This window comes from Gottfriedia sp. NPDC058432 (genome assembly GCF_042721555.1).
In the GTDB taxonomy this organism is placed as follows: Bacteria; Bacillota; Bacilli; order Bacillales; family Bacillaceae_G; genus Gottfriedia.
In genome coordinates, this window is sequence record NZ_JBHXLC010000019.1 from 41175 (window position 1) to 91674 (window position 50500).

At 32.5% G+C, this 50500-nt stretch carries 47 protein-coding genes and 3 pseudogenes; 38 read left to right on the plus strand and 12 right to left on the minus strand.

All coding sequences use genetic code 11. From position 1 onward, the window contains the following. Positions 1–419: 419 nt before the first annotated feature. Positions 420–869 (plus strand): MarR family winged helix-turn-helix transcriptional regulator, encoded by a 450-nt coding sequence (locus tag ACFWM3_RS17555; protein WP_390312255.1) that lies wholly within the window; start codon positions 420–422, stop codon positions 867–869. Positions 870–967: 98 nt separating this feature from the next. Next, a complete protein-coding gene (locus ACFWM3_RS17560) occupies positions 968–1714 on the plus strand; it encodes an SDR family NAD(P)-dependent oxidoreductase (RefSeq protein WP_390312256.1) in 747 nt (248 codons plus the stop codon). A 120-nt stretch (positions 1715–1834) separates the two neighbouring features. On the opposite strand, the gene ACFWM3_RS17565 is transcribed toward ACFWM3_RS17560, so the two are convergent. Next, positions 1835–2944 carry an AbrB family transcriptional regulator gene (locus ACFWM3_RS17565; RefSeq protein ID WP_390312257.1) on the minus strand — a complete coding sequence of 370 codons (1110 nt, stop codon included), beginning with the start codon at positions 2942–2944 and terminating at the stop codon, positions 1835–1837. Between the two features lie 247 nt (positions 2945–3191). Here ACFWM3_RS17565 and gndA point away from each other — a divergent pair, with 247 nt between their 5' ends. Beyond that, positions 3192–4598 (plus strand): NADP-dependent phosphogluconate dehydrogenase, encoded by a 1407-nt coding sequence (gndA, locus tag ACFWM3_RS17570; protein WP_390312258.1) that lies wholly within the window; start codon positions 3192–3194, stop codon positions 4596–4598. A 69-nt stretch (positions 4599–4667) separates the two neighbouring features. On the opposite strand, the gene zwf is transcribed toward gndA, so the two are convergent. Next, complete coding sequence (gene zwf / locus ACFWM3_RS17575; protein WP_390312259.1) at positions 4668–6167, minus strand: glucose-6-phosphate dehydrogenase; 1500 nt, start codon at positions 6165–6167, stop codon at positions 4668–4670. Positions 6168–6812: 645 nt separating this feature from the next. On the opposite strand from zwf, the gene ACFWM3_RS17580 reads away from it, so the two are divergent. From ACFWM3_RS17580 to ACFWM3_RS17620, 9 genes and pseudogenes are all read left to right on the plus strand, one after another. Next, on the plus strand, positions 6813–8069 hold the full coding sequence (locus tag ACFWM3_RS17580) for a cation:dicarboxylate symporter family transporter (RefSeq protein ID WP_056465901.1): 1257 nt from the start codon (positions 6813–6815) through the stop codon (positions 8067–8069). A gap of 213 nt (positions 8070–8282) precedes the next feature. Beyond that, entirely contained in the window at positions 8283–9926 is a 1644-nt protein-coding gene (locus tag ACFWM3_RS17585) for an AMP-binding protein (RefSeq protein ID WP_390312260.1), read from the plus strand. Positions 9927–10026: 100 nt separating this feature from the next. Beyond that, positions 10027–10605, plus strand: coding sequence for a signal peptidase I (gene lepB / locus ACFWM3_RS17590; protein WP_390312261.1), 579 nt, complete (start codon positions 10027–10029; stop codon positions 10603–10605). 525 nt (positions 10606–11130) lie between these two features. Beyond that, the gene (locus tag ACFWM3_RS17595) at positions 11131–11391 is read left to right on the plus strand and encodes a metal-sensitive transcriptional regulator (RefSeq protein ID WP_056465893.1); all 261 of its coding nucleotides are present in this window, start codon (positions 11131–11133) and stop codon (positions 11389–11391) included. A gap of 74 nt (positions 11392–11465) precedes the next feature. After that, on the plus strand, positions 11466–11819 hold the full coding sequence (locus ACFWM3_RS17600) for a rhodanese-like domain-containing protein (protein ID WP_390312262.1): 354 nt from the start codon (positions 11466–11468) through the stop codon (positions 11817–11819). 16 nt (positions 11820–11835) lie between these two features. Next, a complete protein-coding gene (locus tag ACFWM3_RS17605; protein WP_390312263.1) occupies positions 11836–12132 on the plus strand; it encodes a rhodanese-like domain-containing protein in 297 nt (98 codons plus the stop codon). Between the two features lie 759 nt (positions 12133–12891). After that, positions 12892–13842, plus strand: a pseudogene (locus ACFWM3_RS17610) (heme-dependent oxidative N-demethylase family protein). A gap of 6 nt (positions 13843–13848) precedes the next feature. Then, positions 13849–14337 carry a dimethylamine monooxygenase subunit DmmA family protein gene (locus tag ACFWM3_RS17615; protein WP_056465881.1) on the plus strand — a complete coding sequence of 163 codons (489 nt, stop codon included), beginning with the start codon at positions 13849–13851 and terminating at the stop codon, positions 14335–14337. A gap of 6 nt (positions 14338–14343) precedes the next feature. Next, positions 14344–15312, plus strand: a complete 969-nt coding sequence (locus ACFWM3_RS17620; protein ID WP_390312264.1) for a PDR/VanB family oxidoreductase — start codon at positions 14344–14346, stop codon at positions 15310–15312. A gap of 136 nt (positions 15313–15448) precedes the next feature. Here ACFWM3_RS17620 and ACFWM3_RS17625 read toward each other — a convergent pair whose 3' ends face one another. Then, positions 15449–16150 carry a GNAT family N-acetyltransferase gene (locus tag ACFWM3_RS17625; protein ID WP_390312265.1) on the minus strand — a complete coding sequence of 234 codons (702 nt, stop codon included), beginning with the start codon at positions 16148–16150 and terminating at the stop codon, positions 15449–15451. A gap of 349 nt (positions 16151–16499) precedes the next feature. Here ACFWM3_RS17625 and ACFWM3_RS17630 point away from each other — a divergent pair. Both ACFWM3_RS17630 and ACFWM3_RS17635 read left to right on the plus strand, forming a co-directional pair. Beyond that, positions 16500–17024, plus strand: a pseudogene (locus ACFWM3_RS17630) (class I SAM-dependent methyltransferase); the annotation flags it as partial. 101 nt (positions 17025–17125) lie between these two features. Further along, the gene (locus ACFWM3_RS17635; protein WP_390312267.1) at positions 17126–17467 is read left to right on the plus strand and encodes a hypothetical protein; all 342 of its coding nucleotides are present in this window, start codon (positions 17126–17128) and stop codon (positions 17465–17467) included. A gap of 62 nt (positions 17468–17529) precedes the next feature. Here the strand turns inward: ACFWM3_RS17635 and ACFWM3_RS17640 are convergent. Then, a pseudogene (locus tag ACFWM3_RS17640) lies at positions 17530–18388 on the minus strand (IS1595 family transposase); the annotation flags it as partial. A 399-nt stretch (positions 18389–18787) separates the two neighbouring features. On the opposite strand from ACFWM3_RS17640, the gene ACFWM3_RS17645 reads away from it, so the two are divergent. From ACFWM3_RS17645 to ACFWM3_RS17675, 7 genes are all read left to right on the plus strand, one after another. Then, entirely contained in the window at positions 18788–20887 is a 2100-nt protein-coding gene (locus ACFWM3_RS17645; RefSeq protein ID WP_390312268.1) for a methylmalonyl-CoA mutase family protein, read from the plus strand. Further along, positions 20884–23049 carry a methylmalonyl-CoA mutase gene (gene scpA, locus ACFWM3_RS17650; RefSeq protein WP_390312269.1) on the plus strand — a complete coding sequence of 722 codons (2166 nt, stop codon included), beginning with the start codon at positions 20884–20886 and terminating at the stop codon, positions 23047–23049. The genes ACFWM3_RS17645 and scpA overlap by 4 nt, the downstream gene beginning before the upstream one ends. Next, complete coding sequence (gene meaB, locus ACFWM3_RS17655) at positions 23050–24069, plus strand: methylmalonyl Co-A mutase-associated GTPase MeaB (RefSeq protein WP_056465862.1); 1020 nt, start codon at positions 23050–23052, stop codon at positions 24067–24069. It abuts the gene before it with no gap. After that, positions 24069–24509 (plus strand): methylmalonyl-CoA epimerase, encoded by a 441-nt coding sequence (mce, locus tag ACFWM3_RS17660; protein WP_390312270.1) that lies wholly within the window; start codon positions 24069–24071, stop codon positions 24507–24509. The genes meaB and mce overlap by 1 nt, the downstream gene beginning before the upstream one ends. A gap of 4 nt (positions 24510–24513) precedes the next feature. Continuing rightward, positions 24514–26064: an acyl-CoA carboxylase subunit beta gene (locus ACFWM3_RS17665; RefSeq protein ID WP_390312271.1), complete on the plus strand. Its 1551-nt coding sequence runs from the start codon at positions 24514–24516 to the stop codon at positions 26062–26064. Positions 26065–26368: 304 nt separating this feature from the next. Next, a complete protein-coding gene (locus ACFWM3_RS17670; RefSeq protein WP_390312272.1) occupies positions 26369–27115 on the plus strand; it encodes an MBL fold metallo-hydrolase in 747 nt (248 codons plus the stop codon). Between the two features lie 32 nt (positions 27116–27147). After that, positions 27148–27576, plus strand: coding sequence for a protein-tyrosine phosphatase family protein (locus ACFWM3_RS17675; protein WP_390312273.1), 429 nt, complete (start codon positions 27148–27150; stop codon positions 27574–27576). Between the two features lie 57 nt (positions 27577–27633). Here ACFWM3_RS17675 and ACFWM3_RS17680 read toward each other — a convergent pair whose 3' ends face one another. Next, entirely contained in the window at positions 27634–28530 is an 897-nt protein-coding gene (locus ACFWM3_RS17680; protein ID WP_056465851.1) for a LysR family transcriptional regulator, read from the minus strand. A gap of 230 nt (positions 28531–28760) precedes the next feature. Here ACFWM3_RS17680 and ACFWM3_RS17685 point away from each other — a divergent pair, with 230 nt between their 5' ends. Then, positions 28761–29438, plus strand: a complete 678-nt coding sequence (locus ACFWM3_RS17685) for a response regulator transcription factor (protein WP_390312274.1) — start codon at positions 28761–28763, stop codon at positions 29436–29438. 589 nt (positions 29439–30027) lie between these two features. Here the strand turns inward: ACFWM3_RS17685 and ACFWM3_RS17690 are convergent. Then, complete coding sequence (locus tag ACFWM3_RS17690) at positions 30028–30726, minus strand: helix-turn-helix transcriptional regulator (RefSeq protein ID WP_390312275.1); 699 nt, start codon at positions 30724–30726, stop codon at positions 30028–30030. A gap of 143 nt (positions 30727–30869) precedes the next feature. Here ACFWM3_RS17690 and ACFWM3_RS17695 point away from each other — a divergent pair, with 143 nt between their 5' ends. From ACFWM3_RS17695 to ACFWM3_RS17735, 9 genes are all read left to right on the plus strand, one after another. Then, positions 30870–31820, plus strand: coding sequence for an alpha/beta hydrolase (locus ACFWM3_RS17695; RefSeq protein WP_390312276.1), 951 nt, complete (start codon positions 30870–30872; stop codon positions 31818–31820). A 53-nt stretch (positions 31821–31873) separates the two neighbouring features. After that, entirely contained in the window at positions 31874–33496 is a 1623-nt protein-coding gene (locus tag ACFWM3_RS17700; RefSeq protein WP_390312277.1) for a flavin-containing monooxygenase, read from the plus strand. A gap of 306 nt (positions 33497–33802) precedes the next feature. Then, positions 33803–35041, plus strand: a complete 1239-nt coding sequence (locus tag ACFWM3_RS17705) for an MFS transporter (RefSeq protein WP_390312278.1) — start codon at positions 33803–33805, stop codon at positions 35039–35041. 18 nt (positions 35042–35059) lie between these two features. Next, on the plus strand, positions 35060–35449 hold the full coding sequence (locus ACFWM3_RS17710) for an iron chaperone (protein WP_390312279.1): 390 nt from the start codon (positions 35060–35062) through the stop codon (positions 35447–35449). A gap of 221 nt (positions 35450–35670) precedes the next feature. After that, the gene (gene nirB, locus ACFWM3_RS17715; RefSeq protein WP_390312280.1) at positions 35671–38070 is read left to right on the plus strand and encodes a nitrite reductase large subunit NirB; all 2400 of its coding nucleotides are present in this window, start codon (positions 35671–35673) and stop codon (positions 38068–38070) included. A gap of 25 nt (positions 38071–38095) precedes the next feature. Then, positions 38096–38413 (plus strand): nitrite reductase small subunit NirD, encoded by a 318-nt coding sequence (gene nirD, locus ACFWM3_RS17720; protein ID WP_390312281.1) that lies wholly within the window; start codon positions 38096–38098, stop codon positions 38411–38413. A gap of 3 nt (positions 38414–38416) precedes the next feature. Then, a complete protein-coding gene (gene cobA, locus ACFWM3_RS17725) occupies positions 38417–39841 on the plus strand; it encodes a uroporphyrinogen-III C-methyltransferase (protein WP_390312282.1) in 1425 nt (474 codons plus the stop codon). Between the two features lie 4 nt (positions 39842–39845). Then, a complete protein-coding gene (locus tag ACFWM3_RS17730) occupies positions 39846–40562 on the plus strand; it encodes a sirohydrochlorin chelatase (RefSeq protein WP_390312283.1) in 717 nt (238 codons plus the stop codon). A gap of 16 nt (positions 40563–40578) precedes the next feature. After that, positions 40579–41394, plus strand: coding sequence for a formate/nitrite transporter family protein (locus ACFWM3_RS17735; protein WP_390312284.1), 816 nt, complete (start codon positions 40579–40581; stop codon positions 41392–41394). A gap of 183 nt (positions 41395–41577) precedes the next feature. On the opposite strand, the gene ACFWM3_RS17740 is transcribed toward ACFWM3_RS17735, so the two are convergent. The 4 genes from ACFWM3_RS17740 to ACFWM3_RS17755 form a co-directional block, all read right to left on the minus strand. Beyond that, positions 41578–43233, minus strand: a complete 1656-nt coding sequence (locus ACFWM3_RS17740) for a b(o/a)3-type cytochrome-c oxidase subunit 1 (RefSeq protein WP_390312296.1) — start codon at positions 43231–43233, stop codon at positions 41578–41580. 8 nt (positions 43234–43241) lie between these two features. Further along, entirely contained in the window at positions 43242–43376 is a 135-nt protein-coding gene (locus ACFWM3_RS17745; RefSeq protein ID WP_390312285.1) for a cupredoxin domain-containing protein, read from the minus strand. Positions 43377–43468: 92 nt separating this feature from the next. Beyond that, a complete protein-coding gene (locus tag ACFWM3_RS17750) occupies positions 43469–43714 on the minus strand; it encodes a cupredoxin domain-containing protein (protein WP_390312286.1) in 246 nt (81 codons plus the stop codon). Between the two features lie 14 nt (positions 43715–43728). Continuing rightward, a complete protein-coding gene (locus ACFWM3_RS17755) occupies positions 43729–43857 on the minus strand; it encodes a cytochrome c oxidase subunit 2A (RefSeq protein WP_390312287.1) in 129 nt (42 codons plus the stop codon). Between the two features lie 158 nt (positions 43858–44015). Here ACFWM3_RS17755 and ACFWM3_RS17760 point away from each other — a divergent pair, with 158 nt between their 5' ends. After that, entirely contained in the window at positions 44016–44489 is a 474-nt protein-coding gene (locus tag ACFWM3_RS17760) for an NUDIX hydrolase (protein WP_390312288.1), read from the plus strand. Between the two features lie 147 nt (positions 44490–44636). Beyond that, the gene (locus ACFWM3_RS17765; protein ID WP_390312290.1) at positions 44637–44963 is read left to right on the plus strand and encodes a hypothetical protein; all 327 of its coding nucleotides are present in this window, start codon (positions 44637–44639) and stop codon (positions 44961–44963) included. Positions 44964–45091: 128 nt separating this feature from the next. Here the strand turns inward: ACFWM3_RS17765 and ACFWM3_RS17770 are convergent, their stop codons facing one another. After that, positions 45092–45328: a hypothetical protein gene (locus ACFWM3_RS17770; protein ID WP_056465834.1), complete on the minus strand. Its 237-nt coding sequence runs from the start codon at positions 45326–45328 to the stop codon at positions 45092–45094. A 285-nt stretch (positions 45329–45613) separates the two neighbouring features. On the opposite strand from ACFWM3_RS17770, the gene ACFWM3_RS17775 reads away from it, so the two are divergent. After that, positions 45614–46312, plus strand: a complete 699-nt coding sequence (locus ACFWM3_RS17775; RefSeq protein WP_390312291.1) for a Dph6-related ATP pyrophosphatase — start codon at positions 45614–45616, stop codon at positions 46310–46312. Positions 46313–46417: 105 nt separating this feature from the next. Here the strand turns inward: ACFWM3_RS17775 and ACFWM3_RS17780 are convergent, their stop codons facing one another. Continuing rightward, positions 46418–46993 carry a hypothetical protein gene (locus ACFWM3_RS17780; RefSeq protein ID WP_056465829.1) on the minus strand — a complete coding sequence of 192 codons (576 nt, stop codon included), beginning with the start codon at positions 46991–46993 and terminating at the stop codon, positions 46418–46420. A 194-nt stretch (positions 46994–47187) separates the two neighbouring features. On the opposite strand from ACFWM3_RS17780, the gene ACFWM3_RS17785 reads away from it, so the two are divergent. The 4 genes from ACFWM3_RS17785 to ACFWM3_RS17800 all read left to right on the plus strand — a co-directional run bounded on the left by ACFWM3_RS17785 (position 47188) and on the right by ACFWM3_RS17800 (position 50364). Beyond that, positions 47188–47742: a histidine phosphatase family protein gene (locus ACFWM3_RS17785; protein WP_390312292.1), complete on the plus strand. Its 555-nt coding sequence runs from the start codon at positions 47188–47190 to the stop codon at positions 47740–47742. 238 nt (positions 47743–47980) lie between these two features. Continuing rightward, entirely contained in the window at positions 47981–49099 is a 1119-nt protein-coding gene (locus ACFWM3_RS17790; RefSeq protein ID WP_390312293.1) for an RtcB family protein, read from the plus strand. A 463-nt stretch (positions 49100–49562) separates the two neighbouring features. Beyond that, positions 49563–49772, plus strand: a complete 210-nt coding sequence (locus tag ACFWM3_RS17795; RefSeq protein WP_056465822.1) for a hypothetical protein — start codon at positions 49563–49565, stop codon at positions 49770–49772. 181 nt (positions 49773–49953) lie between these two features. Then, positions 49954–50364: a hypothetical protein gene (locus tag ACFWM3_RS17800; protein ID WP_056465819.1), complete on the plus strand. Its 411-nt coding sequence runs from the start codon at positions 49954–49956 to the stop codon at positions 50362–50364. Positions 50365–50500: the final 136 nt, after the last annotated feature.

The window sequence follows — 50500 nt, forward strand, 5'->3', positions numbered from 1 at the left end:
ATGAGGAAGTAAAACGGTGAGAAACTGAAATGTAGTTACTCATAAGAGGTTCATGAGGAAGTAAAACGGTGAGAAACTGAAATGTAGTTACTCATAAAAGGTTCATGAGGAAGTAAAACAGCGAGAAACTGAAATGTAGTTACTCATAAGAGGTTCATGAGGAAGTAAAACGGTGAGAAACTGAAATGTAGTTACTCATAAGAGGTTCATGAGGAAGTAAAACAGCTAGAAACTGAAATGTAGTTACTCATAAGAGATTCATAAGGAATTAAACCTGTATTTCATAATAATATTATGTAAACTAAAAATACTCACAAATCTTCATTATGTATTTAATCACATTTTAGGACATTGACTACTTTCAAAAAATACTTTAAAATTATCTTTAATTCAAGATAGTTGAAAGGAGTTGAAATGAAATGAATCAAAATGAAATTTCAACTAATTCGCTCCAATTATTTTCTGAAATTTGTAAAGCAAATCGATTTTTGAATGATGCTTCTATTAATAATATTAAATGTTTTGGTTTGAATTTAACTGAATTTGCAGTCTTAGAATTGCTTTATCATAAAGGAGATCAGCCAATCCAACAAATTGGAAAAAGGATATTAATCTCAAGCGGAAATATGACGTATGTATTAGATAAATTAGAGGCAAGGCGATATATTAAACGCATTCATTGTCCAAAAGATCGACGAGTTATCTATGCAGCTTTGACTGAAGAGGGGAGAAGAGTAATTAGTTGCATCTTTCCAGCTCATAGCGAAATGATTCATAGCTTATTTTCTCAACTAAATTCAGCTGAAAAAGATATGTTAATCTATTTATTAAAAAAGATAGGATTAAGCAAAAATCAACCTCAAGATTGAGATAACTTAATTCGAATTAAAAGCTGTCATTTGACGGCTTTTTTTGTTAAGGCTGGAAATAATAAAAATAGACTAATTGTAAGAAGAGGTATAAAAATATGGAAGAAAAGTTTAAAGGGAAATCAATTATTATTACAGGTGGTGCGAATGGAATTGGAGAGGGTATTGCAATTGCATTTGGAAAATTAGGAGCAATTGTTTTTATAGCTGATATCAATGAACAAAAAGGTAATAGAGTTGTAAAGCAAATTGAGGAAAATGGTGGAAGAGCAATATTCTATAAGACTGATGTTAGTAAAGAGGAAGACATCATAAATCTTATTCGCACCGTCTTTGACAAAATTGGTAGACTTGATATTTTAATAAATAATGCTGGAATTTCCGCTTTTAAGCCATTTTTAAGTTTATCAACAGATGAATGGGATCAAGTAATAAATACTAATTTGAGAAGCGTTTTTATTTCATCAAGAGAAGCTGCTAAAGTCATGAATAATAATGGAAGAATAATAAATATGGCATCAACTAGAGCGATCATGTCGGAGCCGAATTCAGAAGCGTATGCAGCCTCAAAGGGTGGAATTGTATCAATTACCCATTCATTAGCAGCATCGCTTCAGCCAAATGGTATAACAGTAAACTGCATTAGCCCTGGATGGATACATGTTGACCAGAAAGAAGAATTAAAAGAAACTGATCATCTTCAACATTGGTCAAATCGAGTAGGCAAGCCTGAAGATATAGCTAAAGCTTGTATTTATTTAGCTGATCCAGAAAATAACTTTATTAATGGTCAAAATATCATAATTGATGGTGGAATGACTAGAAAAATGATCTATGAAGAATAGAAAAGCAAGGAAAGCTTATTTTCCTTGCTTCAGACTGTTGACAAGCGCTTGCAATCAGTCTGATACTCAAGTTTTTTGTATTTTGTCTACACACTAAAGCAAGGATAGGTTTTCTTTTTCTTATTCATTACTTACTCGCTTAACCTTACTTTCTTGTATTCTTGTTCTAAAAATATATCTTAATAAATATGGTACAACAATAAATATAAATAGCGTTCTAAATAGTTGGTAACACATAATTACAGTTATATCTGCGTCTACTTCTTTAGCAATTAAGGCCATTTGATCCATTCCACCAGGGGCTAAACTTAGTAAGGCACTAATATGATCAATGGTGTGAATATGTGTTAAAAATATACTAGATAAAAGCGAAAACGTTAATAAAACAACGCCACTTAAGGCTGAAACTAAAACAATTTTTAATTTGTTATTTAAGTTTTCTGGTTTTAATAATAAGCCAATATAACTTCCCATCATTAACTGGGAACAGTCTAATATAACAGAAGGTAAGGCAGGTCCATGTAGTCCTGATAAATTAAGGATGATGGTAGCGATCATTGGACCTAAAAGTAATGCTGTTGGAAAATTTATTTTCTTCCCTAAAACACCAAGTAGTGTACAGAAAATAGCAAAAATAATGATGTTTGGAAATAAGCTATGCCAGCTTGCCGAAGAATGGTGAATAGCTTCTGTAATCGAACTTTTATGTACATTAAAAAATGGACTGAAAATTAATAATGGGACCATAAAAATAATCATCATAAGCCTGGAAATTTGTAAGAAAGTGACAATTGTAAAGTCAATATCTTTAATCTCTTCAGCCAGAGCAATCATTTGACTTAGTCCCCCAGGAATACTACCTAACAAAACAGTTGGATAATGTATTTTAAATACTTTAGAAATTATGATTGAAATTGTAATTGTAAAAAGGATGAGTAGAAAGGTCATCAATATCATAGAAGTTAATTGATGTCCGATTTGAATAAACGTAGAAGATGTAAATGATAGCCCAATTGTGTAGCCGATTATGATCATGGCTGTATCTCGGATTTTATTTGACCAATACAATTTTATCCCTTTAATTTTAGAAAATATAAGGACAAAAAACATTGGTCCAAGGAGCCAAGGTATTGGTAGTTTAATTAATTGAAATAAAAATCCACCAATAATTGCAATAATTAAAGTTAATAAAAGCTGTGTCCATTTATTATTGTTGTAATTTATTACCATCGTTTCACTTCTTTTCAAATTATAAAATTTTAATATGTAGATCATGTTTACATTTATTCATCGCGCTCGTTATGTTAATATCATTATTGACCTTAAGTTTATGGTATGCAAGGATTTTGCTCGGTTAGTCTTTAGAATATTTAACAGGATAGCAAAACTAATCGGAGGATATATTAAAGATAGTAAATATTTTACAATTTTAATTTTGAAAACCCTTGCAAATTTTAATTAGAAAGGACTAATTGAATTGGCTAAACAACAAATAGGCGTAATTGGTTTAGCAGTAATGGGAAAAAACCTAGCTTTAAATATTGAAAGTAGAGGTTTCTCAATTTCTGTATATAACCGATCAGTTGAAAAAACAGAAGAATTTTTAAAAGAAGCAAAAGGTAAAAATGTAGTTGGAACATTTTCAATTGAAGAATTTGTAAATTCTCTTGAAACACCTAGAAAAATATTGATTATGGTAAAAGCAGGAGCACCAACTGATTCAACAATTGAACAATTATTACCTCATCTTGATAAAGGTGATATTTTAATTGATGGTGGAAATACATACTATAAAGACACGCAAAGACGAAACAAAATGTTATCTGATAGCGGAATTCATTTTATTGGAACAGGTGTTTCAGGTGGAGAAGAGGGAGCTTTAAAAGGTCCTTCAATTATGCCTGGTGGTCAAAAAGAAGCATTTGAACTAGTAAAACCTATTTTTGAAGCGATTGCTGCAAAAGTAAATAATGAGCCTTGTACAACATATATAGGCCCAGATGGTGCTGGTCATTACGTAAAAATGGTTCATAATGGAATTGAATATGGTGATATGCAATTAATCTCAGAAGCATACTTTTTATTAAAAAATGTACTTGGCTTAAGTGCTGACGAATTGCACCATGTATTTAGTGATTGGAATAAGGGCGAGCTTGATAGCTATTTAATTGAAATAACAGCTGATATCTTCACTAAAACAGACGAAGAAACAGGTAAACCACTTGTAGATGTTATTTTAGATAAAGCAGGACAAAAAGGTACTGGAAAATGGACTAGTCAAAGCACACTAGATTTAGGTGTTCCAACTTCTATTATTACTGAGTCTGTATTTGCACGTTTCATTTCTGCAATGAAGGATGAAAGAGTAAAAGCAAGTAAATTATTATCTGGTCCGTCAACAAGTACATATAATGGTGATAAAGAGCAACTTATTGAAGATGTGCGTAAAGCCCTTTATATGAGCAAAATTTGTTCATATGCTCAAGGATTTGCTCAATTAAGAGCTGCATCTGATGAGTATAATTGGGATTTACAATACGGAGATATTGCAATGATCTTCAGAGGCGGATGTATTATTCGCGCGGCTTTCTTACAAAAAATTAAAGAAGCTTATGATCTAGATGCTAATCTTTCTAACTTATTACTTGATCCATATTTCAAAGAAATCGTAGAAAGCTATCAAGGTGCATTAAGAAAAATTAGCGTTGTAGCAATTGAAGCTGGTGTTCCAATTCCATGTTTCTCTGCAGCTTTAGCTTATTTTGATAGCTATCGTACTGAAACACTTCCTGCTAATTTAATTCAAGCACAAAGAGATTATTTTGGTGCACATACTTATGAACGAATTGATAAAGAAGGTAAGTTCCATACTCAGTGGACATAATTTTATTTTCGAAAAATAAAAAAGTTACCCCCTCGATTATGTGGGGGTAACTTTTTTATATAAACGTTCTTAATGTTCATTTAATCGTTCAGAAACAGGCCACCATTTATGACCATCAACTGTCAATAAAGTATCAGCCTCACTTGGTCCCATCGAGCCAGAATCATAATTTGTGAGTGGTGCTAATTTTTGATCCCAAGCTTTTGAAATGACATCTACAAAGCTCCAAGAATATTTAACTTCATCCCAATGCGTAAAGTTTGTTCCATCACCTAACATACAATCATAAATTAATCGCTCGTATGCTTCTGGTGTATTAATACAATCAACGCAATTATTATTAAATGTTAGTTGAATTGGCTTTGTGTAGCCATCTTCTGAGCCAGATCTTTTTGCATTTAATTGTAATGTAATACCTTCATCGGGTTGAATATGGATAATTAATAAATTTGGAGACATTGTCTCTTTTGTATTGTAATAAAGGTTCATTGGTATATCTGAAAACTGAACAATAATCTTAGTAGACTTTGTAGCCATTCTTTTTCCAGTTCGAATATAGAATGGTACACCAGCCCATCTAAAATTATCGATAAAAAGTTTCCCAGCAACAAATGTTTCAGTTTGAGACTCAGGGTCAACATTGTTTTCATTTCTATATGCTGGAACTTCTTCACCGTTAATTACACCAGCATCATATTGTCCGCGAACAAAATAATCTTTTACTTCGTTTTCATCAATTTTACGAAGAGCTTTAAATACTTTAACTTTTTCACTACGAATTTCTTCAGTTGTTAATTTTATCGGAGGCTCCATAGCAAGTAGTGCCGCCACTTGAAGGATATGATTCTGAACCATATCCTTTAAAGCTCCAGAATTCTCATAGTACTTACCACGGTCTTCAACACCAAGAATTTCACTAGATGTAATTTGGATATTCGAAATAAATCGATTATTCCAAAGTGGTTCAAACATTGCATTCGCAAAACGGATCACTTCAATATTTTGAACCATTTCTTTACCTAAGTAATGGTCGATACGGTAGATTTGACTTTCTGAAAATGCTTCACGAATTTCATCATTTAATTCAATTGCACTCGGTAGATCATGTCCAAATGGTTTTTCAATTACAATTCGGCTCCAACCATCTGTATCAGCCAAACCATTCTGTTTTAACTGCTTAGCAATTGTTCCGAAAAATTCTGGTGCCATAGCTAGGAAGAAAACACGGTTACCAGGAATTAAATAATGGTTATCCAAGTTTGTTAGTAAATTTCCTAATTCTATGTATGAAGACGGTTCTAATACTTCAAATTGATGGTAGTAAAAATGAGATAAAAAGCTTTCAATTTCAGAGTCAGATGAAGCAATAGATTGTATTGATTTTTTAACTGTTTCACGAAACTCGTCGTTTGACCAAGGTCTTCTACCAACACCTACAACCGCAAAACCTTCATCAATTTTTTTACTTAAAAATAATCTATATATTGAAATAAAAAGCTTTCTTTTTGCTAGGTCTCCCGTTGCTCCAAAAATGACAATAACTGCTTTTGGGTTTACTTTAGTTTTCAATTAATTTACCTCACTTCTTAAACATAAATTCTAACTTATTTTAGTAATAATCAAGGCTGATTATACAAATTATGTAAAGTCACTTTCAAAAAAATATTTTGAAAGCATTTTCATTAATTATTAAAAAATAAGTTAAATTTCCAAATTATTCATCTTATATCATAAACAAAACGAACAGATTCGTAAATAAGTGTCTTGATAATATTTAACTTTTTTCTTCTTATTCCCTGTAAACAAAGAGGTTTTAAATGAAATAGATAATGCAACATTTTTCTTCTTATAAATAGTAATATGTAATTATTTGGTTAAAAATTAAAAAATAATTAAAAAACAGCAAGGAGAATTTGTCAAAATCTCAGTTTTTTAGTAGAATTGTAATGTACCTTTATCGACATTTGGAAAATATAGTAAAATTGAAATCGTAATGATTTCTGTTATACTGTTTTTTATAACTTTTTTTGATTGTAAATTCTGAATATAATCAAAAACTAAATTATGGAAATGATGGGTAATTTATGAGAGTTCCATCGATATCTTAATAAGCCAAGTAGTGCTTAAAACCATTTAATAAAAATTTAAATGGTTTTGTTATTTTTAGTAAATTAAAAAACTTGGCAAAATTCAACTACAAGGGGGACTTTTATTATGAAAAAAATTGGCTTAGCTTGGCAAATATTAATTGGTCTTGTTATCGGGATCATTGTAGGCGCAATTTTTTATGGTAATCCAAAGGTTGCAGATTATTTACAACCAATTGGAGATATCTTTTTACGTCTGATTAAAATGATTGTAATACCAATCGTTGTTTCAAGTATCATTGTAGGTGTTGCTAGTGTTGGTGACACGAAAAAACTTGGCCGTTTAGGCGGAAAAACGATTCTTTACTTTGAGATTATTACAACAGTTGCGATTTTAATCGGATTACTAGTAGCGAATATCGTTAAACCAGGCGCTGGTGTAGATATGAGTATTCTTCACAAAACTGATATAAATACTTATGTTGAAACAGCTAAAGAAGTGAAAAGTCATGGTTTTGCAGATACATTTGTAAATATCGTACCGCCGAATATTTTTTCAGCGTTTGTTGAAGGAAATATGTTAGCAATTATCTTTTTCTCAGTGCTATTCGGTCTTGGTATTACAGCTGTGGGAGAAAGAGGAAAGCCTGTATTAGCATTTTTCCAAGGAACAGCTGATACAATGTTTTACATTACAAATCAAATTATGAAATTTGCTCCATTTGGTGTTTTTGCATTAATCGGTGTTACAGTTTCAAAATTTGGATTAGAATCTTTAATTCCATTAGGAAAATTAGTCATAACTGTGTATTTAACAATGGCATTCTTTATCGTTGTAGTATTAGGTTTAGTAGCTAAAATGGTAGGAGTTAATATCTTTAAGTTTATTAAATTAATTAAAGATGAATTAATCTTGGCATATTCTACTGCGAGTTCTGAAACAGTTTTACCAAGAATTATGGAAAAAGTAGAAAAATTCGGAGTACCAAGATCAATTTCTTCATTCGTTATTCCGACTGGTTACTCATTCAATCTTGATGGATCAACTTTATATCAAGCATTAGCAGCAATTTTCATCGCTCAAATGTATGGTATTCATTTATCAATCACTGCTCAAATTTCACTAATGTTAGTTCTAATGGTCACTTCAAAAGGTATCGCAGGTGTACCAGGCGTTTCGTTTGTTGTATTATTAGCAACATTAGGTACTGCAGGTATTCCAGTTGAAGGTTTAGCATTTATTGCTGGTATTGACCGTATTCTAGATATGGCTAGAACTGCAGTAAACGTAGTAGGTAACTCTTTAGCAGCAGTTGTAATTGCTAAATGGGAAGGTGCCTTTAAACCAGAAGTGGTGAAGAATGATAATAACGTTGCTATGTAACGTATAATATAGAAAAAATAGTTTAATTTTGACTCTCAAATGAATTATCTAAAAAGAGTAGCCACAAGGAATAAGAATTTCCTTGTGGCTTTTCTTATTTTACAGAAGTTTTTTTAAAGGGAAAAGTCTAAAAACATAGAATATTCTTAATTATGTTTGGTTTAATTTTTAATAACGCGTCCTTTTGGAAGGGAACCAATTAAGGAGGATAAGATGACAAATTTACTAGATATTACGATAGGGAAACTATTAGAAGAAAAAGCGAAATTACATCCTACTCATGAGGCTGTTGTCTATGCGGATCGAGGTTTAAGGATGAATTACGAACAATTTGAAAAACACTGTAGAGAAGTAGCAAAAGGTTTGATGAGTCTAAGAATTCAAAAAGGTGATCATATTGCAATATGGTCTTCAAATACACCTGAATGGCTTACGTCACAATTTGCAACGGGCAAAATGGGTGGAGTTCTTGTTACAGTAAATACAAATTATCGTACAGCTGAGCTAGAATATTTATTAAAGCAATCTGATTCAACAACGATTATTTTAATGGATCAGTATAAAGATTCTTCATATATTGAAATGCTTTATGAAATTATTCCAGAATTAAAGGATGCTGTTCCTGGAGAACTTCATAGTAGTCGACTGCCATTTTTACGGAACGTAATTGTTCTTGGTGAGAAAAAATACCCTGGAACATTCTCATGGGATGAGCTTATTTCCATGGCAAAAAATACATCAGACTTAGAGTTGGATAAGCGAATTGCATCAATGAGTCCGTATGATGTTATAAATATGCAATATACATCTGGAACGACTGGTTTCCCAAAAGGGGTAATGCTTACACACTCAAATATCGTCAATAATGGATTTAATATCGCGAATTGTATGGAATTAACAAAGGCTGATCGTTTATGCATTCCTGTGCCATTTTTCCATTGCTTTGGATGTGTTTTAGGAACCATGGCTTGTGTTACTGTTGGAGCAACGATCGTACCTGTACAAGACTTTAGTCCAAAAAGAGTACTTCAAACAGTACAAGATGAAAAATGTACGGGATTACATGGAGTTCCAACAATGTTTATCGCTGAATTAAATGAACCTGAATTTTCTAAATATGATTTATCAACTTTACGAACTGGAATTATGGCAGGGTCAAATTGTCCAATTGAAGTTATGAAGGCCGTAATCGAAAAAATGGGAATTACAGAGATTACAATTGCATATGGTCAAACGGAGTCTTCTCCAGTTATTACACAAACTAGAACGAATGACCCAATTGAGGTACGAGTTGAAACGGTTGGTAAGGCATTACCAAATGTTGAAGTGAAAATTGTAGAACCAGGCACATCTATTGAAGTACCTCGTGGAGTACAAGGAGAACTTTGTACTAGAGGTTATCATGTCATGAAGGGCTACTACAAAAATGAAGAAGCTACTCGTGTTGCAATTGACGAAGATGAGTGGTTACATACTGGGGATTTAGCGATCATGGATGAAAATGGCTATTGCAAAGTTACTGGTAGGCTAAAAGACATGATTATCCGTGGTGGGGAAAATATTTATCCTCGTGAAATAGAAGAATTTTTATATACTCACCCAGATGTGTTAGATGTACAAGTTGTTGGAGTACCAGATGATGTGTATGGGGAAGAAGTAATGGCTTGGATTATTCTTAAAGAAGGTATAAAAATTACACCAGAGGATATTCGATTGTACTGTAAAGGAAAAATCTCAAAACATAAAATTCCACGATATATAGAATTTGTAGAAGCGTACCCGATGACTGCCTCGGGAAAAATACAGAAATTCCGACTTAGAGAGCAAGCTATAGAAACTGCTCAAAAACAAGTTTAATCGATCTGGTTTAATCATTAAAGAAATAGCAAAGTGAAACAGAAAACATTCATTGCTATTTTTTAATTAAATATTTATAAGGAAAACATTTAATCCTATTATGTTAAAATGTGGACACAAAACACTTAAAGGGGATAAAAAGTTGAAAATACGAAAAAAGGAATCTACAAGGCAAACTTTTAAACTAATAGTCTATTCATTTACGATCGCATTAATTGTTAAGATTTTTATTTTTTCTCCCTTTATTGTTGAAGGTGCTTCGATGCAACCGACCCTGCATAATCATGATTATTTGTTTGTTAACAAAGCCTCATTTCATATTTCATCAATAAATAGAGGCGAAGTTGTCATTATAAAAAAAGAAAATGACCCTAAGTATTACGTCAAAAGAATAATTGGTTTGCCAAGTGACTATGTTAATTTAACGAATGGACGCCTTTATATTAATGGAAAACATATATCTGAAAACTATTTAAATGACCATTTGAAAAATGTCTATAGAGAATTTCTCCAATTTAATCAAGTGAAAGTACCTAACGGGTCATATTTAGTAATGGGAGATAATCGTTTGAATAGTAAAGATAGTAGAAATGGTTTAGGGTATATAAAGCAGTCTGAAATAGTCGGCAAAGTTGAAGGAGTTTTTTTTCCGTTTGATCGATTAAGAATAATACACTAAAAGGAAAAGTAAAATGGATTAAATAGTATAAAAAATTAGTAAAAGATTTTTCATTAAATTTTCATTTTCATTATATAAAGTAAAAAAGCAATAAAATTGATACTTACAGGTATTTTAAGCTGTATTTAAGGCAATAAATCTTAAATATAAGAATAAATTAATCAAAACTGAAAGTAGGAATATATAATGAAAAAAAGTGAAGAACTTTTATTAGAGGAAGAAATTACTCAAATTAAGAAGAACAATTGGTTATTAATGATCATAGCGATTATCACCATACCTTTCTTAGTAATAAATATGTAAAGTAGTAAAGCCTGGAATAGTTAGATACCAGGCTTTTATGCTGTTTAAAAAGAAATTGTCTATTAAATAGGTAGTTTCGTGTTTTTTTAACTCGTATATGCCATTAGCTCTACTTCTTCTATAAATCTAAAAAGGACAACAATTTATTTGACTTCATACCTATCTGGGTATATAGTTCATTTTAACTAATGTAAAAATTTTACTTAGAAAGGAAAGATTTCTATGTCTTATGATGATCAAATAAAAAATAGAGTAAAAAGAATTGAAGGGCAGCTTAGAGGCATTTTAAAAATGATGGATGAGGATAAAGGATGTAAAGAAGTTATAACTCAATTATCAGCAGTAAGAGCGGCAATGGATCGTACAATTGGAGTCATCGTAAGTACGAATCTAATTGAATGTGTAAGACTAGCTGATGAAAATGGAGAAAGTGCAGAAGAGCTTGTAAAAGAAGCAGTTAACTTATTAGTAAAAAGTAGATAATAAACATTTGTAAAACCCTATCATTGGCCAAATATTACTTAACATCAACTTCTTGAAAGTGAGACTAATTGGAAATGTTAAATATTCTAATCATCGTATTAATTGCTTATTTTCTAGTACAAACTTTTCTTCCAATTAAAGGAGTTAAGCAAATTTCAACAAATGAATTAAAAAATGAATTGAAAAGTAAGGAAAAACAATTCATTGATGTTAGAACTTCTGCAGAATATAAAGGAAGACATATTAAAGAATTCAAAAATATTCCATTACATTTGTTAAAACAAAATATAAATCATCTATCAAAAGATCAAGAAACAATTATTATTTGCCAAAGTGGAATGAGAAGTAAAAAAGCATGTAAAGTTCTTAAAAAAATGGGCTATACCAATATTACAAATGTAAAAGGCGGAATGAGTACTTGGTCTTAATAAAGGAGAATAATGAATGAGAGAAATTACAGCAGAAAAACTTGAAGATCTACTAAAAAACGGAGATAAACTTAATATTATTGATGTTCGCGAGGCTGATGAAGTAGCAAACGGAATAATCCCGGGTGCGACGCATATTCCACTTGGTTTAATCGAATTTCGCATGGCTGATCTAGATAAAAATAATGAATACATCGTTGTTTGTCATGCTGGCGGCAGAAGTAGCCGAGCAGTACAGTTTTTAGAAAGTCATGGATTCAATGTTGTGAATATGACTGGCGGTATGCTTGCATGGACAGGCGAAATTGAATAAACAAAATGCCAAAATTGCTTATAAAAGAATATAAGCAATTTTTTTATGTATTGAAAGGTCACAATATTTTCAGGTTTATTAGTAGAGAAAACACAAAAAAAGGGATCATGAGTAAGTAAAAAAAGCTAGAAGATGAGATTTAGTACCTTAAAAGTTGTTCATGAGGAAGTAAAAAGTCAAAAAGCTGAGATATAGTACCTCATAAAGGGTTCATGAGTAAGTAAAAAGTCAAAAAGCTGTAAATTAGTACCTCATAAAGAGTTCATGAGTAAGTAAAAAGTCAAAAGGCTGAAATATAATACCTCATAAAGAGTTCATGAGGAAGTAAAAAGTCAAAAAGCTGAGATATAGTACCTCATAAAGAGTTCATGAGGAAGCAAAAAGTCAAAAAGCTCAGATATAGTACCTCATAAAGGATTCATGAGGAAGTAAAATAGAAAGAAGCTGAGATTTAGTACCTCATAAGGTGTTCATGAGTAAGTAAAAAGGCAAAAAACTCAGTTTTAGTACTATATAAATGGTTCATAAGTAAGTTAAAAAGCAAAAAATGAAAATAACCTACTCATATATAATTCTTTTGTAAACATTCAATTAAAATGCACAATAAATCGGACTAACTATTGACATAAAAAACAGAATATTCTTATAATTAATTAAAATCTAATGTAACAAAAACACAGAAATTAGTAGTGAGTTTATCTTTATCTAGTTTAACTAATTTGTACGGTTTACTTTTAATCTACTATAAAGGGTGTTCAGATGAATCAAGTTAATGAATTAGAATGTTTTCCGTATCCGTTTAAAGATGAGATTTATCGTTACTCAAATAATTCTATTCTATTAGATCCACCTGCAAGCATCGAGATTACACCTAAATATGAGAATGAAATAAAATTAAAAAGAAGCTTGTTACACAAGACACCTAGCCATTGTTATCAAGCACTTCCTACTAGTTTAGAAGGTCAATGGGAAATTGTAGAATTAGTTTTAGATCATTTAATAAAGTATTATCCAAATTATTTTGAAGTTCATAAGGGTCATGAATATTGGACTATATTTAATAAGCTTCTAATGGAGGAGGAACAATTTAGCTTTAGGGATCTAACATCTGTTTTAGGAAAGCCATTGAATTTCATAGGTAGACATGTACAAGAGGATATAATTTATATGAGTCAACGAGATGGCGATTTATTTTTAGATGCTGGACATCTTTGTTTTCCTTCAAATTGGTCACTTACTTTTAAACTAGGAATGAGATTTAAAGAGATTCATCAGCCAATCCCTATGTTTAATGAAAAATCATTGGATGATCGAATTCTTCGTTTCTTAAAAAATATTGAACAAGGAACACCTTGGGCTCGTAAAAATTAGTCATTAATGGCAGGAAAAAGACTAGATACTTCATTAGAAACATTTGATCAATGGGGTAAAGATAGAAAAAAAGTTACTACAGATAATGTCGGGAAATTCGTTCACTTACGCGTTGAAGTTCAAAAGTTATTTAGGTTGGCTGCTAGTAATGGCCTCCTATTTACGATTCATACTCACTTATTACCACTAGAGCAATTAACCTTAAATAAGGAATGGTTAGAGCAATTTTATAAAATTCTAAGTGAATTGCCGGATTTCATTTCAGATTATAAAGGAATCTCTTCATATAAAAAAGAAGTAATAACATATTTAAAAAATAAACTTGATGAAGTTGGGTAGAATGTGATGAATAAATTAATAGTAGAAGAAGCTAGTTTTATAGATGGAAAAAGAAAATATTTAATCTGTTCGAATCATAGAGGTAGGCCGCTAATTCAGCCAATTTTAGAAAAGTTACTTGAGAAAAACTATTCTTTTGATTTTGTATTCATCGGATTTGATTCAAGTCCAGAACAATTGCAAAATAATATTAAAACTTGGTTGCAAAGCCAGAAAATGGGTAGCTATTTATATATAGCACTTAGTAAAGAAGAACTTAAAAATTTACGGTCAATTATAGAGGATGTTGGATTTTTTGAAGATGAAGTACAATATGTTGGGTATGGTGAACTGAATTCGAACGTTTTTTGTTGTCGTTGTCATAGTTTAACTGAATTAAAAAATTTAGAAATTGGTAAAGAAATTCAGTGTCAAAACTGTCATTTATTACTTTCAGTTTCTGACCATTATTCGGTCCATTATGACGCATATTTAGGAAACATCGCTAAATTGTAGATGGGAGTGAATGGATTGATTGAGAATACGATACTAGTTCGTGTTAATGAAATAAAGCAAATAACACAACAGGTTAAAGAATTTAGTTTTATTCCAATTGATGAATTTAATCTTCCAACTTTTAGTGGAGGTTCTCATATTAATACATATGTTGCTGCAGAAAATGAGATTATTTGCAGACCTTATTCATTAGTTCATAATTCACTTATTGATAACACTTATAAAATTGCCATTCATTTAAATTCGGAATCAAAGGGCGGTTCAAAATATTGGCATGAACGAATTAAAGTAGGTGATCGACTACGGATTAGCTATCCAAAAAATCATTTTCCATTAAGTTCAAGAGCAAAACATCATGTGTTTTATGCAGCGGGTATTGGCATAACGCCATTTTTATCGATGATGAAAGAATTAAAAAGTAAAAATAAATCTTTTGAACTTCATTATACTTCAGCAACTAAATCAAGTAGTGCATATTATGACTTTTTAAATGAATATTATAAGGAAGTGACTACTTTTTACTTTACGAAAGAGCATAATTCTAGTCGAATAAAAGTTGAAACTCTTTTAGACCATTCAATCGGAACTCATGTCTATTTTTGTGGTCCTAATCGGTTTATTTCTCAATTTAATGAATCGGCATTTGCATTTGGCTATCCAAAATCAAGTGTCCATATTGAGATTTTTACACCACAAATATTGGCTAATTCAAGACCATTTGAGGTTAGACTGGCGAATGGAACTACAAAGCATGTTCCCGTTGATAAAACTTTATTAGATGTTTTACTCGACGAGGGCATAAAAGTACCATATTCCTGTAGAGTTGGAAGATGTGGGACATGTGAGGTAAACGTAATCGATGGCCAAATTGAGCATCTCGACTTTTTATTGGACGAGGATCAAAGAAAAAGTAATAATATGATTTTAACTTGTGTCTCTAGGGCAAAATCAAATCAAATAATCCTAGAAATATAGGGTTCGATTTTATTAAAACAGCTAACCTATTTAATTGATAGACTAGCTGTTTTATTTTTATGCTTTTTTTAGAAGTCTCTGTTAGAGTGTAAAGTTGATTTTCTAAAAGCTGATGATGAAGCATATTTTTTTGTTCTTATTGCTTAAATGATTCTAATTTTTGAATTTGAATTCCTTCTTCATCAAAGTTCTCCTCTGCCAACCATTGAGTTAATGCCTGTTTATGTAGGGGCCATTCTTCTATTAGCATTGAAAACCAGGTGGTGCTTCGTGATCGGTTTTTATAGATAACGTTATTTCTAAAGGTGCCTTCATAACTAAATCCTAAACGTTTTGCTGTTTTAATGGAGGGAGCATTAAGAGAATCACATTTCCATTCATAACGTCGGTATTGGAGTTCTTCGAAAACATACTTAGCTAATAAATAGTGTGCTTCGGTCGAGATTATTGTTCTTCTTAAAGCATCCGAAAAATTTATACTTCCAACTTCAATTACCCCATTTGTCTGATCGATCCTCATTAAACTAAATATTCCAAGTGGTTTATTAGTCTCTTTATTTATCACAGCATAATAGATCTGAGTGCTACTTTCTATTTTTTCTAGTAATGTTTGTTCAAAATTTTCATAGTTGAGAGGTGGTTCGTCGGTTAAATAAGTCCAATTACTAGGATTAGAAATTTTAAATGCATTATAGAGATCTTTAGTATGAGTACGAGATAATCTAGTGACAATAGTATGTTTTCCAACATAATACATATCAGAAGGGAATTCTCTTATCTCCCAATTGGACAACTCCTCACCAATTGGCTGGTTGTATTTGTTTATTCTCTGATTCATTTAATCACCACATTTTATTTATTTTTTACTACAGTTTAGTTGGAAGGCGTGCAGAACTTAAGTGTTTTAACCATTTTATTCAGCTCATTTACCTTTATTCAATCACAATCTAGTAAAATCAAAAGTACCAGATGCGACTATTTTAATGGTACCAGCATTAAAGCGGGAGTGAAATATGATTGAAATAACTGGATTGATTCTACAAAAAATGTATAATTGTAACAATATTATAGAAAGTGAGTGATTTAATATGATAGTCAGCTCTTTACCTACATCTAACAAACTTGAGGTGCAGAAGTTTTCATATTTCAATTAAAATTCTTCCGCATATAATATTGGAGGAAATGAAATGTTTAGTTATTATGGTGCATTAAGTACGGAAGTATATGATTTTACCAAACCAGTGGGGTATTCAATTGATGGTGATATTGAATATTATCTTGAAAGACTAAAAGGGACTAAAGGGAAAATACTTGAAGCAGCTGTCGGTTCTGGCCGATTCTTAATTCCCTTACTTGAAAATGAATTTATTGTTGATGGCATAGATTATTCAACTGAAATGTTAGATTCTTGTCAAAAACGATGCGAAGAAAGAGGCTTAAATCCGAAGCTTTATGAAGGTAACTTACGTAGTTTTTCTTTGGAATCAAAATATGAAGCTGTCGTTATACCTACTGGCTCCTTTTGCTTGATAGACAATTTAACGGATGCTAAAGATGCACTGAAATGTTTTTATAATCATTTAATGCCAGGAGGGCGCCTAATAGTTGATTTGGAATTACCAAGCAATTGGCGTACAGGTGAAATTACGACTGCAACCTTTCCTCTTTCTAACGAAGAAGGCATATCATTAGAAAGTAAATCAATTGAAATCGGAACAATTATCATTAATCGTTATTCAACTAAAATGGTAGATTGGTTGTTCAGAAAATCATGTATAATTAAAGAAAATAGTTATTTCGAGGAGTACGCAAAATGCCATCACTTGATTTTATATTAGCAAAAGGGAAAAAGAAACGAGACTGGTTAGATAGACAACACGTATCTTTTGATGAAAAAATTCATGTGTATATTGCTAATCAGGAAAGAAATAATGCAAGTATGCGGTTGCTTACTTATTTGGACCAATATGCTGATACTTTATTTAGAGAAAAAGAAATTAAGGAATTGCTAAATTTGTGCGATTACATGTTAACTAAATACATAGCTGAATATGACCGTACAGAAAAGGAAATTAGAAAATTTGCAAATGAACTAAAGGTATTGTGCATAGAAGCGCTTGAACAAAATTTATTAATCATTTCATTAGGTGATTAATTAATAAGCAGGAAGCCATTAAAAGTCATATCATTGATATGGCTTTTTTAATTCAACTATATTTATACTTCTCGTAAATATTTAACTGTAATGTAATTAGGAATTTGACAGGACCTAACATCATATCCTTTACTCTGTCATTAGTAGCTAACTTATTATTTTGTTGTAAGAATTTGAACCAGTATAGGTAGTTGTCGAGATATTTAGTAGCCACTCCTTGAAATCTATCCATCCAATCTCCAAGGCGTTTATGAAAGCTGTTGACATGCTGAACATGGTATATGCCTTTTTTCACATAACCTTCTTTACTGACATTAATTGTTTCGTGTTTTAGACCTTTATCCAATGCAAACTTTTTATAGTTCGTTGCAGTATCTGTGCATAACAAAGCAGAGGGGTCTATATACTCCCCAATTACCGCATCGATTTCTTCTGCTCGGACACGACCACGACCAGCTTTTCTAACAACTACTTGACCATTAGGTCTTGTGCAACTACAACTGCAATTTTTAGACTACTTATACCTCTTTTTGGGTCTCTTCCACCACGTTCTTTGGGGTCTCTGCCTTCTACTTTACGTCCATTAAAGGACTCTTTAAAAAAGGTCTCGTCACTTTCAACGATTCCCTTTAAACCTTGAAATCCTAATGAACGCAATGCAAATAAAATCTTGTGCCTCCAATAGAAACAAGTTGAAATGTGAATTTTAAGCTCTTCAGCAATTTTGGGTAAGGTGTAGTCTTCAATCATCATACGAAAATATTTAGCCCATTTTCCAAGATATCGCGAACCTGAAATTGGGGTATTTGTTAAGTCATTAAAAGACTTGGAGCAATCATGACAGAAGTAACGCTGTCTTCCACGATATTTTCCGTTTCGCTTAACCTTTATACTCCCACAATGAACACAACCAAGACCTTCGCTGCACCCTTAAGGAGTATGGTCAAAATAGCAGCAATCTATGCGAAAACAGCCATACAAAAAGACTTGTTTTCTTGTTTAATTAATGGACATGCGTTAGTTACATAAAGGTTCATAAAGGTTGTCTAATTAGACAACCTTTTTTAGTTCAAATAATTTAACAGCGGCTTTAAAAAAAACTAATGTCGAAATATATTTATAAATAAGAGCATTTAAAAAATACGTAATTTTCATAATTTTGGAGGATTTTTGAAAGTGTTTGTCGAAATTTTAATTATTCTTTGCATTTATATTCTTAATGAAAAGAAAAATCGAGTTTATTACATAGGTAAATTCGACGATCCAATTTATATTTACATCTTATTAAATTAAGAGATAAAGAAAGGAGTGGCTTTATACATGTCAGAAAATACTAAAACTTCGAACCTTAACTTGGAAGAGAATTTATTTGCTGAATTTCCAAAGCCTACTGTACAAGAGTGGAGAGATGTTGTTGAAAAATCCTTAAAAGGAGCCACTATTGAGGAAAAGCTTGTAACAAAAACATATGAAGAAATAATTTTGAAGCCGATGTATGGGGAAGAAGATATCGCTAACTATCCTTATCTAAACGCACAACCAGGAGAATTTCCTTTCGTTAGAGGAACAAGTGAACAAGGTTATCTAGAAAAGCCATGGGAAATTAGTCAGGAACTAGATTGTTCTTCTCCAATAGAGTTCAACCGTGTTGCAAAACATGATTTAGACAAAGGTCAAACGATGTTAAAGATTCAACTAAACGAATCTTTAGAAACAACTAGTCAAAATAATAATTCAAATAAAGGGTTAATCCTAACATCTATTAAAGATTTTAGAATAGCCTTTCAAAATATAAATTTAGAGGAAGTTCCTTTATATATTGAAACAGTTAACGGTGGGCAAGCATTTTTTGGTTCATTTATCGCATATTTACAACAACAAAATTACGATTTTAATAAAATAAATGGCTTTATTGGAATGGATCCGATCAGTAATTTAGTGAAAGAAGGGACACTTCCGTATTCTCTTGAAAATGCTTACAAAATGATGGCAGAGATCACAAAATGGTCAGTTAATCATACTGCAAATTTAAGAAATATTTTAGTACAGTCACATCCTTATCACGATGCAGGAGGAAATGCAGTTCAAGAATTAGCATTTGCTATTTCAACTGGATTAGAGTATCTACGTGAAATGGATAATCGACAAATCCCGCTTGATGATGCAGCGGCTAAAATACTATTCTCGTTTTCTGTCGGATCGAACTTCTTTATGGAAATCGCAAAATTAAGAGCAGCTAGAATGATTTGGGCAAGAATTATAAAAGAATTAGGTGGCAATGAAGCTGCACAAAAAATGAACATTCATTCACGTACATCTGCATGGACAAAAACGATTTATGATCCTTATGTAAATATACTTAGAGGAACTGTTGAAGCTTTTGCAGGAGTAATTGGAGGATCTGACTCACTTCATGTTTCGCCATTCGATGAATCGATAAAATCATCTGATGAGTTTTCTAGACGTATTGCGAGAAATACACATTTAATTCTTGAAAAAGAATCAAATTTATCAAAAGTCTCTGATCCAGCTGGTGGTTCTTGGTATATTGAATCACTTACTTACTCTTTGGCTGAAAAGGCATGGGAACTATTCCAAAAGATTGAAGAAAAAGGTGGAATGGTTAAGGCAATACAAGAAGGTTTTCCTCAAGCATTAGTTAAACAGGTTGCAGAAGAAAAATCGAACAACATAAAAAATAGAAAAGCTAAATTTATTGGGACTAATATTTATCCGAATCTGAATGAAACAAGAATAGAGAAAAAAGAATTGAATCGTTCAGAAATTGAAGTGAATAAAGAAAACATTGATGGCGGTTCCGAAAATTTAGTATTACAAACTGGTTGTTCAATTGAAGATATAATTGATGCAGTAAATATTGGTGCAACAATTTCGAATATTTTAAATGAAATGAATTTAATAGATTCAGAACTTCCTAGAGTTAATCAATTAGACATACATCGTGGTGCACAACCTTATGAATCATTACGCCAAAATTCTCAAAGTTATAAAAATAGTACTGGTGAATTCCCAACTGTATTTGTAGCAAATTTTGGACAAGTTGCAGCATACAAGCCTCGAACTGACTTTGTTACTGATTTCTTTGAAGTTGGAGGATTTAAGGTGCTACAAAATAAAGGCTTTACATCCATTGATGAAGTAATCGAATCATTTAAAAAATCAGAATCGACTATTGTTGTCATTTGTTCAACTGATGATCAATATTCAGAAGTTGTACCTTCTATAACAAATCAGATTAAAACAATTAATCCGAATGCCAAAGTACTTTTAGCAGGAAAGCCGTCATTTGATGATATGAATTTATACAAACAAGTTGGAATTGATGATTTCATTCATATCAATGTAAATAATTTCGAGAAGTTAGAAAATCTTCAAAAGGATGGAGGGATTTTGAAATGAACAAACTAACAGACTTTACAAAGATGCCATTTAATACAACATTTTCAGCACCAAATATAGCACCTCCTAAACAGATGCAAGTTAAACAAGAAGATTGGAAAACTTTAGAACAAATAGATGTAAAACCATTATATGATTCGACTGATCTTAATCAGATGGAACACTTAGGATATGTTTCTGGAATTGCTCCGTTTTTACGTGGACCTTACCCTGCGATGTATATTAACAAACCTTGGACAATTCGCCAATACGCAGGCTTTTCAACAGCGGAAGAGAGTAATGCATTTTATCGAAGAAATTTAGCTGCTGGTCAAAAAGGTTTATCGATTGCTTTTGATTTAGCTACTCACCGTGGGTATGATTCGGATCATCCTCGTGTTGAAGGGGATGTTGGAAAAGCAGGGGTTGCAATTGATTCAATCCTTGATATGAAAATTTTATTTGATGGTATTCCGTTAGATAAAATGTCAGTTTCAATGACAATGAATGGTGCTGTACTTCCGGTTTTAGCATTTTATATTGTTGCTGCTGAAGAACAAGGCGTACATCAATCACAGCTTACAGGAACAATTCAAAACGATATTTTAAAAGAATATATGGTGAGAAATACTTATATTTACCCGCCAGAAGCATCAATGCGTATTATTGCTGATATTTTTTCTTATACTTCACAAAATATGCCTAAATTCAACAGCATCAGTATATCTGGTTACCATATGCAAGAAGCAGGGGCAACTGCTGATATCGAGCTAGGCTATACTCTAGCAAATGGATTGGAATATGTTCGAACTGGTTTAAAAGCGGGAATCGATATTGATTCGTTTGCTCCTCGTTTATCATTTTTCTGGGGAATCGGAATGAACTATTTCATGGAAATCGCAAAAATGAGAGCAGGACGCATGCTTTGGGCTAAATTGATAAAATCATTTGATCCAAAGAAAGAAAAATCGATGGCGCTTAGAACGCATTCACAAACATCTGGTTGGAGTTTAACAGAACAAGATCCATTTAATAATGTGACTCGTACTTGTATTGAAGCGATGGCCGCTGTGTTAGGGCATACTCAATCACTTCATACGAATGCTTTAGATGAAGCAATTGCATTACCAACGGATTTCTCTGCTCGTATTGCCCGTAATACGCAGCTTTATTTACAAGAAGAAACTGGAATTTGTAATGTAGTGGACCCTTGGGGAGGTTCATATTACATTGAATCGTTAACAAATGAATTAGTACAAAAAGCATGGGCACATATTCAAGAGGTTGAATCATTAGGTGGTATGGCAAAAGCGATTGAAACTGGTTTACCAAAGATGAGAATCGAAGAAGCTGCGGCAAGACGTCAAGCTCACATCGATTCAGGTAAAGAAACAATTATTGGCGTTAATAAATATCGCCTTGAAAAAGAAGATCCATTAGATGTTTTAGAAGTCGACAATACTGCAGTTCGTGAAGCGCAAATTATGCGACTACAAGAGCTTCGAGCATCTAGAGAAGAAGCTAAAGTGCAGGCAGCATTAACCGCGATTACTGAGGCTGCGGAGTCTGGGGAAGGTAATTTGTTAGCGCTTGCAATTGAGGCTGCTAGAGCTCGTGCAACATTAGGTGAAATTTCGGATGCCTATGAAAAAGTAGTAGGTAGACATAAAGCTGTTATTCGTTCAATTATGGGTGTTTATAGTGCGGAATACGGTGAAAAAGATGAAATAGAGATTGTACGTAAAATGGCTGATGATTTTGAAGAGAAAGAAGGTCGTCGTCCTCGAATTATGATAGCTAAACTCGGACAAGATGGTCATGATCGTGGAGCGAAAGTAATCGCAACAGCATTTGCGGATTTAGGATTTGATGTAGATATCGGTCCTTTATTCCAAACACCAGCGGAAACGGCACTTCAAGCAGTTGAAAATGATGTTCATGTTATCGGAATGAGCTCTTTAGCAGGTGGTCACAAAACGCTACTTCCACAATTGATGGAAGAGTTAAAAAAACTAGGTCGACAGGACATTGTTCTTGTAGCTGGAGGGGTAATACCAGCAGGGGATTATGAGTTTTTATTGAAAAACGGAGCAGCAGCAATCTTCGGACCAGGTACTGTTATCCCAGTTGCGGCACAAAAGGTTATTGAAGAAATTAATCGCCGACTTGAGGATTCGATTTAAATGGATCAAGAAAACAAGAGAAAGAAAAAGCTTTCTGAAGACGACTATGTAAATGGAGTACTTGAAGGCAATCGAACTATTTTAGCCCAAACAATTACCCTTATAGAAAGTAATTCGTCAGCACATATGTATTCTGCACAAAATGTGTTGACGAGGTTACTTCCTCATTCAGGTCGTTCGATCCGGATTGGAATAACTGGGGTTCCAGGAGCCGGTAAAAGTAGTTTAATAGAAAGCTTTGGAACTTATTTGTGTGAACAAGGGCATAAAGTAGCCGTTTTAACAATCGATCCAAGTAGCACAATTACAAAAGGTAGTATTTTAGGAGACAAAACAAGAATGGATTCACTTTCAAAGAATCCGAATGCATTTATTAGACCTTCTGCATCAGGCGGTTCTCTTGGTGGGATTGCACGTAAAACAAGGGAATCAATGCTAGTATGCGAGGCAGCAGGCTATGATGTGATTTTAATCGAAACTGTCGGTGTTGGACAAAGTGAAGTACAGGTTCGTTCAATGGTAGATTTTTTTCTTTTAGTCATGCTAACTGGAGCAGGAGATGAGCTACAAGGAATTAAAAAAGGCATCATGGAACTTGCAGATTCAATTATCATCAATAAAGCTGATGGACAAAACAAATTAAAAGCTAATGCGGCTAAGGCTGAATTTAATCGAATACTCCACTTATTACAGCCTTCAACTCCTGGCTGGACAAGTAAAGCATATACCGCTTCTGCGTTACTTGGTGAAGGTATTGAAGAAATATGGAATGAAATTAATGCTTTTAAAGATCTAACAACTGAGTCAGGCTATTTTTCTTTGCGACGTCAAAAACAAATGATTGATTGGATGTACAACATGGTTTTTGAACAGTTGAAACTAAGTTTTATGAATCATGAAAGTGTGAAACTAAATTTAAAAACGATTGAAAGTTCAATTGTAAATGGAGAATTAACAGCAACTTCAGCTGCAAACTATTTATTATCCATTTTTGAAGGCAATAGGAAGGAGACATTGTAATGCAAGAGACTAGTCCTAAAAAAATTAATCATATTGGAATTGCAGTAAGAGATTTAGAGACTTCTATTCAATTGTATACGAATGTGCTTGGTTTAAAACTTAAAGGAATTGAAATTGTTGAAAGTGAAAAAGTACGAGTAGCATTTATCGAAATCGGTGAAGTGAAAATTGAGCTTTTAGAAGCAACTAGTCCAGAAAGCCCAATTGCAAAGTTTATTGAGAAAAAAGGCGAAGGAATTCATCATATTGCTTTAGAAACAGAAAACTGTGAGAAACAGCTTGAAGTTGTGAAAGAACACGGAATTAAACTAATTAATGAAGTTCCAAAAAAGGGTGCGCACGATAGCCTAGTTGCTTTCCTTCATCCAAATTCAACGAATAAAGTATTGTTCGAGCTATGCCAACCATCATCTAGTTTAACCAGAAAGGAAGTTGAATAAAGTCATGACAACAGCTTATGAGAAAATTAATGAATTAATGGATCGAAAGAGAGTAATTGAATTGGGCGGTGGAGACGAACGAATAGATTTACAGCATAATAGAGGAAAATTAACTGCTAGAGAACGTATAAATCTTTTATTAGATGAAGATACTTTTGTCGAATTAAATCCCTTTATTAAACATCGCGCTACGAATTTTGGAATGGATAAAATGGATAGTCCGGGTGAAGGCGTTGTCACTGGTTACGGTAAAGTACATGGACGTCTAATTTATGTATTTGCGCAAGACTTTACAGTTTTTGGTGGAGCATTAGGTGAAATGCACGCTTTAAAAATTGCGAAAGTTATGGACTTAGCAGCAAAAGTTGGCGCTCCGATTATAGGGTTAAATGATTCGGGCGGTGCAAGAATACAAGAAGGAGTAGTTTCTTTAGACGGTTACGGTCATGTATTTTATCGCAATTCGATTTATTCAGGCGTTATACCACAAATTTCTGTCATTATGGGCCCGTGTGCAGGAGGAGCAGTCTATTCACCAGCAATTACTGATTTTGTTTTTATGGTTGAGAAGACGAGCCAAATGTTTATTACTGGTCCAAAAGTAATTGAGACAATAACTGGTGAAAAAATTACTTCAGAAAATCTAGGAGGAGCAAAAGTTCATTCTTCGATTAGCGGTGTAGCACATTTCACTGAAGAATCAGAACCTGAAATTTTAGAGCAGGTGCGTAGACTTATTAGCTTTTTACCTCAAAATAATAATGAAAAACCAGAAGGCGTTCCTTTCTTTGAAAATGATGATTGGAGAGAAGAGTTAATTGACTTAGTTCCAATTGAATCTACGAAAGTTTACGATGTAAGAAAAGTCATTGAGCAAATACTTGATTCTGGAGATTTCATGGAAGTTCAACCAAACTTTGCAAAAAATATTGTGATCGGTTTTGGTCGAATTGATGGACAAAGCGTAGGAATCATAGCAAATCAGCCAAAAGTAATGGCAGGCGGTCTTGACATTAATTCATCTGATAAACTATCAAGATTTATCCGTTTCTGTGATTCATTTAATATACCTTTAATTACATTTGAAGATGTAACAGGTTTCTTCCCAGGAGTAAACCAGGAGCATGGTGGAATTATCCGTCACGGAGCTAAAATTTTATATGCATATTCAGAAGCTACAGTTCCAAAAATTACTGTAATCTTAAGAAAAGCATATGGCGGTGCATACGTAGCAATGAATTCAAAAGCAATTGGTGCAGATGTAGTATACGCTTGGCCAAATGCAGAAATCGCCGTAATGGGACCAGAAGGAGCAGCGAATATTATCTTTGCAAAAGAAATCAATCAAAGTATCGACCCAATTGCAACTCGTGCTGAAAAAATTTCAGAATACAGAGAAATGTTTGCAAACCCATATGTTGCAGCTTCTCATGGTATGGTCGATGATGTTATTGATCCACGAGAAACACGTAAAGTCTTAAAACAATCCTTAGAAATGTTAAGAACAAAAAGTGAAACAAGACCTAACAAGAAACATGGAAATATACCGCTTTAAAGATTAGGGAATTGAGGAGTATATTAGGTATGGAAATAATCCTCACTAAACTACCTCTACTGTGAAAATTTTGGTAGATTTAACATGTCCTTAATAAAACTAAAGTGACTAGATATACTTCAAGATTAGTATATCTAGTTTTTTTGTGAGAAAATGTTAAAAATTACATTTTATTAAATTAATTGATATATTGACAAATAAAAATTTTTATGTTATAATAAAATATTTTTGTGTTGACTCTGTGGGCTTTAATCGTTACGATAGTACTTGGAAATGATTCACAATATAGTTCGGGAGTGATTTTATGCTTGGTAGTAGTAAGATTCAAATGTTAAACATTACGATGAATTCAAATGGAATGACAAATACAATTCATCCAACGCTAATTTGGGATGACGAAGATGTGGTTTTAATTGATACAGGCTATCCAGGACAATTAAACGAATTTCAAAATTGCTTTGAAACTGTAGGAGTACCATTTGAAAAACTTAATAAAATACTGATTACTCATCAAGATATTGATCATATTGGCAGTCTTTCTGTAATCGTAGAAGAGTCTACTAATAAAATTGAAGTCTATGCGAGTGAAATAGAAAAACCTTATATTCAAGGTGAAAAGTTACTTATTAAAATTACGCCAGAAAAAATTGCGAATGCTGTAGCGGCATTGCCAGCAGATACAACAGATGAATTCCGAAAAGCATTTAAAAACAGATTAGAAAATCCCCCAAAAGGTAAAGTTGACCATATTGTTACACCAGGAAATGATTTGGCAATTTGTGGTGGTATTACTGTAATTGACACTGCTGGACATACACCAGGACATATAAGCTTTTATCATAAAGAGTCGAAAACATTAGTTGCAGGAGATGCACTAATGATTGAAAATGGTCAATTAAACCCTTCAAACCCGGGGTACACTTATGATATTGAACAATCAATCAAATCACTTGAGGCTTTATTATCATTCGATATTGAAAAAGTAATCTGTTATCATGGTGGATTATTTGAGGGGAATGTAAAAGAAAGATTAAGTGAAATCATTCAATAAAAATAGTAAAGAAACGTTTTGGAGGCAAAAAGATGAGTAACAAGAATTATCAAGTATTAATAAAAGATCGTGTCTTTTTCGGTGGGGCAGATGACGTTAAAGACATGATGGAAAACGAAAATGCAGATATTGTTTTTGATTTAAGGGTAAAAAATTATGAGGTTGACCCTCAAATTAACCGTGTACATAGTCCGATTGTTGATGATAAAGAAGAACAAGCAGAAACACTTAAAAAAGCGATTGATCATGTCGTAGAAGCTTATCAAAATGATCAAAAAGTGTATTTCCATTGTGGTGGGGGGAATACTCGTGCAGGTACAGTGGCAATAGGAGCATTAATTGCACTAAACAAAGCAGAAACAATTGAAGAAGCTGAAAAAATGGCTAGATCAATACGTCCAACAATTAAATCGAATCCTGATATGAAGGAATCTTTAAAAAAGATTTTTCCTAATGCTTAAATAAAAATAAAAAACGCTAATTATACAAGTTTGTTTTGTATCATTTAGCGTTTTTTATTAAGAAATACCATTTAAAAGATCTCTTACACACTTAATAAATTCATTTTTGTCACTTGTATTTTCTTTAGTATTTGGAGAGATCACCCAAAAGTCCTCATAAACATAATCTGTTTCTTTAATGGGAATTACTTTTAATTCGCCATTTAATACATCAGGAAAATATTTTAAAGTTGTATTATGCACAAATGTAAATACGCTTCCTTCTTTAATAATTTCAATTAGTGTCATCGTCCGATTTGATTTAAGAACAATCTCATTTTTAAATTTTTTAACTAATTGCAGAAAATGTTTATTTGAAAAATTATACATTACAACTTTTTGATAAAGTAGTTCTTCAGCTGTAACAAAATCTAAATCATATAAAGGAGAATTTTTACCTACGATAATACAAACATTTCCTTTACTTAAAAATTCGAAATTAATATTATTTTCCTTTTCTAATTCCGCTTTTGAAGAAACAACTAACGCTAAATCATAGTCCTCTTTTGTTAAATTGTTAATGATCTGAGGTGAACCTTGTTCAATTAATTCAATTGTAGCGCCATTGTTTTTCCCAGAGTATTTTTTTAAAACATCGTGAATTGTAAAAGTGAACGTAGGTGCACATGCAATTTTCATATGTTTTACTCTAGTTTCCTTAAAAGTCGAAAGTTGATCTTTTAATTCTTTTAAATTATTTAAAATATCAATTGACCTAGATAATACTAACTCTCCCTCAAAAGTTAACGTAATTCCGCCTCTAGAACGATTAAATATATTTATTTCTAATTCTCTTTCAAGTTGAGTTATGGCTTGACTAACCCCAGAAGGAGAAATATGCAATTTTTTCGCTGCCCTTGAAATCGACTTCTCTTTTGCGATACTTACAACATATTCTAGTTGTTCAAAGTTCATTTTATCCTCCTAATATAAAAACTAACTTATCCTATCAATAGTTTAATATATTTAAGTGTTTTACATTGTTAAGTATTACTTAACTATAGCTTAACATATATGAAATATAATTTCTTCCGTAAACCATGTAAAATACTACTTAATTCCATTTAATTTTATAGGATTAATTAGGATTAAGTAATGAAATATCAGTAATTGAGTCTAATTACTGTTGAAAGTTGGGAATAAAAATGTTTACTAACAATGAGTTTAATCACCACGAAAATAAAACATTTATTTTTGTTGAAAATACTCTTTTCGTATCTGGTATATGTACAATTTTAATACATCATAATCTAGATGCTAGAAAAATAGATTTCCATGAAATTAATACAAGTGATTTAAATGAAACATTTTTTATTTGTCATGTGAAAAATGAAGAGATGGGAGTAAAATCTCAGCTTTTAAAGTTAATTGATAAGAACATTAATATAGTAATCATAAAAAATAATATAGATTATAAAGAAATAAAGAGTTTACTAGAAATTGGGGTAAATGGAATTTGCTTAACTGACATTGATGAAGAATATTTACTTTATATTGTAAAACAAGTTCAAAATGGCCAATTTTTCTTAGATTCTCGATTAACAAATTTAATTATTGAAGAAAATACACGACTTCTTGAGAATGGAAAGAAAAAGAAAGAACTAGATTCTGAGGCTATGAATAGTCTTTTAACAAAAAGAGAAATAGAAATTTTACAACTTCTAGCTCAAGGATATTCTAATATCCAAATAGGATCTGAATTATTTATTTCGAGTAAAACTGTTAAAAACCATGTTTCAAATATAATCCAAAAATTACAAGTACCTGACAGACTAAACGCTGTGATTTTTGCAATGAAAAATAATTGGATTTCGCTTGATTAAGAAAAAAATGACACTATTCTTTTACATAAAAGGATTAGTGTCACGCTTTTGTAAAACCATCTTGTAAATTATAATTATCAAATTTTCGTAAAAGAAGTAGAGTGTTGTTGATTTCCATTACAGGACTCTCGCTTTTCATGGGGCGAGACCTGAGCCTCCTCGGCGCGCCTGCGGGGTCTCAGCCTTCCCGCATATCCCATAGGAGTCGAGCATCCCTCCATTCCAATCAACTAATCCATCAATAAAAGTTTACGGAAAAAATACTAATTAAGTATCCTTTACTTAGTGTAACAGTTTAATAATCAATTTTTAGGTAAATTGGGATTGAACATTAACTAATAAACTAATCATTTAAAACGATATATCTAAAATTTGAAAAAACAATTACTATAGTTTGTTGGTATATTAAAATTGTTGAAACACTTTAACATTTAAAATCGTTACTAAATATAAAAAAATGAATTTTAACATCAATTCAATTCCCCTAAATTTTGTTTTCCTTATAGACCTTTTATACTTCAACAGTCTGACACTAATCTCTTGCATAAAAGGATTAGTGCTTTTTTTATTTTTAAAGCGCTTTCAAAATTTAAGAAATAATTCCTTTTCGAATTAATTCACCAACAGCATGAGAGCGATTGTTAGCACCAAGTTTTTTAATAGCAGATTTCACATATTGTTTTACTGTAAGTTCACTAATAGTCATGGAATCTGCCATCTCTTTTGTGCTTTCTCCCCAAGCAATGCGTTTCATTACCTCTAATTCTCTTTTACTTAAAATGATTGAATGATAAGCCCCAGTTGTATTTTCTAAAAATTTACCAATTAACTTACCATAGTATGTAAATGAAGAGAGTAGTTTATCATCCATATTAATAAAATCATCTTTAAATTCCGTTGAACAAATATATCCAACAACTACTGAACCGAAACAGATTGGCACAACAATCATAGAGTTAACACTAGAAGGGAAGATATATTTACTACTCGTTTGTTTTAAGTATTCAATTCCTGAACAAAACTTTGCTTTTCGCTCACAAATTGCTGAAAAGATGATTGGGAGCGAACGAATATCATCTCTTATTTCTCGTATATGTGATAATCCATCATATGAAATCAAAATAATGCCTTCACCTAAAAATCCAAAAGGAGAATATCTAAATAAATAAGCATTTCGAACGGGAAAAAGATTCATATAGATATCAAGAATATTGTACATATGTTCTTCATGACTTGTACTAACTTCAAGTTTTCGAATATGTTCTTGAATGGTATAGTCAGATACCACGTTATCATCTCCTTTTTAGGGATATTATATATTCAAAATTAGGAATATTCTAATTATACTAAAAGTTATATCCTTTAGATAGGCTTTTTGAGATATAGGATCTCGAAAGTAAATTAAAATCCAATCTGAAAGGAAGATGTAAATTGGCTAATTTAGATCCAAAAGCAAAAGCATATGTGGAGATGTTTAATCAATTGCCAGCAATTCACAAAATGGAACCGGAAGCTGTAAGAGAAATGTTTGCAGATGCTCCACCAGTTGAAGTAGAACTTGCTTCATTAGCGAAAGTTGAAGATAAATTAATTCAAGTGGGACAAGGTGAAACAATTAAAATCAGAATTTACACTCCTAAAGGTGAAGGTCCTTTACCAGTATTTGTGTATTACCATGGTGGCGGTTGGGTTATTGGTGATTTAGAAACATCGGATGCAAGTTGTAGAATGCTTGCTAACCGTACGAAAAGAATCGTTGTTTCAGTAGATTATCGACTTGCTCCGGAATACAAGTTTCCAATCCCATTTGAAGATTCGTTTGCTGCATTAAATTGGGTGAGTGAACATGCTAAAGAATTTAATGGAAACGCTTCCAATATCGTTGTAGGCGGTGATAGTGCTGGAGGGAATCTTGCTGCGGTAGTTTCACAAGCTGCCAAAGATCAAAACGGACCAAAAGTTGTCGCACAAGTGCTGGTTTATCCTGTTACTGCATTAACTTATGATTCAAAATCTTATTTAGATTTCCAAGTAGGCTATGGACTTGATCGAGATTTAATGATTTGGTTTGGAAATCATTATATAAATTCCAAAGAAGATGCTAGAAATAAATATGTTTCACCACTTGTAGCTGAAGATTTAACGAACCTACCCCCTGCTCTTATTATTACAGCGGAAAATGATGTACTTCGAGATGAAGGAATTGAATATGGTAAACGTTTAAAAGAGGCTGGAGTAAATGTAGAGCTGCATTGTGAACAAGGACTAGTTCATGGATACTTTACAAATATGGCAGTGTTTCCTGAGCGAATTGAAGAGTCAATCAATCGAATTGATGAGTTTTTAAATAAAGTGGATCAAACAGTATTAAATAAAAGGTAAATTTAAGTCTGAAAAAAATAAAAATAAATCTATTTATAAAAGGAGGATACCAAATGAAAACTAACATTCAACACTTTGATGCAATTGTAATTGGTGCTGGTTTTTCGGGGCTATATATGCTTCACCGCTTACGAGAGGATGGACTCTCAGTTCGTGTATATGAAGCAGGTGAAGGTGTAGGAGGAACGTGGTTTTGGAATCGTTATCCAGGCGCAAGATGTGATTCAGAAAGTGTTTACTATAATTATACTTTTTCAGAAGAGTTATATAAAGAATGGACTTGGACGTCTAGGTATCCAGAGCAACCTGAAATTTTAAGATATTTAAATTTTGTGGCAGATAAATTTGATTTGCGCTCAGATATTCAATTTAATACAAGGGTTCAATCAGCTCATTATGATGAGAAAAATAATAGATGGACGATCAATTTAGATGATCATACGAATGTAACGGCTAAATATTTTATTACTGGTGTGGGGTGTTTATCAGCGGCAAATGTACCTAATTTCAAAGGAATCGAATCATTCAAAGGTGAATGGTACCATACGGGTCACTGGCCAAGAAATAAGGTAGTTGATTTTAAAGGTAAACGTGTTGGAATTATTGGAACTGGTTCGAGCGGGGTACAAGCTATTCCAGTTATTGCAGAACAGGCAGGTCTTCTAACTGTATTCCAGCGTACACCTCAATATAGTGCACCAGCAAGAAACCATCTTTATGACCCGGAATATATACGAAAATCTAAAGCAAACTTTAAAGAAATTAAAAAACAAATGAGAGAATCGACTGGCGGCCAACCGGTTGTACCACCTACACAATCTGCTTTAGAGGTCAATCTAATAGAAAGAAACAAAATATATGAAGATAGTTGGAAAAATGGTGGACTGGGACTCTTTGGGGCTTTCACTGATCTCACAATTGATGAAAGAGCAAATGAGACAGTTGCTGAATTTATAAGATCAAAAATTAGTGAAATTGTACATGATTCAGAAGTTGCCAAAAAATTAATGCCATACTATTACTATGGGACAAAACGTCCAATTATTGATACAAATTACTACGAAACCTATAATCGTGGAAACGTATCTTTAGTTGATGTGAAGAACGATTCAATTGAATCAATTACACCTAATGGGTTGAAAACAATCAACAATGAATATGAATTAGATGTGGTTGTATTTGCTACTGGGTATGATGGAATGACTGGACCATTAATGAAGATTGATATTAAAGGAAAAGATGGAATTAGTTTGAAAGAAAAATGGGACGGAGGAGCACAAACGAGAACATATCTTGGAATTGCTAATGCAGGTTTCCCTAATATGTTTATGATTACTGGGCCTGAAAGTCCTTCAGTACTTAGCAACATGCCAGTTTCAATTGAGCAACACGTAGAATGGATCGCTGATTGTATTCAGTTCTTACGTACGAAAGAAATTGATATTATTGAAGCTAATGTTGATGCAGAGATTGAATGGAGCAGGCATTGTAGGGAAGTTGCAGAAGCAACGCTATTTACAAAAACAGATTCATGGTACACCGGGGCAAATATTAAAGGAAAACCACGAGGATTTCAAATTTACCTTGGTGGTGTAGGAGCATATCGTAAAAAATGTGATGAAATAGCAACAAATGGATATGAAGGTTTTGTATTAACCTCAACAGCAGTTCATTAATTAGAATACAACACATTGAAAAACACTTCTTTTTATAGAGAAGTGTTTTTCAATGTGCTTAAAGTTTAGTACTTCATAAGTGGTTCATGAGTAAGTAAAACAGCGAAAAGATGAATATAACTTACTTACAATTAGTTGGAGTGTAAATAGAACAGATCTCTCCAAGTATTAAAATTCATTTAATGAAAGTTGAATTAATCCACAAATTCAGAGTAAAAATAGTATAATGATATGTATTTAAATTTCATTAATAGTATAAATATTCAATTTGCTATTTGTTAGAGTTAAAAAGGGGAGAGTTTTAATTTGTTTGCATCAAAAAAATCTATCTTTAAAGGGACCTCATTTACGAATTTTTGGGTCTCTCGTATGTTTACTTCGACTTCATTTCAGATGCTATCGGTGGCAATTGGATGGCAAATGTATGATTTGACACATGACGCGTTTAGTCTGGGGCTAGTTGGTTTGGCGCAATTTATTCCAATGGTCTTACTTACTTTAGTAGTTGGTCAAGTTGCTGACAGGGTTGATCGTCGGAAGATTGTTCTCATATGCCAAATGGTAGAAGCTATAATAGCAGGGCTTCTATTATATGGTAATTTTGCTAATTGGCTTGGCAAAGAGGAAATATTAATTGCTGCTTTTATACTCGGTGCATGCCGTACTTTTGAAGGACCTGCTTCTTCTGCATTATTACCTCAAGTTGTGCCAAAGTCTATTTTACAGCAAGCCATTTCTTGGAGTACATCTGCAGGTCAAACAGCACAAATACTAGGGCCATCTCTTGGTGGTGTATTATTTTCGGTAGGACCAGCATACGTATATGCAACGTCAGCAATTGCTTTATTACTTTCATCAATCCTAACATTTTTTATAAAATTAGACAGTCAATTTATTCGAAAATCAGAACCAGTAACTTTACGTACAATGCTTATGGGGTTAGAATTTGTCTATAAGCACCCAATCATTTTAGGAACGATATCACTTGATTTATTTGCCGTTTTACTCGGAGGAGCTACAGCACTTTTACCAATTTATGCGCAAGATATTTTACATACAGGTGCTTGGGGCTTAGGGCTAATGCGTACTGCACCAGCTGTTGGAGCATTAATCATGTCTTTAATTTTAGCTTATTTTCCACTTAAAAGATCATATGGTCCAATATTATTTGGAGCGTTAGGTATTTTTGGGCTGGCAACTATGCTATTTGCAATCTCAACAAACTTAGTCATCTCATTAATTGCATTATTTATCATCGGAGCCTCGGATGTAGTCAGCGTAGTAATACGTTCTTCGCTAGTTCAGCTACAGACACCGGATGATATGAGAGGCAGAGTAAATGCTGTAAATTCTCTATTTATTGGAACTTCAAATCAGCTCGGGGAATTTGAATCTGGAACGATGGCTGGATTAATTGGTGCGGTACCAGCTGTATTTGTGGGTGGACTTGGAACGATATTAGTTGCAGGACTTTGGATGTATTTATTCCCTTCACTTAGAAGAATTAATTCACTTTCTGGAGAGAAAACAGAAAAAGCAGGATAATTTGCTAAAGGAGATTTTATGGAAAATACTAAAAAAACCTTTGAAACGATTGATGAATATATTTCACAATTTCAGCCAGATGTTCAGGAAAAGTTACAAGCCTTAAGAAAAACTGTAAAAGAAGTTGTGCCAAATGCTGTAGAGAGAATTAGTTACCAAATGCCTACATTTGCGCTTAATAAAAATTTAGTACATTTTGCTGCATTTAAACATCATATTGGATTTTACCCTGGAGCAAGTGGTATTGCAGCATTTAAACAAGAATTATCAGTTTATAAAGGTGCTAAAGGATCTGTACAATTTCCGTTAAACGATCCACTTCCATTTGATCTAATAAAAAAGATTGTAAAGTATAGAGAAGTTGAGGATATTAAAAAAGCAGAAGAGAAATTAAAAAAGAAAAAATAAGTTCGGGACCTCTAAAGCTATTTTTAGCTTTGGAGGTTTTTTGGAAAAAAGGCTGAAGCTTTTGTTCAAAATTTTGACATGTAATTTTCGTTAAAACATTACTTTATCCGTTATACTAAACTTGTATTTAGATAGGAAAAACAATTAATAAATGATGAAGTTGATTTTTTTTAGTAAAACTTGTGAACAATTTCACAAAGTATACTTGGGGGCTAGAAAAGATGAAAAGAAAATTATTGATGATTGGTAATGGTATGGCAGGAGTTCGAAGTATAGAAGAGATTTTAAAAAGAAATAAAGATTTATTTGAAATTACGATAATAGGTGATGAACCTTATCCAAACTATAACCGAATCATGTTATCAAATGTATTACAAGGAAAAACAAACTTCGATGAAATCAATATTAATGATTGGAATTGGTATAGAGAGAATCAAATTACATTACTCACAAATGAAAAAGTGTCAAAAATATGTACAACAGAAAAAAAAGTTGAAACAGAAAAAGGGAAAACGCTTTTATATGATGAACTTATTTTAGCTACTGGATCTAGTGCCTTTATACTCCCTATTCCAGGAAATGATCTGCAAGGTGTAATCGGTTTTCGTACAATTCAAGATACTGAATTAATGATTGATTATGCAAAAAAATATAAAAAAGCAGTAGTAATTGGGGGAGGCCTATTAGGCTTAGAAGCAGCAAGAGGCTTAATTGATCGAGGAATGGAAGTTTATGTTGTTCATTTACTTCCTACATTAATGGAACAACAATTAGATGAAACTGCTGCGAAAATGCTAAAAAAAGATTTAGAAGCACAAGGAATGAACTTCTTAATGGAAAAACAAACGATTTCAATAAATGGAACGAATCGTGTAGAAGGGATTAGTTTTTCGGATGGAACTTCATTAGATTGTGATTTAGTCGTTATGGCAGTAGGAATTAGACCTAATATTTCTTTAGCAAAAGAAGCAGGAATCGATGCAAACCGTGCAATAGTTGTAAACGATTTTATGCAAACATCTGAACCATCCATTTATGCAGTGGGTGAATGTGCTGAGCATAACGGAACTACTTATGGGTTAGTAGCACCGTTGTATGAACAAGGGATTGTGCTTGCTGATCATATGACTGGTAATTTAACAAACGGATATAAAGGAAGCATTTTATCAACTCAGTTAAAAGTATCTGGTTGTGATTTATTCTCTGGGGGATTTATCCATGAAGAAGAAGATATGCAGGCGATCATAGTAAATGACCAATTTGCTGGACTTTACAAAAAAGTAATAGTGAAAGATGAAAAAGTTGTTGGAGTAGTTTTATATGGTGACGCATCGGATGGAAATCGATTATTCAACATGTTGAAAAATGAAACAAATATAAGAGAATACACAAGTGCTTCTATTCTCCATAAATCAGGTGAGGACTCTGGTGAAGATTTTGTTCTTACAATGAGTGCAAATGATACAGTTTGTGGATGTAATGGGGTCACGAAAGGTACAATTGTTCAATCAATTTTAGAACAAGAACTTACTACGTTTGAAGATGTGAAAAGTTGCACAAAGGCTGGTGCATCATGTGGAAAATGTAAAGGAATGGTTGAAAGTATTTTAGCAGCTACATTAGGTGCTACATTTGATCCTAATGCTGCAAAACCTGGTATGTGTGGATGTACAACATTATCTCGTGATGAAGTTATAAATGAAATCAAAGAAAAAGGATTACAAACTCCTAGAAAGGTTCGCATTGTATTAGAGTTTGAAAATGAAGAAGGATGTTCAAAATGCCGTCCAGCTCTAAATTATTATTTAAGAATGATGTATCCAAATGATTATCTTGATGATAAATCATCACGCTTCGTTAATGAAAGAATGGAAGGAAATATTCAAAAAGATGGGTCATTCTCAATCGTACCGCGAATGTATGGGGGAGTAACGACAGGTGATGAATTAATTAAACTTGGTGAAGTAGCAAATAAATTCAACGTACCTTTAGTAAAAGTTACAGGTGCGAGCCGTGTTGGTTTATATGGTGTTAAAAAAGAAGAGGTACCTAAAGTTTGGGAAGAATTAGGAATGCGTTCAGGATATGCTTACTCTAAGTCTCTTAGAAATGTTAAATCATGCGTCGGTAATCGATTTTGCCGATTTGGAACACAAGATTCATTAGGATTAGGTATCCAATTAGAAAAAGCTATCGAAATGGTTGATACGCCACATAAGATGAAAATGGGTGTTACAGGATGTCCTCGAAATTGCGCCGAGGTGCTTACTAAGGACTTTGGAGTAATCTGTGTGGAAAATGGGTTCCAGCTTTACTTTGGCGGTAATGGTGGAACAGAAGTTAGAGAATGTGATTTGTTAACTACTGTAACTACAGAAGAAGAAGTCGTTCACATGGCAAAAGCTTATGTTCAATACTATCGCGAAACAGGAGTTTACGGAGAACGTACTGCTCCTTGGGTAGAGCGAATCGGAGTGGAAATCATTAAAGAAGTATTGTTAAACAAAGAACAAGAAAATGCACTAGTAGAGAAATTTGATCAAGCAAAATCAACATATGAAGAAGCATGGGGCCAAGCGCTTACTAATCAATTAGATCTATATGAGGTTATTAGAAAGTAATTGCAAACATGAGAGGAGCAAAAAAATGATCACTACACAAGAGAAGATAAAAATTATTGATTTAGCTTCTTTACCAATTCAAATTGGAAAAGAAGTAGTGATAAAAGGGGAATCAATTGCTTTATTCCGTTTATCAAATGAAGATGTTCGAGCAATCGAAGGTATTTGTCCAGGGACAAATGGACCACTTGCTGAAGGGATTGTTTCAGGTGAATATGTGTACTGCCCCCTTCGTGACTGGAAAATTTCATTAATAACTGGTGAAGTTCAAAAACCAGATGATGGAACTGTAAAAACATATAAAACCGAAGTAATCGACGGTTATGTTTATATTACGGTGTAACTTATGAAAAAAAAATCAGGATTTATTTCATTTGTAGGTGCAGGACCTGGGGATTTAGGATTAATAACAGAAAAAGGATTGAAATGTATTCGAGAAGCTGAAGTCATTTTATATGATCGACTTGCTAATCCAAGGCTACTTCGTGAAGCGAATGAAAATTGTGAGTTCATTTACTGTGGGAAGCTCCCTAACAGACATATTATGCGTCAAGAAATGATTAATCAAACTTTAGTAACATTTGCCCTAGATGGGAAATATGTCGTTCGATTAAAAGGCGGAGACCCTTCCGTTTTTGGACGAGTAGGTGAAGAAGCAGAGGAAGCTTCAAAGCATGATATACCTTTTGAAATTATTCCGGGAATTACTTCTAGCATTGCTGCAGCAGCATATGCTGGAATCCCAGTTACACATAGAGAATATAGTACAAGTTTTACCTTAAGAACAGGCCATAAATGTATGGAGAATGAAGATCTTATTGAATCGAATTGTTCTGATCAGTTAGGGGACACACTTGCTTATTATATGGGGGTAAGTAATCTTCCTAAAATATGTACGCACCTAATAAAGAATGGTAAATCCAAGGATACTCCTGTAGCTGTTATTCAGTGGGGAACAATTGGAAAACAAAGAGTTGTTGAGGGAACAATTGATTCAATCGTATCAATTATTGAGAAAGAAGAAATTACAAATCCTGCAATGACAATTATTGGAGATGTTGTTAAATTACGCTCAAAGATATCTTGGTTTGAAAAGAAAAAGTATTTCGGTCGGAAAATTTTATTAGCTAAGGGAACAGCAACAGTAGAAAAGAATGGATTAGAATCGTTTTTATCAGAAAACGGTGCTGAAGTTTACGCATTTCCTACGCTTAAATCAGTTCAACTTTCAATTCAACATGATCAGGTAGCGGATGCACTAAGCAAAGAAAGAATCGTCTTTTGTTCGCCAGAAAGTGTGAAATTATTTTTTACTAAAATGTATCAATCAAAATTCGATGTTCGTAAACTTCCTAATAAAATCGAGTATATATCGCCGAAAACAAGCAAGGAACTTGAGAAGTATGGAATTTTAGCTGAGAAGGACAGTGGCGATAAGAACCACTCAGTATTTGTAGGATCGGTAGACAAAGATACGAAATTACCATCAAGCTCACAATTTATAGCCACACATGAAAATATTGCAGATTCACGATTTGATGTAATAAATCCAAGAATGCTTGAAGAAACAAAATGGGAATCAATTATTTTTCCAAATCAATCATCAGTTGATTGGTTTATAAAAGAATTAAAGAAAACGAATGAAAGTCATTTATTGAATTTACCATTTGCTTATATTGGTGAATCGGTTAAGGAATATGCAATACAATGCGGATTTACTAAAATTGACGAAGAATTACAAAAGGAATTAATGCTTGGTGATTGGAAGTGAAATCATGTTTGATGCTGTAGTATATATTGGACACGGAAGTCGCAAACAAGAAGGTAATGAGCAATTTATTCACTTTATTCAATCTGTAATCAAAGAGATTCCTATTCAAAATCAAGAGTATGCATTTTTAGAATTAGTTGAACCAACTATTCAACAAACTTTGGAAAAAATAATTTTAGAAGGTGCTAGGAATATATTAGTAGTGCCAGTATTATTATTTGCAGCAGGACACTATAAACGCGATATTCCGGACGAATTGAATATTATTTTAAAACGATTTGCACATGTGAAAGTTACGACATCTGAGCCATTTGGTATTCATGAAAAAATGATCCAACTTGTAGAAAAGCGTGCCCAGTCAGCGTACGGAACTAGTAACTCGGCAATTTTATTAGTCGGACGCGGAAGCAGTGACCCCGAGCCGATTGAAATGCTCGAGCAAATTGGAAATGCAGTAGAAGCTCAAATGAAAGTTCCGGTTCGCACAGCTTTTTTAACAGCGGGTAAACCTAGGTTAGAAGATATGATTAGTAAAATGAGTAAAGAATTTGAAAGTATTTATATTATGCCGTATTTATTATTTACAGGATTACTTCTTGAAAAAATTAAGAGACGAATTTCCATTGAAAATGAAAAATTTTATCTTTGTGGGAATTTACAATTTGATGAGCTCATGAGTCAAGCTCTGATAGAACGTATTCAAGAAAAGGTTAAAATCTAAATATAGGGTGATCAATATGAAAGAAGTTATAAATTCAATTGGGAATGTAGCTATTTCGAAGACAAACCAAATCAAAGCAAGTAAATCAAGATATATGGTCCCTACAATGATGGCAGGATTTTTTGTAGGATTAGGAATAATATTAATCTTTACGATCGGTGGACTACTCGCACCTACTGGTTTTGCGGGTACGAAAATTATTATGGGTGTTTCTTTCGGAATTGCCTTAAGTTTAGTCATAATGGCTGGAGCGGATTTATTTACTGGAAACAATATGATCATGTCTATTGGTATGTTAGATAAAAAGGTTAATTGGCTTGATACTTTTAAAGTATGGGGCTATAGCTATGTAGGAAATTTTCTTGGCTCGGTATTAGTTGCGTTATTATTTGCATACTCAGGACTGGCAAATGGTGGCGTAGCAGATTTTATTAATAATGCAGCTACTGCAAAAATGAATGCACCATTTATGGAATTACTAGTTCGTGGAATTCTTTGTAATATACTTGTTTGTTTAGCACTGTGGTGTTCATTTAAAATGAAATCTGAAACAGGAAAATTAATTATGGTATTTTGGTGTTTGTTTGCATTTATTACTTCAGGATTTGAGCATAGTGTTGCAAACATGACATTATTATCAATCTCATTACTTATTAAACACCCAGAAACAGTAACCCTTGCTGGAATGATTTCAAATCTTGTACCGGTTACACTTGGAAATATTCTTGGCGGTAGTTTATTTGTTGGAGCAGCTTACTGGGTTTCTAGTTCAGAAGCTAAAAATAAAAAACTTTCAAACGTTAAAATTAATGAAAATAAAATTGCATCTTAATTTACTTTGAAAAAAATAAAAACAAAAAGAAACAACCTGAGCTCATTAGGTTGTTTCTTTTTAATTTATAAAGAGAGAACCTCTTTTTTATTTCTCTTTTGTTGTTAAATCAACAAGAATAACGATACCAATGACACATACTAGAATTAATGAAAATGTAAATATGAACAAATTTATTCACTCCTACCAAGTTTTGAAACCTTCCGAGCCAGTCGGATGATGTTGATGCATCATATGTGATAAAGGAATTGTATAAGCAATTGCAATTAATACAATGGAAACGCCAATCCATAGCCACCAGTTTTCCAATATACGAGGTGTGTTTTCAGTATTACTTTCGGCAACTGGGAATTCAACTGTTTCTTCTTTCGAATTCGCAGTTGGTAAAGTGAATAACGCTTGTAGGACAATAAAAATTAATAATAAAGCAGATAAAAACAAAATTGATCCACCAACCGCAACTGTTACATGATTTGTGAATAAACCAGTAAACCACTTAGCTGCTGCAGGATGCCCCATATAATCTGTATATGAAGTCCTTCTAGGAGCACCATAAATTCCGAGAATATGCATTGTAGTCGACATTAAAAACATCCCGATAGCCCAAGTGAAAATCTGAATAAACGCTAATTTTTGGAATGCTTTTGTAAGTTTTTTCCCTGTTAAATAAGGAATTAGCCAAAAGGTTAATCCGAAAAATGTCATTGCAACTGGAGTACCAACTGTAATATGGAAATGACCAACAATCCAAAGTGTATTATGAACAATTTCATCTAATTGATAGCTTGCATTGATGATTCCACCTGCACCACCTGGCGCGAAAAATAACATGGCAATGAAAAGTGATGTGAACCGAACATCCGTCCATGGTAATTTAAAAATCCAACCAAATAAACCTTTCGCACCTTTTTTTCTTCCAGAAATCTCAAACACAGCAAACATAGAGAAAGCTGTCATTAAAGACGGTATAATGACCATAAATGTTAATACAGTCTGTAAGAATTTCCAAAAGGTTGAAATACCTGGTTCTTGAAGTTGATGATGAAATCCTACTGGTATAGAGAACAAAAGAAATAAGATAAAAGCGAGTCGTGCAAGAGAGTCACTAAATACTTCGCCACCAACTATTTTTGGCATAATTGCATACCAGCCTATATAAGCAGGGAGTAGCCAAAAATAAACAAGTGGGTGACCGAAAAACCAAAAAAGCGATCGACTTAATTCCACATTGATTGTGTCAACCCATCCAAATGACCACGGAATGAATTGAAACAGAACTGTCGCAGCTACACCGAGACTGGCAATAACCCATAATACGATTGTTGCTACAGTCATAAAAGAGATTAGAGGACTTATTTTACCTTTATTATTCTTTTTCCAAGCAACATAATGTCCAACTAATGCAAATCCACTGATCCATGTACCAACTATAAAAAGTGCTAAGGCAACATAGAACCAAGCATTAGCCTGCAATGGTGCATAGAAGGTATATAAAACAGAGGCTTGACCTGATAATATTTCTAGCACTGCAAGTATTGTTCCGATTGTCATTACAATAAAGTCTAACCAATTAAATATCTGTACTTTCGAACCAAAATCACCTAATGTTTTACTCATTCCTGTAATTAAGAAACCAAATATAAAATATGTAGTAAAAACAAGCGCAAGCAGCACTCCATGAGCTGTAAGAATTTGATAGTAATCAAGCCACTTTGGAAGTTCAAGTGCATTATTTCGCACAAAAACCTGCATAAGCCCAGTAAATGTACCGATTAATAAAGCAAGATATGCCACTACAATATGTGTTAATGCTAGTTTACGATCTGGTCTTCCTATCATTTCATTCATTATTTCACCGCCTCGATAGTAGTTTGCATAAATGAATGACCCGTTCCACAATATTCATTACATAAAATTAAATAATTTCCTGACTTTTTAAACGAATACTCCTTCGTATTAATTTGACCTGGAACAGCCATCATATTGACATTTGTTATTAACTATTGAAAAACTGTGTGTCACATCGGTACTAGTCAAAACAAATCGCACCTTCTTACCAACTGGTACCTTTAATTTACCTCGGTGCATAAGCAAATGTTTTTGCTAGTATTACGACTTCGTATGTACCATCATCTTTTTGGTACACACCTGGATGATTAAATGGAGCAGTTTTTTCAACGGTTTGAGGATTTACCGTGTTCATCCCGCCTGCTGGCTGAAGATGTGAACGAAAGGCTGTAATTCCGATAATTACTAGGAAAACAATTAATGAAATCATTCCAAATGTTAACCATATTTTTTCAAATTTATGTAGATGCATGAACAACCTCCTAACTAGCGATGTAAATAAAAAGCATAGAAGCTAAACCATAAGATTAAAATGAAAACTCCAAGTATAAGGACACTGATGAAAGTTCCATTTAAATCATGATCTTGTTCTCGCTCAGTTTTTTTTGAAGACAATTTAATCCCTCCAATTTCAATATATAGACTAAAAGTTAGTTTGTTTTTTTCCAATAATTTCTATTTATAGAAATGAAAAGAAAATTAGTAAACAGCAATTAGGGAATCAAGATTAGAGGATTTCTGGTAAAATATAGTAATAAAGAGGGGGCGTAAAAATGGGATATATTGAAGATTTAAGGGGAATTGTTGGACATAGACCATTAATATTTGTAGGCTCAGTTACAATCATCGTTAACCAATCCGGTAGATTATTATTACAACTTAGGAAATTTCCAAATGGATATTGGGGAATACCAGGGGGACTGATGGAGTTAGGGGAATCTACTGAAGATGTTGCCAAGAGAGAAGTTTTTGAAGAAACGGGACTTATTGTAGATCACTTGAACTTAATAAATGTCTATTCAGGACCACAAAACTTCGTTAAAGCTGAAAACGGAGATGAATTTTTTGTTGTTACAGTTGCTTATTATACAAAAGAATATAAAGGGGAATTAAGTGTTAATGATTCGGAATCGATTAAATTTGAGTTCTTTTATCCAAATGAACTACCAAATAATATTGTTAAAAGTCACAAGGTTATTTTAAATGAATTTTTAACAAAATTTTACCCGGAATTGGGGTATGAATGATCGAATGTCAAATTGCTAGTAAAACAAGAAGGGGGAATTCAAATTAGATCGGTTAGTAAATATAAAAATTTTCATAGTTTACTAGGAATTGATTAAAAAAAATAGAATGAATGATTAAGTTGAATTAAAAAGAATGGGGTGTGTTAATTGGCTAAAACTGTCTATTGCGATCGGTGTTTAAAGGAAATAAGGATTAGAGGAGATCTCGTTACTGCTACGATGTTTTTTCAAGTCGTTCCGTATCATGAAGATTGTTACGCAAAAGATCTAAAGGGTGTTAAAACACTTTTTCTAAACAATCAACCTATTAATGGTTTTTCTGGGAACTTTTTATCATTTTTAGCATTTGCGATTTGTATCGCGACATTTTTTATTGATGACCATTCGATGATCTATTTGTTAATTTTAGCGCTGATCGCAATAATGTATCGACTATATTCATTTTTTATTTTTGAAAGACATTTAGAGAAGTAGAAAGATTGATCAAAGGTGAAAATGCTAATCGATTTATTAGAAGCGTATAGAGCGTTGAATTTCGGTAGGGAGTTTTAAAAAATGTAATATAAAGTAAAAAACTCTGATAGACAGAGTTTTTTTTCATGTTATTTACCAAAATTTCCAGAAAATTGCATTACAACTGCTTTAACTTCTTCAAGTTTCTCAGGCTTTAATAAAGAAATCATCTTAGGAACAAATTGTTGAACTTCTTCTAATGAAAATGTACCTTCATCTTGTTTTCTGAAGTTTTCTAAAAGAATTTCCCTTGCTTCATCTTCTTTACCTTCTTGAACTCTTTGTAAAATAAAATTTAAAAACATTTCTTGACCTTGCTTGTCCATTCTTGTTGCCTCCTAAATAGTATTTATACAACCATAAGGTGTTATTTAAATTATAACACCTTATGGTTGTATGTCAATTTTATTTTTCTGTTAGTCACACTTCGTTATTTATTAGCTATTTTATAAAAATTTATTATCTATTTATGAAGATTAATCATTTTACCGCCCTTATGTTATTTAAATGATATTAATTAATTGAAAAATGCTATAATTTTTTATGGAAGATGATGGAACCTATGTCAAATAGGAGACTTAAAATTTTTATTAGAAAAGTATATAAAAAAGGTGGTAATCGCAATTAATAAGAAAAAAATAGCAGTATCTTTTAGTGGTAAAGATTCAACTTTGGCATTGCATGATCTTTTGCATTCAGATGAATATGAAGTAGAGGTACTAATCGCATCAGTAACTGAAGGATTTAATCGTACAAGCATTCATGGGGTTAGGGTTGAATTATTGGAGGCACAAGCAAACTCAATCGGTCTACCATTAAAGAAAATTTGGATTCCAGAAAATTGTTCTAATCAAAAATATCAAGAAATTATGACAAAGGTTAATTTAGAGTTAAAGGAACAAGGGATTGAATATATTGCATTTGGAGATTTATTTCTTGAAGACGTACGAAAGTATCGAGAGGAAATGCTTAAACCATTAGGAATTAATGCAATTTTTCCTTTATGGGGTGAAGGTACGACAAATGTGATTGAACGCTTTATTTCCTTAGGCTATAAAACGATTATTACTTGTGTTGATTTAACTAGATTAACAGAAGAATTTTCTGGTAAAGAAATAGATTATCATTTAATCAACGAACTTCCAAAAGAGGTTGATCCTTGCGGTGAGAATGGAGAATACCATTCATTTGTATTTGATGGTCCTATTTTTAATCAGCCAATTCAGTTTAGTATTGGAGAAAAGAAGCTAACTGCAGATGTTTATACAGGAGAAACTAGATTCTGTTATACAGATTTAGTTCTTGAATGAAGTTTTATAACATTCGAGAATGTTGAGTTATACCTGAAATAAACTGTTAATTTGCAACAGTCTATTTTGTGGTTTTATAACGAACTGTAAATCACTTTGAATTGTTCAATCTTGCTGTTTTTTCAAATTTGGTCCCCAAGGCGGCTCTGCCCCTGCATCCATCGTAATATTTTGTTTCGTTAATCCGACTTGCTTTGCATAACCATCTAACATTTCATATACGGTTAACCGATGATAAGAACCATTGATAAATCGTGGTTCATTTCTTCTTTTTGGATCCACAATCAACAGTGACACCGAATCTTTAGCAGTATGGTCATTGAATTCATTGATTGGTACACTAAAGTCAATCTGTTCATTATATCCGTTTGCTACAGTAATAATCGTAACCTCACCCATTTGTTTTTTCGGAAAAAGAGGATTCTTGTTTACTATTACATTTATTTTTGCAATTCCTTTTGAATCTGTTAATTCAGTACCTAAAACTTTACCGAATGAATTGATTACAATAACCCTAGCACCTTTAATAGGTTGACCAGATTCTCCTGAGGAGTCTGCTGTGGGACCTACTTGAACTGTAAGTATTGCAGAAACTTCATTCAACTTTTCTGATAGCGCTAACTGTGAAGAGCTAAAAAAAATGAAAATAATTAATAAAGTAGTCATGCAAATTTTTTTCATCCATTTACCCCAAACCTTGTATAATCATTTTTCATTTAGTTTGAGTTGAATTATTCAAAACTATACTATAAAAAATATTTTAAGTCGGATAACTATAAAAGATAATTGTTATATTTTATTGCTAGGAGAAGATATGAATATTTCTGTTCAATTAAAATTATTAATAGAATAATAGATAAAAAGGGAGCACTCTAATGATAACAAACTTATACTTAGTAAGACATGCGCATTCAACTTATACGCCTGATGAATTGGGCCGACCATTATCTAATAGAGGATTTTCTGATACAAAGATTGTTACAGAATTACTATTAAACGAAAAAATCGATTACGTTATTTCAAGTCCTTTTAAACGTGCAATTCAAACAGTTGATGAGTTCGCCAAATCATTAAATTTAGAAATAATGATTGAAGAAAATTTTAAAGAGCGACTTCTATCACAAGAGCCTGTTGTGAATTTTGATGATGCAATAAGAGAAGTATGGATGGACTTTAATCGATCATGGAATGGTGGAGAATCAAATTATACAGCTCAAAAAAGAGGAATAAAAGCAATAAATAATCTATTAAAAAATTATTCTGGTAAAAACATTGCTATTGGTACACATGGCAATATGATGGTACTAATTATGAATTTTTTTGATGAAAAATACGATTTTAATTTTTGGAACGAGCTTGCGATGCCAGATATTTATAAATTAACTTTTGAAGGTGAGTCATTAATTGAAGTGAATAGAATATGGCGTTAATGAAATAGTCCATTCGCGTAGATAGAAAAAAAGAATTTTCTAATTAAAAGGAATTTCAATTTCGAAATTTCTTTTTTTGTTATCTTCTAATACATGTTGTATTTGAATATGGTAGAAATTGCAGAATCATAGAATAAGAGATGGTATAATATTTATAAGTTATTTCTACTTAATGGTTATTGGACGTGACTGAATGAAAAAGTAGATTTGTTTTAGAAAAATACAAGTGAGGACATAAATGATCGAATTTAACGGAAAACACAATAATGGGAAAATACTACTTGATTATGTTGATACAAATGTAATTACACAGTTAAAAACAATTTTGGATACAGAATGCTTTGCAAATTCAAATATTGTTGTCATGCCAGACTGCCATATATCTAGTGGAGGCGTCATGGTAGGTTTTACGATGACATTGAATGACTTTATTATTCCTTCGATCGTCGGTGTAGATATTGGATGTGGAGTCAGCGCATACCATCTAGGGAGAATGAAAACAGTTAAGAGTGAAAAACTTGATAAGTTCATCCGAAAAAATATCCCGATTGGTTCAAATATTCACGAGGAACCAGTAATCGAACCGGTAGAGATTGCTGAAGCGATTGAAAGACTTAATCTTAACTACATGTATGTAATGAACAGTATTGCAACGCTAGGTTCGGGAAATCATTTTATTGAAATTGATAAAGATGAGAATAACCACTTTTGGCTTGTAATCCACACGGGTTCAAGAAATTTTGGATTTGAAATAGCAAAACATCATATGAATGTCGCTAAAGAAAATATGAAACAATTATTCGGAGAAAATTATAAAGGATACGAATATTTATCTAAACAGGAAGACAAAGATGCATATTTAAGAAATCTATCAATTGCTCAGCATTTCGCTTCGCTAAATAGAGAAATGATTGCTAAAATCATCATTGAAAAATATTTTAAACTCGATTTTGAATCAATTAAAAAAATTGAATCGGTACATAATTATATCGACCTTCAAAACAATATTCTAAGAAAAGGCGCAATTTCAGCTAGTGAAGGTGAAGAGATAATCATCCCATTTAATATGGCATATGGATGTGTTGTAGGAAAAGGTAAAAGTTCAGGAGACTACAATTATTCAGCACCACATGGAGCAGGACGAATTATGAGTCGAACTGACGCAGCTTATAAAGTCGATTTAGATGTTTATCAAAAAGCAATGAAAGGCGTATTTACAACTTCAGTCAACAAACATACAATCGATGAATCACCAATGGTATATAAAAAACCAAAATTAATATTAGAAAATATTACTGAACAAATTGACATCGATTTCTTTATGAAACCGGTTTACAATCTAAAAGCCGACAAATAACCTCTCTGTTTAGAGAGGTTATTTCACGATTTCAAAACATACGAATTAATACTAAAACAAATTCTAAACAATTTGATTGTAAATTTCACCCAAAATCAGAAAACAATCTGACAAAGAAAATACATTAGGACACTTAGCTAACAGAAAGATATGACGTCTATAGTAATTGAAAAGGAAAAATTAACCACTTAAGTTCTTTCTCCACATTCTCAGTATACAATTATATTAATTGTCTTATATTGACACCTAATCTTATTACATAATGGGGGGAATACTATGTTGAATAAGTTTAAAAGGTTCTTAGTAGTACTTCTCATTTTTGTTCTATATATCGGAATATCGTTGTTAGTTGGAAATTTTCTTTGGAGTTTAATCGTTAACTCGATTATATAAGTGGATCAAATAATAAAGGGATTTACTAATTCTCCTTAGAATATAACTCTTAAAGGAGAGTTGAATAAATTTGGTGAAAATTTGTTTTATTATTGGTGCAATTTTTATATTCATTTCTGGAATACTCATAGGTGCATTTCAAACTCCAGAACAACAAAGAGTTGTGAAAGATGATTTTTTTAAGTTAGGACACTTAAATAAGGATCTATTCTCATTATGGTCAGGAGTTATTGGTATTTTTTTTATTTGTATCGGAGGACTAGTATACTATATTAATTAATTTTTTTATGACTAAATGCAATCATAACTCAAATAGTTTAATAGCTTTTATCATAATCGACATTTTTGTCGATTTTTTTTATTGTGATTATTTCAAAGTAGGTCAATATGATTATTAGTAGGGGCATAAATTAAATGAAGTAGAAATTATATTGTTTCGACCATTATTAGGAGGTGCGAAATTGAAGATCGTTTTTTTTAGAAATCTCAATAAAATTGAAACGTATGCTGCAAATAGAAAACAAATAAAGTTAAATCTTCCTAGTAAAGATGAGGCCAGTGTTATATTTGGCCTGACAAGAAAATTCGAATTTGATAATCGTTGTGCAAGACCGCCACAAATCAGCGGTACTGTTGTTGCATCGGTTACTTGTAATAGAGATAAGGATATTAGAATTTATTTCTATCCAATCTCACAAACTATTTATCCAGAGAAGGCGAAATCTCAATTTCATAATGATGTATTACCTAAACTTAAGAAATGGATTGATCATCAAGTGTCAAAACCAGAAACTGCAGTTTTAGGGATTGAAGAATTTATCATCGAATGGAATGGCAAAAATCATCTATTCCACCAAATTAAATTTTTATAATTAGTTTTTAAAGACGGTAAGTTTCATTACCGTCTTTTTTTTATGTACATATAACCCCGGAAAACTTATATAACGTAATTAAATTAAGTTTTTTAAGTTTTTTTATGGAAATACTTAAAATAATTATATATAATAT

Bases quoted from the DNA above. Each gene is read 5' to 3' on its own strand.
- nirD (WP_390312281.1), top strand. From the start codon at position 38,096: ATGATCACTACACAAGAGAAGATAAAAATTATTGATTTAGCTTCTTTA.
- ACFWM3_RS17785 (WP_390312292.1), top strand. From the start codon at position 47,188: ATGATAACAAACTTATACTTAGTAAGACATGCGCATTCAACTTATACG.
- ACFWM3_RS17625 (WP_390312265.1), bottom strand. From the start codon at position 16,150: ATGAATCAGAGAATAAACAAATACAACCAGCCAATTGGTGAGGAGTTG.
- ACFWM3_RS17580 (WP_056465901.1), top strand. From the start codon at position 6,813: ATGAAAAAAATTGGCTTAGCTTGGCAAATATTAATTGGTCTTGTTATC.
- ACFWM3_RS17790 (WP_390312293.1), top strand. From the start codon at position 47,981: ATGATCGAATTTAACGGAAAACACAATAATGGGAAAATACTACTTGAT.
- ACFWM3_RS17750 (WP_390312286.1), bottom strand. From the start codon at position 43,714: ATGCATCTACATAAATTTGAAAAAATATGGTTAACATTTGGAATGATT.
- ACFWM3_RS17710 (WP_390312279.1), top strand. From the start codon at position 35,060: ATGGAAAATACTAAAAAAACCTTTGAAACGATTGATGAATATATTTCA.
- mce (WP_390312270.1), top strand. From the start codon at position 24,069: ATGCAAGAGACTAGTCCTAAAAAAATTAATCATATTGGAATTGCAGTA.
- ACFWM3_RS17565 (WP_390312257.1), bottom strand. From the start codon at position 2,944: ATGGTAATAAATTACAACAATAATAAATGGACACAGCTTTTATTAACT.
- ACFWM3_RS17735 (WP_390312284.1), top strand. From the start codon at position 40,579: ATGAAAGAAGTTATAAATTCAATTGGGAATGTAGCTATTTCGAAGACA.
- ACFWM3_RS17730 (WP_390312283.1), top strand. From the start codon at position 39,846: ATGTTTGATGCTGTAGTATATATTGGACACGGAAGTCGCAAACAAGAA.
- ACFWM3_RS17665 (WP_390312271.1), top strand. From the start codon at position 24,514: ATGACAACAGCTTATGAGAAAATTAATGAATTAATGGATCGAAAGAGA.
- ACFWM3_RS17645 (WP_390312268.1), top strand. From the start codon at position 18,788: ATGTCAGAAAATACTAAAACTTCGAACCTTAACTTGGAAGAGAATTTA.
- ACFWM3_RS17615 (WP_056465881.1), top strand. From the start codon at position 13,849: ATGAATAAATTAATAGTAGAAGAAGCTAGTTTTATAGATGGAAAAAGA.
- lepB (WP_390312261.1), top strand. From the start codon at position 10,027: ATGTTAAAATGTGGACACAAAACACTTAAAGGGGATAAAAAGTTGAAA.
- ACFWM3_RS17680 (WP_056465851.1), bottom strand. From the start codon at position 28,530: ATGAACTTTGAACAACTAGAATATGTTGTAAGTATCGCAAAAGAGAAG.
- ACFWM3_RS17685 (WP_390312274.1), top strand. From the start codon at position 28,761: ATGTTTACTAACAATGAGTTTAATCACCACGAAAATAAAACATTTATT.
- ACFWM3_RS17780 (WP_056465829.1), bottom strand. From the start codon at position 46,993: ATGAAAAAAATTTGCATGACTACTTTATTAATTATTTTCATTTTTTTT.
- nirB (WP_390312280.1), top strand. From the start codon at position 35,671: ATGAAAAGAAAATTATTGATGATTGGTAATGGTATGGCAGGAGTTCGA.
- ACFWM3_RS17585 (WP_390312260.1), top strand. From the start codon at position 8,283: ATGACAAATTTACTAGATATTACGATAGGGAAACTATTAGAAGAAAAA.
- ACFWM3_RS17605 (WP_390312263.1), top strand. From the start codon at position 11,836: ATGAGAGAAATTACAGCAGAAAAACTTGAAGATCTACTAAAAAACGGA.
- scpA (WP_390312269.1), top strand. From the start codon at position 20,884: ATGAACAAACTAACAGACTTTACAAAGATGCCATTTAATACAACATTT.
- ACFWM3_RS17760 (WP_390312288.1), top strand. From the start codon at position 44,016: ATGGGATATATTGAAGATTTAAGGGGAATTGTTGGACATAGACCATTA.
- cobA (WP_390312282.1), top strand. From the start codon at position 38,417: ATGAAAAAAAAATCAGGATTTATTTCATTTGTAGGTGCAGGACCTGGG.
- ACFWM3_RS17770 (WP_056465834.1), bottom strand. From the start codon at position 45,328: ATGGACAAGCAAGGTCAAGAAATGTTTTTAAATTTTATTTTACAAAGA.
- meaB (WP_056465862.1), top strand. From the start codon at position 23,050: ATGGATCAAGAAAACAAGAGAAAGAAAAAGCTTTCTGAAGACGACTAT.
- ACFWM3_RS17595 (WP_056465893.1), top strand. From the start codon at position 11,131: ATGTCTTATGATGATCAAATAAAAAATAGAGTAAAAAGAATTGAAGGG.
- ACFWM3_RS17555 (WP_390312255.1), top strand. From the start codon at position 420: ATGAATCAAAATGAAATTTCAACTAATTCGCTCCAATTATTTTCTGAA.
- ACFWM3_RS17635 (WP_390312267.1), top strand. From the start codon at position 17,126: ATGCCATCACTTGATTTTATATTAGCAAAAGGGAAAAAGAAACGAGAC.
- ACFWM3_RS17675 (WP_390312273.1), top strand. From the start codon at position 27,148: ATGAGTAACAAGAATTATCAAGTATTAATAAAAGATCGTGTCTTTTTC.
- ACFWM3_RS17740 (WP_390312296.1), bottom strand. From the start codon at position 43,233: ATGATAGGAAGACCAGATCGTAAACTAGCATTAACACATATTGTAGTG.
- ACFWM3_RS17700 (WP_390312277.1), top strand. From the start codon at position 31,874: ATGAAAACTAACATTCAACACTTTGATGCAATTGTAATTGGTGCTGGT.
- ACFWM3_RS17745 (WP_390312285.1), bottom strand. From the start codon at position 43,376: ATGATGGCTGTTCCAGGTCAAATTAATACGAAGGAGTATTCGTTTAAA.
- ACFWM3_RS17600 (WP_390312262.1), top strand. From the start codon at position 11,466: ATGTTAAATATTCTAATCATCGTATTAATTGCTTATTTTCTAGTACAA.
- ACFWM3_RS17560 (WP_390312256.1), top strand. From the start codon at position 968: ATGGAAGAAAAGTTTAAAGGGAAATCAATTATTATTACAGGTGGTGCG.
- ACFWM3_RS17670 (WP_390312272.1), top strand. From the start codon at position 26,369: ATGCTTGGTAGTAGTAAGATTCAAATGTTAAACATTACGATGAATTCA.